Annotated in this window: 45 protein-coding genes and 5 tRNA genes (1 of these 50 only partly in view); 16 read left to right on the forward strand and 34 right to left on the reverse strand. The window is 74.7% G+C overall.

The window, feature by feature from the left end; genetic code table 11:
- The 7 genes from BUE37_RS21990 to BUE37_RS22020 form a co-directional block, all read right to left on the reverse strand.
- Positions 1–385, reverse strand: partial view of a phosphatidylinositol mannoside acyltransferase gene (locus BUE37_RS21990; RefSeq protein WP_083629015.1) — the 5' end (the start) only. Its footprint begins 551 nt before the window's first position; the window shows 385 of its 936 coding nt (coding positions 1–385); its start codon is at positions 383–385; its stop codon lies off the left edge, out of view.
- Entirely contained in the window at positions 382–1,014 is a 633-nt protein-coding gene (pgsA, locus tag BUE37_RS21995; RefSeq protein ID WP_073422586.1) for a phosphatidylinositol phosphate synthase, read from the reverse strand. Before pgsA ends, BUE37_RS21990 begins: the two co-directional genes overlap by 4 nt.
- 2 nt (positions 1,015–1,016) lie before the next feature.
- The gene (locus BUE37_RS22000; RefSeq protein WP_175562961.1) at positions 1,017–1,595 is read right to left on the reverse strand and encodes an HIT family protein; all 579 of its coding nucleotides are present in this window, start codon (positions 1,593–1,595) and stop codon (positions 1,017–1,019) included.
- On the reverse strand, positions 1,592–3,652 hold the full coding sequence (gene thrS, locus BUE37_RS22005; protein WP_073422587.1) for a threonine--tRNA ligase: 2,061 nt from the start codon (positions 3,650–3,652) through the stop codon (positions 1,592–1,594). The genes BUE37_RS22000 and thrS overlap by 4 nt, the downstream gene beginning before the upstream one ends.
- A 141-nt stretch (positions 3,653–3,793) precedes the next feature.
- A complete protein-coding gene (locus BUE37_RS22010) occupies positions 3,794–4,339 on the reverse strand; it encodes an MOSC N-terminal beta barrel domain-containing protein (protein ID WP_083629021.1) in 546 nt (181 codons plus the stop codon).
- Between the two features lie 21 nt (positions 4,340–4,360).
- Entirely contained in the window at positions 4,361–4,741 is a 381-nt protein-coding gene (locus BUE37_RS22015) for an HNH endonuclease (protein ID WP_175562962.1), read from the reverse strand.
- Positions 4,742–4,785: 44 nt separating this feature from the next.
- Positions 4,786–5,214: a hypothetical protein gene (locus BUE37_RS22020; protein WP_073422589.1), complete on the reverse strand. Its 429-nt coding sequence runs from the start codon at positions 5,212–5,214 to the stop codon at positions 4,786–4,788.
- A 113-nt stretch (positions 5,215–5,327) separates the two neighbouring features.
- On the opposite strand from BUE37_RS22020, the gene BUE37_RS22025 reads away from it, so the two are divergent.
- Entirely contained in the window at positions 5,328–5,870 is a 543-nt protein-coding gene (locus BUE37_RS22025) for a dihydrofolate reductase family protein (RefSeq protein ID WP_073422590.1), read from the forward strand.
- A gap of 85 nt (positions 5,871–5,955) precedes the next feature.
- Here the strand turns inward: BUE37_RS22025 and BUE37_RS22030 are convergent, their stop codons facing one another.
- From BUE37_RS22030 to BUE37_RS22050, 5 genes are all read right to left on the reverse strand, one after another.
- Positions 5,956–6,657 (reverse strand): VOC family protein, encoded by a 702-nt coding sequence (locus BUE37_RS22030; RefSeq protein WP_073422591.1) that lies wholly within the window; start codon positions 6,655–6,657, stop codon positions 5,956–5,958.
- A 138-nt stretch (positions 6,658–6,795) separates the two neighbouring features.
- A tRNA-Val gene (locus BUE37_RS22035) sits at positions 6,796–6,867 on the reverse strand.
- Positions 6,868–6,893: 26 nt separating this feature from the next.
- Complete coding sequence (locus tag BUE37_RS22040; protein ID WP_245794872.1) at positions 6,894–7,358, reverse strand: PGPGW domain-containing protein; 465 nt, start codon at positions 7,356–7,358, stop codon at positions 6,894–6,896.
- A gap of 14 nt (positions 7,359–7,372) precedes the next feature.
- Positions 7,373–8,332, reverse strand: coding sequence for an anti-sigma factor domain-containing protein (locus BUE37_RS22045; RefSeq protein ID WP_073422592.1), 960 nt, complete (start codon positions 8,330–8,332; stop codon positions 7,373–7,375).
- Positions 8,329–8,979 (reverse strand): sigma-70 family RNA polymerase sigma factor, encoded by a 651-nt coding sequence (locus tag BUE37_RS22050; protein WP_245794874.1) that lies wholly within the window; start codon positions 8,977–8,979, stop codon positions 8,329–8,331. Before BUE37_RS22050 ends, BUE37_RS22045 begins: the two co-directional genes overlap by 4 nt.
- A gap of 149 nt (positions 8,980–9,128) precedes the next feature.
- Between BUE37_RS22050 and BUE37_RS22055 the strand changes: the two genes are divergently transcribed.
- From BUE37_RS22055 to BUE37_RS22070, 4 genes are all read left to right on the forward strand, one after another.
- Positions 9,129–9,587 (forward strand): SsgA family sporulation/cell division regulator, encoded by a 459-nt coding sequence (locus BUE37_RS22055; RefSeq protein WP_073422594.1) that lies wholly within the window; start codon positions 9,129–9,131, stop codon positions 9,585–9,587.
- Positions 9,588–9,656: 69 nt separating this feature from the next.
- A tRNA-Gly gene (locus tag BUE37_RS22060) sits at positions 9,657–9,729 on the forward strand.
- A 43-nt stretch (positions 9,730–9,772) separates the two neighbouring features.
- Positions 9,773–9,843 (forward strand) — tRNA-Cys (locus BUE37_RS22065).
- Positions 9,844–9,892: 49 nt separating this feature from the next.
- Positions 9,893–9,967: transfer RNA gene (locus tag BUE37_RS22070), tRNA-Val, on the forward strand.
- 69 nt (positions 9,968–10,036) lie between these two features.
- On the opposite strand, the gene coaE is transcribed toward BUE37_RS22070, so the two are convergent.
- Entirely contained in the window at positions 10,037–10,648 is a 612-nt protein-coding gene (gene coaE, locus BUE37_RS22075) for a dephospho-CoA kinase (RefSeq protein WP_073422595.1), read from the reverse strand.
- Positions 10,649–10,806: 158 nt separating this feature from the next.
- On the opposite strand from coaE, the gene BUE37_RS22080 reads away from it, so the two are divergent.
- Positions 10,807–11,082 (forward strand): hypothetical protein, encoded by a 276-nt coding sequence (locus tag BUE37_RS22080; protein ID WP_073422596.1) that lies wholly within the window; start codon positions 10,807–10,809, stop codon positions 11,080–11,082.
- Between the two features lie 154 nt (positions 11,083–11,236).
- Here the strand turns inward: BUE37_RS22080 and rpsA are convergent, their stop codons facing one another.
- On the reverse strand, positions 11,237–12,709 hold the full coding sequence (rpsA, locus tag BUE37_RS22085; protein WP_073422597.1) for a 30S ribosomal protein S1: 1,473 nt from the start codon (positions 12,707–12,709) through the stop codon (positions 11,237–11,239).
- 213 nt (positions 12,710–12,922) lie between these two features.
- On the opposite strand from rpsA, the gene BUE37_RS22090 reads away from it, so the two are divergent.
- The gene (locus tag BUE37_RS22090; protein ID WP_139253098.1) at positions 12,923–13,762 is read left to right on the forward strand and encodes a class I SAM-dependent methyltransferase; all 840 of its coding nucleotides are present in this window, start codon (positions 12,923–12,925) and stop codon (positions 13,760–13,762) included.
- Positions 13,763–13,857: 95 nt separating this feature from the next.
- Positions 13,858–14,109 (forward strand): DUF4242 domain-containing protein, encoded by a 252-nt coding sequence (locus BUE37_RS22095; protein ID WP_073422598.1) that lies wholly within the window; start codon positions 13,858–13,860, stop codon positions 14,107–14,109.
- A 46-nt stretch (positions 14,110–14,155) separates the two neighbouring features.
- Here the strand turns inward: BUE37_RS22095 and polA are convergent, their stop codons facing one another.
- Entirely contained in the window at positions 14,156–16,894 is a 2,739-nt protein-coding gene (gene polA / locus BUE37_RS22100) for a DNA polymerase I (RefSeq protein WP_073422599.1), read from the reverse strand.
- A gap of 81 nt (positions 16,895–16,975) precedes the next feature.
- Between polA and BUE37_RS22105 the strand changes: the two genes are divergently transcribed.
- A complete protein-coding gene (locus tag BUE37_RS22105) occupies positions 16,976–17,380 on the forward strand; it encodes a PaaI family thioesterase (protein ID WP_073422600.1) in 405 nt (134 codons plus the stop codon).
- A gap of 25 nt (positions 17,381–17,405) precedes the next feature.
- Here BUE37_RS22105 and BUE37_RS22110 read toward each other — a convergent pair whose 3' ends face one another.
- The gene (locus BUE37_RS22110) at positions 17,406–18,032 is read right to left on the reverse strand and encodes a GNAT family N-acetyltransferase (protein ID WP_073422601.1); all 627 of its coding nucleotides are present in this window, start codon (positions 18,030–18,032) and stop codon (positions 17,406–17,408) included.
- A gap of 357 nt (positions 18,033–18,389) precedes the next feature.
- Here BUE37_RS22110 and BUE37_RS22115 point away from each other — a divergent pair, with 357 nt between their 5' ends.
- The 5 genes from BUE37_RS22115 to BUE37_RS22135 all read left to right on the forward strand — a co-directional run bounded on the left by BUE37_RS22115 (position 18,390) and on the right by BUE37_RS22135 (position 23,028).
- Positions 18,390–19,640 carry a branched-chain amino acid ABC transporter permease gene (locus tag BUE37_RS22115; RefSeq protein ID WP_245794876.1) on the forward strand — a complete coding sequence of 417 codons (1,251 nt, stop codon included), beginning with the start codon at positions 18,390–18,392 and terminating at the stop codon, positions 19,638–19,640.
- A gap of 3 nt (positions 19,641–19,643) precedes the next feature.
- Positions 19,644–20,642 carry a branched-chain amino acid ABC transporter permease gene (locus tag BUE37_RS22120; protein ID WP_073422602.1) on the forward strand — a complete coding sequence of 333 codons (999 nt, stop codon included), beginning with the start codon at positions 19,644–19,646 and terminating at the stop codon, positions 20,640–20,642.
- Positions 20,632–21,648, forward strand: coding sequence for an ABC transporter ATP-binding protein (locus BUE37_RS22125; RefSeq protein WP_083629018.1), 1,017 nt, complete (start codon positions 20,632–20,634; stop codon positions 21,646–21,648). The genes BUE37_RS22120 and BUE37_RS22125 overlap by 11 nt, the downstream gene beginning before the upstream one ends.
- Entirely contained in the window at positions 21,645–22,502 is an 858-nt protein-coding gene (locus tag BUE37_RS22130) for an ABC transporter ATP-binding protein (RefSeq protein WP_217651352.1), read from the forward strand. The genes BUE37_RS22125 and BUE37_RS22130 overlap by 4 nt, the downstream gene beginning before the upstream one ends.
- A gap of 106 nt (positions 22,503–22,608) precedes the next feature.
- Positions 22,609–23,028 (forward strand): DUF7712 family protein, encoded by a 420-nt coding sequence (locus tag BUE37_RS22135; protein ID WP_073422603.1) that lies wholly within the window; start codon positions 22,609–22,611, stop codon positions 23,026–23,028.
- A 264-nt stretch (positions 23,029–23,292) separates the two neighbouring features.
- On the opposite strand, the gene BUE37_RS22140 is transcribed toward BUE37_RS22135, so the two are convergent.
- A complete protein-coding gene (locus tag BUE37_RS22140; RefSeq protein WP_073422604.1) occupies positions 23,293–24,630 on the reverse strand; it encodes an ABC transporter substrate-binding protein in 1,338 nt (445 codons plus the stop codon).
- 164 nt (positions 24,631–24,794) lie between these two features.
- Positions 24,795–25,397, reverse strand: a complete 603-nt coding sequence (locus tag BUE37_RS22145) for an ANTAR domain-containing response regulator (protein ID WP_073422605.1) — start codon at positions 25,395–25,397, stop codon at positions 24,795–24,797.
- A gap of 80 nt (positions 25,398–25,477) precedes the next feature.
- Here BUE37_RS22145 and BUE37_RS22150 point away from each other — a divergent pair.
- Positions 25,478–25,551, forward strand: a tRNA-Leu gene (locus BUE37_RS22150).
- 53 nt (positions 25,552–25,604) lie between these two features.
- On the forward strand, positions 25,605–27,317 hold the full coding sequence (locus BUE37_RS22155; protein WP_083629019.1) for an aminotransferase class V-fold PLP-dependent enzyme: 1,713 nt from the start codon (positions 25,605–25,607) through the stop codon (positions 27,315–27,317).
- On the opposite strand, the gene BUE37_RS22160 is transcribed toward BUE37_RS22155, so the two are convergent.
- From BUE37_RS22160 to BUE37_RS22240, 16 genes are all read right to left on the reverse strand, one after another.
- Positions 27,295–28,170, reverse strand: a complete 876-nt coding sequence (locus tag BUE37_RS22160) for an acyl-CoA thioesterase (RefSeq protein WP_073422606.1) — start codon at positions 28,168–28,170, stop codon at positions 27,295–27,297. The two genes, BUE37_RS22155 and BUE37_RS22160, sit on opposite strands and share 23 nt — an antisense overlap.
- Positions 28,167–29,582, reverse strand: coding sequence for a pyruvate kinase (gene pyk, locus BUE37_RS22165; protein ID WP_073422607.1), 1,416 nt, complete (start codon positions 29,580–29,582; stop codon positions 28,167–28,169). The genes BUE37_RS22160 and pyk overlap by 4 nt, the downstream gene beginning before the upstream one ends.
- Positions 29,583–29,690: 108 nt before the next feature.
- Positions 29,691–31,178 carry a glutamate synthase subunit beta gene (locus BUE37_RS22170; protein WP_073422608.1) on the reverse strand — a complete coding sequence of 496 codons (1,488 nt, stop codon included), beginning with the start codon at positions 31,176–31,178 and terminating at the stop codon, positions 29,691–29,693.
- Positions 31,171–35,835 carry a glutamate synthase large subunit gene (gltB, locus tag BUE37_RS22175; protein ID WP_245794878.1) on the reverse strand — a complete coding sequence of 1,555 codons (4,665 nt, stop codon included), beginning with the start codon at positions 35,833–35,835 and terminating at the stop codon, positions 31,171–31,173. The genes BUE37_RS22170 and gltB overlap by 8 nt, the downstream gene beginning before the upstream one ends.
- Before the next feature lie 329 nt (positions 35,836–36,164).
- The gene (gene lgt, locus BUE37_RS22185) at positions 36,165–37,166 is read right to left on the reverse strand and encodes a prolipoprotein diacylglyceryl transferase (RefSeq protein ID WP_073422610.1); all 1,002 of its coding nucleotides are present in this window, start codon (positions 37,164–37,166) and stop codon (positions 36,165–36,167) included.
- Entirely contained in the window at positions 37,163–37,960 is a 798-nt protein-coding gene (trpA, locus tag BUE37_RS22190) for a tryptophan synthase subunit alpha (RefSeq protein ID WP_073422611.1), read from the reverse strand. The genes lgt and trpA overlap by 4 nt, the downstream gene beginning before the upstream one ends.
- Positions 37,957–39,309, reverse strand: coding sequence for a tryptophan synthase subunit beta (gene trpB / locus BUE37_RS22195; RefSeq protein WP_073422612.1), 1,353 nt, complete (start codon positions 39,307–39,309; stop codon positions 37,957–37,959). The genes trpA and trpB overlap by 4 nt, the downstream gene beginning before the upstream one ends.
- A gap of 43 nt (positions 39,310–39,352) precedes the next feature.
- Positions 39,353–40,162: an indole-3-glycerol phosphate synthase TrpC gene (gene trpC, locus BUE37_RS22200; protein ID WP_073422613.1), complete on the reverse strand. Its 810-nt coding sequence runs from the start codon at positions 40,160–40,162 to the stop codon at positions 39,353–39,355.
- A 60-nt stretch (positions 40,163–40,222) separates the two neighbouring features.
- Positions 40,223–40,900: a Trp biosynthesis-associated membrane protein gene (locus BUE37_RS22205; protein ID WP_073422614.1), complete on the reverse strand. Its 678-nt coding sequence runs from the start codon at positions 40,898–40,900 to the stop codon at positions 40,223–40,225.
- A complete protein-coding gene (locus BUE37_RS22210; RefSeq protein ID WP_073422615.1) occupies positions 40,897–42,417 on the reverse strand; it encodes an anthranilate synthase component I in 1,521 nt (506 codons plus the stop codon). The genes BUE37_RS22205 and BUE37_RS22210 overlap by 4 nt, the downstream gene beginning before the upstream one ends.
- Positions 42,404–42,775: a phosphoribosyl-AMP cyclohydrolase gene (gene hisI / locus BUE37_RS22215; protein WP_073422616.1), complete on the reverse strand. Its 372-nt coding sequence runs from the start codon at positions 42,773–42,775 to the stop codon at positions 42,404–42,406. The genes BUE37_RS22210 and hisI overlap by 14 nt, the downstream gene beginning before the upstream one ends.
- A gap of 36 nt (positions 42,776–42,811) precedes the next feature.
- Positions 42,812–43,300 carry a hypothetical protein gene (locus BUE37_RS22220; protein ID WP_073422617.1) on the reverse strand — a complete coding sequence of 163 codons (489 nt, stop codon included), beginning with the start codon at positions 43,298–43,300 and terminating at the stop codon, positions 42,812–42,814.
- Positions 43,297–43,953, reverse strand: coding sequence for a hypothetical protein (locus tag BUE37_RS22225; RefSeq protein ID WP_073422618.1), 657 nt, complete (start codon positions 43,951–43,953; stop codon positions 43,297–43,299). Before BUE37_RS22225 ends, BUE37_RS22220 begins: the two co-directional genes overlap by 4 nt.
- On the reverse strand, positions 43,950–45,602 hold the full coding sequence (locus tag BUE37_RS22230; RefSeq protein WP_073422651.1) for an FAD-binding dehydrogenase: 1,653 nt from the start codon (positions 45,600–45,602) through the stop codon (positions 43,950–43,952). Before BUE37_RS22230 ends, BUE37_RS22225 begins: the two co-directional genes overlap by 4 nt.
- Positions 45,603–45,612: 10 nt before the next feature.
- Positions 45,613–46,155, reverse strand: a complete 543-nt coding sequence (locus BUE37_RS22235) for a hypothetical protein (RefSeq protein ID WP_073422619.1) — start codon at positions 46,153–46,155, stop codon at positions 45,613–45,615.
- Between the two features lie 79 nt (positions 46,156–46,234).
- Positions 46,235–46,654: a hypothetical protein gene (locus BUE37_RS22240; RefSeq protein WP_073422620.1), complete on the reverse strand. Its 420-nt coding sequence runs from the start codon at positions 46,652–46,654 to the stop codon at positions 46,235–46,237.
- Positions 46,655–46,854: the final 200 nt, after the last annotated feature.

Raw genomic sequence — 46,854 nt, forward strand, 5'->3', positions numbered from 1 at the left:
TGTGCGGCAGGGCGATGACGACGCCGCGGCCGGCGTCCCGGGCCCGCTGGAGGTGCTCCACGCCGGAGTGCGTGGTGCCGGCCACGATCCGTGCGCCGGGCAGCCGCGGCAGCCGGAACGCCTCCTGCCAGTAGCGCGCGTAGGACCGCAGCGCCCGCCCGGTGAGCGCGTCGAGCTCGGCGTCGTCCAGCTTGCCGCCGGTGGCCACCCGCAGGTTGGCCCGCAGCTGCCGCACGCCCCGGCCGTCGCGCCGGGCGGCCACCCGGCCACCGGCGTCGAAGGCGCCCCGGGCCACCGGCTCGGGCAGCCGCTGCACCGCCGTCCACCCGGCGGCGTAGCCGAGGTCGGCGGCGCGCGAGGCGACCCGGGCGCGCAGGCCGGTCACGGAGCCGGGGCGGTGGGGGTCAGCGCGCGGCCGCGGGCGCCGCGGTGCACGGCCACGACCCGCTGGCCCACGGTCACCACCCCGCCGACGACGAGCAGCCACAGCCCGACGTCGACGGCGTACGGGATGCCCAGCCCGGTGAACCCGGTGCCGGTGAGCACGAGGATCAGCCGCTCGGTGCGCTCGACCAGGCCGACGTCGCACGGGATCCCGACGCCCTCGGCGCGCGCCTTGATGTAGCTGGTGAGCACGCCGAGGGTCAGCCCGACGAGGGCCAGCAGCGCGAGCAGCCGGTCGTCGCCGGCGCCGGTGTACCACCACACCAGCGCCCCGAAGACGGCGGCGTCGACGGCGCGGTCGCAGGTGGAGTCGAGCACCGCGCCGAACGCCGACCCGCCGCCGCGGGCGCGGGCCAGGGCGCCGTCGAGCATGTCGAGCAGCACGAACAGCGTGACGGTGAAAGCGCCCCAGAACAGCACGCCGTGCGCGATCAGCGTCACCGCCGCGGCGATCGCGCCGACCGTGCCGGTGACGGTGACCATGTCCGGGGTCACCCCGGCGCGCGCCAGGCGGACGGCGACCGGCGCCCAGAACCGGCCGACGGCGGCGCGCGCGCCCGAGCCGAGCACCGTCAGCTCCCCGCGACCGGCGCCGCGGCGTCCGGCCAGTGCCGGGCCAGCAGCGTGCGGGTCTCGGCGAGCACCTGCGGCAGCACCCGGGTGAGGCCGATCACCGGCATGAAGTTGGTGTCCCCGCCCCACCGCGGCACCGCGTGCTGGTGCAGGTGGTCGGCGATGCCGGCGCCGGCCACCGAGCCCTGGTTCATCCCGATGTTGAAGCCGTGCGCGCCGGTCACCTGCCGCACCACCCGCATCGCCGTCTGCGTGAACGCGCCCAGCTCGGCGACCTCGGCGTCGGTGAGGTCGGTGTAGTCGGGCACGTGCCGGTACGGGACCACCATGAGGTGTCCGGCGTTGTACGGGTAGAGGTTGAGCACCGCGAAGACGGTCTCCCCGCGCGCCACCACCAGACCCTCCTCGTCCGGCATGGCCGGGATGAGGCAGAACGGGCAGTCGTGCTCACCGGTGGGCTTGCCCGAGCCGCGGATGTAGGCCATCCGGTAGGGCGTCCACAGGTGCTCGAAGACGGTGGCCGGGCCGCCGTCGTCGCTGGAGACCGGGACGGAGAAGCCGTCCGGGCCGACGGTCACGGGGTCCCCTGGGGGACGTCGGCGGTCGGGTCGGCGTTGTGCCGGGCGCGCACCCAGGCGACGACGGCGTCGACGGCCTCGGCGACCGGCACCCCGTTGCGCTGGCTGCCGTCGCGGTAGCGGAAGGAGACGGCGCCCGCCTCGGCGTCGGTGGCGCCGGCGATGAGCACGAAGGGCACCTTCTGCTTGCTGGCGTTGCGGATCTTCTTCTGCATGCGGTCGTCGGAGTCGTCGACCTCGACCCGGATGCCGTGCTCGCGCAGCCGCAGCGCGACGTCGGTCAGGTAGCCGACCTGGTCGTCGGTGACCGGGATGCCGACCACCTGCACCGGCGCCAGCCAGGCCGGGAACGCGCCCGCGTAGTGCTCGGTCAGCACGGCGAAGAAGCGCTCGATCGAGCCGAACAGCGCGCGGTGCAGCATGACCGGCCGCTGGCGGGAGCCGTCGGCGGCGGTGTACTCCAGGCCGAACCGCTCGGGCAGGTTGAAGTCGACCTGGATGGTCGACATCTGCCAGCTGCGGCCGATGGCGTCGCGGGCCTGCACGGAGATCTTCGGGCCGTAGAACGCCGCGCCGCCCGGGTCGGGCACGAGCTCGAGACCGGAGTCCAGCGCCGCCCGGCGCAGCGCCTCGGTGGCCACCTCCCAGCTCTCGTCCGACCCCACGGACTTCTCCGGGTTGCGGGTGGACAGCTCCAGGTAGAAGTCCGACAGGCCGTAGTCGGCGAGCAGGCCGAGCACGAAGTCGAGCAGGCCGCGCAGCTCGCCGCCCATCTGCTCGGGGGTGCAGTAGATGTGCGCGTCGTCCTGGGTGAAGCCGCGGGCGCGGGTGAGCCCGTGGATGACGCCGGACTTCTCGTACCGGTAGACGGTGCCGAACTCGAACAGCCGCAGCGGCAGCTCGCGGTAGGAGCGGCCGCGGGACCCGAACACGAGGTTGTGCATCGGGCAGTTCATCGGCTTGAGGTAGTAGTCCTGCCCCTGCCGGCGCACGGTGCCGTCGGCGTCGCGCTCCTCGTCGAGCTGCATGGGCGGGTACATGCCCTCGGCGTACCAGTCGAGGTGGCCGGAGATCTCGAACAGCCGGCCCTTGGTGATGTGCGGGGTGTTGACGAAGGAGTACCCGCCCTCCTCGTGCCGCTGCCGGCTGTAGGCCTCCAGCTCCCGCCGGACGACGCCGCCCTTCGGGTGGAACACCGCGAGGCCCGAGCCGATCTCGTCGGGGAAGCTGAACAGGTCCAGCTCCGCGCCGAGGCGGCGGTGGTCGCGGCGCTCGGCCTCGGCCACCTGCTCGAGGTACGCCTTGTGCGCGTCGCGGCTCTCCCACGCGGTGCCGTAGACCCGCTGCAGCTGCGGGTTCTTCTCGCTGCCCCGCCAGTAGGCGGCGGCGGAGCGGGTGAGGCTGAAGGCGGGGATGCTGCTGGTGCGCGGCAGGTGCGGGCCGCGGCACAGGTCGGTCCACAGGCGCTCGCCGGTGCGCGGGTCGAGGTTGTCGTACATGGTCAGCTGCGCGCCGCCGACCTCGACGTCCGCGCCCTCGGCCGCGTCCCCGGCGCCGCCCTTGAGCCCGATCAGCTCGAGCTTGTAGGGCTCGTGCGCGAGCTCGGCGCGGGCGTCGTCGTCGCCGATCTCCCGGCGGGAGAAGCGCTGCCCGGCCCTCACGATCTGCTGCATGCGCTTCTCCAGCGCCTGCAGGTCCTCCGGGGTGAAGGGCTTCTCCGGGTCGAAGTCGTAGTAGAAGCCGTTCTCGACCGGCGGGCCGATGCCCAGCCGGGTGCCCGGGAAGAGGTCCTGCACGGCCTGGGCGAGCACGTGCGCGGTGGAGTGCCGGATCACCGCGCGGCCCTCCGGGCTCGCGGCGACGACGGGCTCCACCTCGGCGTCGTCCCCGGGGACCCAGGCGAGGTCGCGCAGGTCGCCGGTGCCGAGGTCCCGGACGACGACGGCGCCGTCGGGGCCCTTGAGCGGCACCCCGGCGTCCTTGAGCGCCTGCTCGGCCGTCGTCCCGGCCGGCACCCGGATCGGGGCGGTGACGGCGGGGGCGGGCGCGGCGGACACGGGGTCTCCTGGGGTTCTCTCGGTTGCTCGGGGCGGCGCCCGTGCGGACGGGCGCGCTCCGGCCAGCGTATCGACCGGCCCCCCGTGTTCCCGAGACCCGACCGCGTGGTGCTGACCTCCTCCCCGCGGGGGCCGCCTCGGCTAGGCGGGGACGACCTCGTCGCCGACCGCGACCGTGCCGGGCTCGGCCACCTCGGCGTAGACGCCCAGGCAGTGCCTCGGCAGGCGGGTGACCTCCAGCACGGCGGTGCCGAGGCGCAGCCGCCGCCCCACCCAGGTGCGCTCGTCGGCGTCGGGGAGGTCGCCGGGCAGGTCGAGCACGAGGTTCGCGCGGGGGTCGTCGGCGCCGCACCCGGCCGGGACGACGCCCGCGGCGGCGCGGTCGAGCGCCTGCCGGGACACCAGGTGCACCGCGGCCGCGCCGTCGGGGCGCTCCGTCAGCGGCTGCAGGTGCACCGGCCGGCCCAGCGCGGCGGTGAGGGCGGCGGCGTCGGCGCCGGCGTCGCCGGTGGGGGCGACGGCGGCCAGCCCGGGCGCGTCCTTCCCGCGCAGCACCCGCCCGCCGGCGTCGACGACGGCGCTCGCGCGGTCCCCGGCCAGCCCGGCGGGACCGACGTCGGCGCGCTCCAGCGGCGTCCCCGCGCAGCCGCGCACCGGGTAGACCGAGATGCCGACGACGGTGCCCACGGCGGCCACGCTAGCCGCGGCTCAGGCGGCGCGGGCGCCCCGCCGGCGCAGCCGCCGCAGCTGGGAGTCGAGGTAGGGCCGGGCCCGGCGCTGCCCGCCGCGCTCGGCGATGGCGGCGGACAGGGCGGCGAGCAGGCGGGCCAGCCGCGCCTCGTCGGCCGGCCAGCCGCGGCGCAGGCACTCCTCGAGCCACTCCACCGGCGCGGTGTGCCCGCGCTCGCCGTTGCACCGCCCGCAGGCGGCGACCTCGTTCTCCAGCCACGACGGGCCGCCCTTGACGCGCGGCACGACGTGCTCGGTGGTCGGCGTGACGTGCCCGGTGAGCGTGCGCCCGCACCAGATGCAGGTGGGGCCGTCGCGTTCCACGGCCGCGTCCAGGCGGGCGGCCCTGTCCAGTGCCATCTCCCCCATGGTGCGCCCGATCGGCGCGGAGGCGGCGGGTGCGGTCAGTCGCGCCGGCGCCGCCCGGCCACCCGGTGCCGGCGGGGCAGCACCGCCGCCGTGAGGGCGTTCTCCCGCCGTCGGCGGACGGCCCGCCGGAACCCCTCCCGGCCGGGACTCGAGCCGGGCGGGTACGCCGACCAGACGAGCTCGCCCTCCCCGGCGTCGTCGCCGGTCCGCTCGTGCAGGCGGCCGAGGACCCGGTCCGCCAGCGCGTCGTCGGCGAGCAGCACCGCCCACTCGTCGGCGGGGCGGCCCTCCTCGGCCAGCGCCTCGCCGATCGCGCCGAAGACGCCCGGCCCGAACGCGGCCAGTGCGAGGTCGCCGACCACGGCGTGCGCGGCGTCGACGGCCACCCCCGCCTCGAGCGCGACCTCCAGCTCGACGACGGCGCGCAGGGTGTACGGGTCGAGGCCAGGCCCGGTCCGCTCCACCGCCGCATCGTGTCAGGACGGCGGGTCACGCACCGATGAGAAACGGGATCGTCCAGTGTCTGACCCGACGAGAACGGCCGACAGGGCCGTCCGGGAGCTGTGAGGAGCACGACATGGGCGTCATCCGGGTGCACGAGTTCACCACCGTCGACGGGGTCGTCGACGCGCCGATGTGGACGATGGACTACGGGTTCCCCGAGGACCTGGCCGCCTCGATCGGCGCGCTCACCGCGCCCGCCGGCGGCATCCTGCTGGGCCGCACGACCTTCGAGATGTTCGCGCCGGCGTGGTCCACCCGCACCGCCGACGACGACCCGGGCGCGCCCTTCTTCAACGACACGACCAAGTACGTCGTGTCCTCGACGCTGACCGACGCCGAGTCGGTGTGGCGGAACTCGACCGCCGTCGGCGGGTACGACGCCGGCCGGATCCGGGAGCTCAAGGCCGACCGCGACCTCTACGTCAGCGGCAGCGCCACCCTGGTGCGCGCCCTGGTCGCCGACGGCCTCGTCGACGAGCTGCACCTCTACGTCTACCCGGTCGCCGTCGGCACGGGCATCCACCTGTTCCCCGAGGGCACCGAGCAGAAGCTGTCCCTGCTGGGCGTCGAGGCGCTGAGCAACGGGGTCGCGCACCTCACCTACGGCCCCGCCTGACCGACCGGTCACCCGGGGGCCGGGCTCCCCGCCGGGAGCCCGGCCCCCGGCACGTCCACGACCGGCACGTCCACGGCGAGCGCGCTCAGAGCAGCCGGAACCCGGTGCCGTCGGGGTCGACGAGCTCGACCGCGCCACCGGCGGTGGTCCCGGCGCGGGCGGCGCCGAGGCCGACCAGGCGGTCCGCCTCGGCCTCCCGGTCGCCGCCGTCCGGCACGAGGTCCAGGTGCAGCCGGCCACGGCCGGTCCCCGGCGCCGGCGGCGACCCGCCCCAGGTGACCTTCGGCCCGCCCCGCGGTGACTGCACCGCCGTCTCCTCGCCCTCGTCCCACACCAGCGGCCACGCGAGCGCGGCGGCCCAGAACAGGCCGACGGCGCGGGTGCCGTCACAGGCCACCGCCCCGACCGGGCCGCAGCCCTCGAGGAAGCGGTTGCCCGCCTCGATGACGCAGAACTCGTTGCCCTCCGGGTCGGCGAGCACCACGTGCTCCTCCTCCGGGAGCTGGCCGACGTCGAGGTGCCGGCCGCCGAGCGCCAGCGCCCGCTCCACCGTCGCCCGCTGGTCGCCGGGCGTCGCGCTGGTCAGGTCCAGGTGCATGCGGTTGCGGCCGGCGCGGGGCCGCGCCGTCGGCAGGAACCGCAGCCGCAGGCCAGGGTCCTCCCCCGGCGGCACGTCGACCCCGCCGGGTCCCTCGACGGTGTCCCGCCCGAGCAGGCCGGCCCAGAAGCGGGCGAGCGCGGCCGGGTCGTGCGCGCCGACGGCCAGTGCGTCCAGGTGGCAGGACATCCCGCTCCTCGGTCCCCGGGGCGGACACCCGCCACGGCCGCGGACGGTAGGCGGTCCGCGGCGCGCGGTCGACGCGGTTTCCGTCCCCGGGAACGGCGAGAGCCCCGGACCTCGTGGTCCGGGGCTCTCGCGCCGGGGTGGGCGATACTGGGTTCGAACCAGTGACCTCTTCGGTGTGAACGAAGCGCTCTACCACTGAGCCAATCGCCCGCTGCGCCGTCCATGATGCCAGACGGTCACCGCCAGAGCGGCACCCACCCCGGCACCCAGTCCGGCACGCCCGTCAGGTGCAGCGTGACGACCAGGACGCCGTAGACGAAGGCCGCCGTCAGCACGCCGATGCCCAGCCGCACCCACACCGGCTGCCGGCCGACCCAGTCGGTCCAGGCACGGACGTGCCGCCGGGTGAACTCCAGCAGCCGCTCGGCCCACATGAACTCGGTGGCGAGCACGAACAGGCCCGCGATGACCGTCAGCCAACCCGGCCCCGGCAGCGGGATGGTGGCCAGCCCGACGGCGACGACCAGCCCGCCCACGATGCCGACGCCCATCCGGTAGGCGTGGTCGATCGACCGGCGGGCGGCGATGCGTCGCCGCCAGCCCGAGTCGGCCACCCGCTCGCGCAGGCTCTCGTGCCCGTCCCGCTCCCGCCGCGTCCCCGCGGTCGGTCCGGCCGGCGCCTCCCGAGGGAGGGGCGGCACGGTCTCCTGTCCGCTCAGCTGCTCACCTGCCCGCTCGCGACCACGTCCGTCGGTTCCGACGGAGCCTGACGGCCGGGCTCGATGCTGACGGCATACGCCTCGTAGTCGTCGAGACCGGTCGAGGCGGAGCCTACGGCCCGGAGGTCGGTCTGTGGGGAGACGACGTCGAAGGTGCCGAGCGGCACCGGGTCGGTCTCGGTCATCCCCCACACGACGTAGGTGGTCGCGTCGCGGTCGTTGAGGCGCAGCCCGTGCGTGACCACCTGCAGCTCGCCGTCGCGGGCGACGACCGTGGCGACGTCGTGGCCGTCGTCGTCGGTGACCGGCGCGATGGTGGCGCGGCCGGGCTGCAGGAGCGACTGCACGACGTCGGCCTGCTCGGCGGCGGCCGCCTGCGCCTCGTCCCGCGCGGAGCTGAGGACGACGTTCCAGGTGCCCAGCGCCAGGATCGCCGCGACCGCGGCGGCGACGAGGGCGTTGGGCAGCACGCGGCGCCACGCGGTCCGCTCCGGGCGCTCCTCCCCCGCCGGCGCGGGCACGTAGCTCGGGAAGCCGGTGGCCCGCGTGGAGCCGCCCCCGCCGGGGACGTCGGTGCGCCGCCGGCCGCCCGGCGGGCCGGGGACCTGTCGCGGACCGGCCGCCGGACCGCTTCCCGGACCGTTCACCGGGCCGGTCGCCGCGCCGGACAGCCCGGCGTCGGGCGCCCCGGCCGCCGACGGCGGGGGCGGCACCTGCTCGGTGCGCTCCACGGCGTCGCGCAGCCGGTCGCGCAGCCCCTCCGACGGCTCGGCCGGCGGCAGGTCGTTCGCCAGCGCGGCCATCACCTCGGAGGTCTCGGCGACGGTGCGCGCGCACCGCGCGCAGCCGGGCAGGTGCGGGGTGAACAGCGCCTCGTCCTCGGGCTCGAGCGCGTGCAGCGCCCACCCGACGGCGAGCTCGTCCCACGCCTCGTGGTCGTCGCGCGGCGCGCTCACCGGGCACCCCCGTCGACCGCCGCGGGACCGCTCAGGGCGCCGCCGGCCGTGGCGCCGCCGACCGCGCCGAGCTCCTCCTTGAGCCGGCGCATCCCGGCGAGCATGCGGGTCTTGACCGTGCCCAGCGGCGCGCGGGTCAGGGCCGCGACCTCCCGCTGCGTGTAGCCGCCGTAGTAGGCCAGGGTCAGCGCCTCCCGCTGGGCGTCGGGCAGCGTGCCCAGCGCCGTCCGCACCCGCTCGGACACGACCCGGCTCCACGCCTCGTCCTCGACGTCGGTGGCGGTGGTCGGGGCGGTGAGCGCCAGGTCGTCCTCGGCGCGCGCCTGGCGGCGCCGGTGGGCCTCCTCGCGGCGGACGGCGTCGACGGCCTTGTGGTGGACCATCGCCATCAGCCAGGAGGAGAAGCTGCCGCGCGCCCGGTCGTAGGCCCACGGGTCGCGCCAGACGCTCAGGAACACGTCCTGGACGACGTCCTCCGCGAGGGTGTCGTCCGCGAGGATCCGCCGGGCCAGCGCGAAGGCCGGGCGGCGGAAGCGGTCGTAGAGGTCGTCGACGGCGCCGCGGTCCCCCGCGCGCACGCGCAGCACGAGGTCGGCATCGCCGGAGTCGCCCTCCGGTCGTCGTGCCGGACGCGTCACGGCTCCCATCGTCACACGCCGCGTTCGCTGCGTGGAGGCCCGGCGGTTCACCGTCGTCCTCCTCCGCGGTCGCCCGCCCCACGGACCTCACCCGTCCGTGCGACACGCCCGGGCGCACCTCGGCGCAACATCCGGCGTCCCCGGTCGTTCTAGGAGTCATGGACCGCGACAGGGCACACCGCTCCTCCCCGGGGTACTCCGTCCCGACGACGCTGCACCTGGTCGGCCCGACGTCGTGGACCGAGGTCCCCGCCGTCCTGTCGTACGCGGTCAGCGACCCCTTCGCCGTGCGGATCGGGTTCGGCGAGCCCGGGGAGCCCGCCGACGACGGCGTCACCTGGCTGCTGGGCCGGGAGCTGCTGGCCGCGGGGCTGGAGCGGCCGGCCGGCGACGGCGACGTGCGGCTGTGGCCGGCGCGCACCAGCGGCGACGTCCTCTACCTGCACCTGCGCGCGCCCTCGGGCGAGGCGTTGTTCGAGCTGTCGCGGGCCACGGTGGCGGCGTTCCTGCAGCAGACCGAGGCCCTGGTGCCTCCCGGCCAGGAGACGGCGGCCCTCGCCGTCGACGAGGAGCTGGCGGCCCTGCTGTCCGGCGGGGCCGATCCGGGGGCCCGCTGACCCCCCGGGGGGACCCCCCGTGAAACCCCCCGCGGACGTCAGGTAGTGTTCTCCCTGCAAGACAGCAACGCGGACGTGGCTCAGTTGGTAGAGCATCACCTTGCCAAGGTGAGGGTCGCGGGTTCGAATCCCGTCGTCCGCTCGGGACCTCGGGCGCTGGTCGCGAGACCGGCGCTCGTGTGTGCGGTGGAGTGGCCGAGAGGCGAGGCAACGGCCTGCAAAGCCGTCTACACGGGTTCAAATCCCGTCTCCACCTCGCCTCCTCGCCGAGCGCGGTGGAGCGGGCCGGTCACCGCACCGGATCCGGGCGATTGGCTCAGTGGTAGAGCGCTACCTTGACACGGTAGAGGTCACTGGTTCGAACCCAGTATCGCCCACCAGCACGAGAGCCCCGGACCACCAGGTCCGGGGCTCTCGTCGTCCCGGCGGGCCCGTCGCCTCCGCCGGCCTCAGGACCCGTCCCGCTCCCCCAGCGCCGGCACGACCCGCTCCGCCCACAGCCGCTCGACCTGCGCGGCCAGCGCGTCGGGCGCGCCGCTGTTGTCCAGGACGACGTCGGCCACGGCGCGGCGCTGTTCGTCGGTGGCCTGGGCGGCGATGCGGGCGCGGGCGTCCTCCTCGGTCAGGCCACGCAGCAGCAGCCGTGCCACGCGCGTCTCGAGGTCGGCCTCGACGACGAGCACCAGGTCGTACTGCCCCGCCTGGCCGGTCTCCACGAGCAGCGGCACGTCCTGGACGACGACGGCGTCCGCCGCGGCGCCCGCCACGACCTCCTGGGCCCGGGCGCGCACCAGCGGGTGCACGATGCCGTCGAGCCGGGCGCGGGCCTCCGGATCGGCGAACACGATCGAGGCGAGCGCGGCGCGGTCGAGCGCGCCGTCGGCGGTCAGGACACCGGGGCCGAAGGAGCCGACGACGGCCGCCAGGCCCGGGGTGCCCGGCTCGACCACCTCCCGGGCGATCCGGTCGGCGTCGACGACCACCGCCCCGCGGGCGGCCAGCAGCGCCGCCACCGTGCTCTTCCCCGACCCGATCCCGCCGGTCAACCCGATCCGCAGCACGCACGGACCGTAACGACCGCGCCGGAGGCGGTCACGGACGGGTAACACCCGTCCCGTGTGCACGGCGCGTCGCACCAGTCACACGCGCCACTCCTCATAACGTCCGCCCCGTCGCTTCCCCATGGAGGGGGACGCAGCCGAGAGAGGCAGGCAGCCCGATGTCGCAGTCCCGCACCGCCGTCGCGACGGTCCCCGCCGGCCCCCGCACCCCGGGCCGCCACCGGGCGGAGCGCGCCGGGGGCATCCGGGTCGCCGACCTGCCGGCCGTCCGCGAGCGCCTCGTCGCGAACACCGCGGCGCACCCGATGCCGGCCCGCCGCACCTTCCTGCGCTGGCTGCTCGACGCCGCCCCGGCCGGCCGGCACACGTGGTCGTCGCTGGCCGCCGCCGGTGGCCGCCCGCGCTCGGCCTTCGCCATCATCCTGAGCCTCTGAGCCCGCGGGTCCCCGGAGCGGGGCCCTGCGACGGACGAGGGTGCCCGCCCGGACGGGGACGGCGGGCGGGCACCCTCCCCGCACACGACAGAGGCCCAGGACCTCGCGGGTCCTGGGCCTCTGTCGTCGATCAGACCGTCAGCCGGTCAGCGGGTCACTCCCCGCCGGCGAGCTTGGCGCGCAGCGCGGCGAGCGCCTCGTCGCTGGCCAGCGTGCCGCCGGTGCTGGCACCGGTGTCACCGGCCGGCGCGTCGCCACCGGAGCTGTAGTTGCCCCCGGCAGCCGCCTCGGCGTCGGCCTCGCGGGCCGCGGCGATCTGCTTGCGGTGCGCCTCGAAGCGGGACTGGGCCTCGGCGTACTGCCGCTCCCAGGTCTCGCGGGCCTCGTCGTAGCCCTCGAGCCACTCGCCGGTCTCCGGGTCGAAGCCCTCGGGGTAGATGTAGTTGCCCTGGTCGTCGTAGGAGGCCGACATGCCGTAGGCGGCGGGGTCGAACTGCTCCTCGTCGCCGATGACGCCCTCGTTGGCCTGCTTGAGCGACAGCGAGATGCGGCGCCGGTCGAGGTCGATGTCGATGACCTTGACGAGGATCTCGTCGCCGACCTGCACGACCTGCTCCGGGATCTCCACGTGGCGCTCGGCCAGCTCGGAGATGTGGACCAGGCCCTCGATGCCCTCGTCGACCCGGACGAACGCACCGAAGGGCACCAGCTTGGTGACCTTGCCCGGCACGACCTGGCCGATCTGGTGGGTGCGGGCGAACTGACGCCACGGGTCCTCCTGCGTCGCCTTCAGCGACAGGGAGACCCGCTCGCGGTCGAGGTCGACGTCGAGGACCTCGACGGTGACCTCCTGGCCCACCTCGACGACCTCGGACGGGTGGTCGATGTGCTTCCAGGACAGCTCGGAGACGTGCACGAGGCCGTCCACGCCGCCCAGGTCGACGAACGCGCCGAAGTTGACGATCGAGGAGACGACGCCGGTGCGCACCTGGCCGCGGGCGAGCTTGTTGAGGAACTCGCTGCGGACCTCGGACTGCGTCTGCTCCAGCCACTGCCGGCGGGACAGGACGACGTTGTTGCGGTTCTTGTCGAGCTCGATGATCTTGGCCTCGAGCTCGCGGCCCACGTAGGGCTGCAGGTCGCGCACGCGGCGCATCTCGACCAGCGAGGCGGGAAGGAACCCGCGCAGGCCGATGTCGAGGATGAGGCCGCCCTTGACGACCTCGATGACGGTGCCGGTGACGACCTCGTCGGCTTCCTTCTTGGCCTCGATCGTGCCCCAGGCGCGCTCGTACTGGGCGCGCTTCTTGGACAGGATCAGGCGGCCTTCCTTGTCCTCCTTCTGGAGGACGAGGGCTTCCACCTCGTCGCCGACCTTGACGACCTCGTTGGGGTCGACGTCGTGCTTGATGGACAGCTCGCGCGAGGGGATGACGCCCTCGGTCTTGTAGCCGATGTCCAGCAGCACCTCGTCCCGGTCGACCTTGACGATGACGCCTTCGACGATGTCGCCGTCGTTGAAGTACTTGATCGTCTGGTCGATCGCGGCGAGGAAGTCCTCGGCGGTGCCGATGTCGTTCACCGCGATCTGGGGGGTGCTGGAAGGACGGACCTGGGTGGAGGTCATGTGGTCGAGTGCTCCGGACGGGGGATGCGTAGGGACGGGGTGTCGCGGCCGGGTGACCGCGGATGCGGGGAGAGCCGGCGCGCGCCGATCCCTTGCGGGTACAGCACTAACAGACCTCAGGCGCATTCCCATGGTACGGACGCGGGCGCGCGCGGGTCCACCTGGGTGGGCGACCTCTGCCGGTCGGCCGCGGCGTGTCACGCTGGGCGTGTCATGATGCCGCCCCCCGCGCTCCCCCTCGGGCCCGACGGCTACCCCGCCGCGGGCGGGGTCGAGCGCCGCCCGGCCGGCGCCGGCGAGTCGTCCCGCGCCAACCGCGGCTGGTGGGACGCCGCGGCGCCCGCCTACCTCGCCGAGCACGGCGCCGACCTCGGCGACGTCGACTTCCTGTGGTGCCCGGAGGGGCTGCGGGAGGCCGACGCGCACCTGCTCGGCGACGTCGCCGGGCGGCGGGTGCTCGAGGTCGGCTGCGGGTCGGCGCCGTGCGCGCGCTGGCTGCGCCGGGCGGGGGCCGACGTCGTCGCGCTGGACCTGTCGGCCGGGATGCTCGCCCGGGCCGCGCAGCTGGGGCGCAGCACCGGCACGCCCGTCCCGCTGCTGCAGGCCGACGCCGGCGCGCTGCCGCTGGCCGCCGCGTCGTTCGACGTCGTCTGCTCGGCGTTCGGCGGGCTGCCGTTCGTGGCCGACGTCGAGGGGGCGCTGACCGAGGTGGCGCGGGTGCTGCGGCCCGGCGGGCGGTTCGCGGCGTCGGTGAACCACCCGTTCCGCTGGCCGCTGCCGGACTCCCCCGACCCGGACGACCTGCGGATCGTGTCGTCCTACTTCGACCGGCGGCCCTACGTGGAGACCGACGGTGCGGGGCGCACCGTCTACGTCGAGCACCACCGCACGGTCGGCGACTGGGTGCGCGCCGTCGTCGGGGCCGGCCTGGTGCTCGACGACCTGGTCGAGCCGGAGTGGACGCCCGGGCGCACGCAGGAGTGGGGCCAGTGGTCGCCGGCCCGCGGCGCGCTGGTGCCCGGGACGATGGTCCTGGTCGCGCACCGGCCCTGAGGTCCCGTGCGGCGACCCGTGGCCCCGCGGAGCGGCCCGGAGCACACTGCGCGCCGTCGTCCGGCACGTCCGGGGCCGGCGGCCGAGGAGGCGACATGCCGCTGTACATGGACGTCCACCACAAGGTCGACGGTCTGACCGCCGACGCGGTCCACGGGGCGCACCAGCGCGACCTCGAGGTCCAGGAGAAGTACGGCGTCCGCTACGAGAGGTACTGGTTCGACGAGGCCTCGGGCAAGGTCTTCTGCCTGGTGCACGCACCCGACGCCGAGTCCGCCGCGGCGGTGCACCGGGAGGCGCACGGCCTGGTCGCCGACGAGATCACCGAGGTCCACGAGGGCTCCTGACGCCGCACCCTGACCCTCCACGTCAGGTGGAGGGTCAGGGTGGTCGTCAGTGGGCGGCGGCGTCCCAGCTGCTGCCGACGCCAACGGAGACCTCCAGCGGCACCGACAGCTCCGCCGCGCCGGCCATCTCCCGGCGGACCAGCGCCTCCAGCGCCTCCCGCTCCCCCGGCGCCACCTCGAGCACGAGTTCGTCGTGCACCTGCAGCAGCATCCGCGACCGCAGGCCCTCGGCCTCGATCCCCCGCTCGACGCCGAGCATCGCCACCTTGATGACGTCGGCCGCCGAGCCCTGGATCGGGGCGTTGAGCGCCATCCGCTCGGCCATCTGCCGGCGCTGGCCGTTGTCGCTGGTCAGGTCCGGCAGGTACCGGCGCCGGCCGAGCGTGGTCTCGGTGTAGCCGCGCAGCCGGGCCTCCTCGACGACGCCGTCGAGGTAGTCGCGGATGCCGCCGAAGCGCTCGAAGTAGGCGTGCATCTGACCGCGCGCCTCCTCCGGGGTGATCCGCAGCTGCTGCGCGAGCCCGTAGGCCGACAGCCCGTAGGCCAGGCCGTAGCTCATCGCCTTGATCCGCCGGCGCATCTCCGGGTCGACCTGGTCGATCGGGATGTCGTAGGCCCGCGACGCGACGAAGGAGTGCAGGTCCTCCCCCGAGGTGAACGCCTCGATCAGCCCGGCGTCCTCCGACAGGTGGGCCATGATCCGCATCTCGATCTGGCTGTAGTCGGCCGTCATCAGCGTCTCGTAGCCGCTGCCGACGACGAACGCCTGCCGGATCCGGCGGCCCTCGGCGGTCCGGATCGGGATGTTCTGCAGGTTCGGGTCGGTCGAGGACAGCCGGCCCGTGGCGGCGATCGTCTGCTGGAACGTGGTGTGGATGCGGCCACCGTCGTCGACCATGGGGATCAGCCCGTCGATGACCGTGCGCAGCCGCGTGACGTCGCGGTGGCGCATCAGGTGCTCGAGGAAGGGGTGCCCGGTCTGCGCCAGCAGCGAGGTGAGCGCCTCGGCGTCGGTGGTGTACCCGGACTTGATCTTCTTGGTCTTCGGCAGGCCCAGCTCGTCGAACAGCACCGCCTGCAGCTGCTTGGGCGAGCCGAGGTTGATCTCCCGGCCGATGACGGCGTAGGCCTCGGCGGCCGCGGCGGCCACGCCCTCGGCGAACTCGCGCTGCAGCTCGGTGAGCAGGTCCATGTCGGCGGCGATGCCGCGCTGCTCCATCCGGGCGAGCACCCGGGTGAGCGGCAGCTCCATCCCCTCGAGGAGGTGGTCGCCGCCCTTCTGGCCGAGCACCTGCTCGAGGGCGTCGGAGAGGTCGTTGACCGCGACGGCCTTGAGGACGTCGGCGTGCGCGGCCTCGGCGGCGATGTCGGCCTCGGTGGGGCCCATCCCGTCGAGCGTCATCTGGCTCTCGGGCTCGGCGGCGTCCTTGAGCTCCCGCTTGAGGTAGCGCACCGAGAGGTCGGCGAGGTCGAACGAGCGCTGCCCCGGCGTGGCCAGGTAGGCGGCGAGCGCGGTGTCGCTGACCAGGCCCCGCAGGTCCCACCCGCGCGCCCACACGGCGAGCAGCGGGCCCTTGACGTCGTGGGCGACCTTCTCGACGGCGGGGTCGGACAGCCACTCGGCCAGCGCCTGCTCGTCGGCGGCGTCCAGGCCCGGCCCGAGGTCGACGAAGACGGCGTGGTCGTCGCCGGCGGCCAGCGCGATCCCGGTCAGCTCCCCGGTGCCGCGGCCCCAGGTGCCGCGCAGGACCACCCCGGTGCGGCCGGTGCGGGCGTGCGCGTCGAGCCAGGCGCCGAGCTCCCCGGGGGCCACCTCGTCGGCGGTCACGTCGAAGCCGCCCTCGACCTCCGGCTCCGCGCTGCTGAGCGTGGCGAACAGCCGGTCGCGGAGCACCCGGAACTGCAGGTTGTCGAAGAGGGTGTGCACCTCGTTGCGGTCCCAGGCGCGGACGGCGAGGTCCTGCGGGCCGAGCTCGAGGGACACCTGCCGGTCGAGCTCGGTGAGCCGCCGGTTCTGCAGGACCGACGACAGGTGCTCGCGCAGCTTCTCCCCGACCTTGCCCTTCACCGTGTTGACCCGATCGACGAGCTCGTCGAGGGAGCCGTACTCGCGGATCCACTTGGCCGCGGTCTTCTCCCCCACGCTCGGGATGCTGGGGAGGTTGTCGCTCGGGTCGCCCCGCAGCGCCGCGAAGTCGGGGTACTGGACCGGGGTCAGCCCGTACTTGGTCTCGACCTCCTCCGGGGTGAACCGGGTGAGGTCGGAGACGCCCTTGCGCGGGTACAGCACGGTCACGTGCTCGTTGACCAGCTGCAGCGCGTCGCGGTCGCCGGTGCAGATGAGCACGTCCATGCCCTGCTCGACGGCCTGCACGGTGAGCGTGGCGATGACGTCGTCGGCCTCGTAGCCCGGCGCGGTGATCACCGGGACGCGCAGGGCGCCGAGCACCTCCTGGATGAGGCTCACCTGTCCGCGGAAGTCGGTGGGGCTCTCGCTGCGGTTGGCCTTGTACTCCGCGTAGATCTCGCTGCGGAAGGTCTGCCGGCCGACGTCGAAGGCGACGGCGAGGTGCGTCGGCTGCTCGTCGCGCAGCACGTTGATCAGCATCGACGTGAAGCCGTAGACGGCGTTGGTGGGCTGGCCCGTCGTCGTGGAGAAGTTCTCCACCGGCAGCGCGAAGAACGCGCGGTAGGCCAGCGAGTGCCCGTCGAGGAGCAGCAGGCGCGGCCGCGTCCCCGGACTCGAGGGGGCGGTGGGCGCGGAGGTGGTCACCGGAGCGGACATCGACGACGATCCTAGGTCCGCACGACGACGTTCCCGGCCCCTGCCGGGCCGTCCCCGCGGCCGCTGGCTAGCGTGCCGGGGGTGACGACGCCTCCCCCGGAGTGGCTGCCGCCGAGCGCGGCCAGCCCGCTCGACGACAAGCTCGGCATCGAGATCGTCGACTTCCGGCCCGACCGGCTCGTGGCCACCATGCCGGTCGAGGGCAACCAGCAGCCCTTCGGCCTGCTGCACGGCGGCGCCACCTGCTCGCTGGTGGAGACCGTCGGCTCGTGGGCGGCGATGATCAACGCCGGCCCCGGGAAGAAGGCCGTCGGCGTCGAGCTCAACGCCAGCTACCTCCGCGCGGCCACGTCGGGCACGGTCACCGCCGTCTGCACGCCCGCGCGGATCGGCCGCACGCTGTCGACGTTCATGGTCGAGGTCACCGACGACCGCGGCCGCCGGACGGCGACCGCCCGGCTGACCTGCGCGATCCTGCCCGCCTGACCGGCCCAGCGGACCGGCCCGGCTCTCAGCGCGCCCGGGCCGGCGCCTCGGGACGCACGTCGGTCGGGACCACCACGGGCAGCACGCGCGGCAGCGGCGGGCGGCGGCGCGGCACCGGCCGCCGCGGCAGGCTCAGCCCGCCGCGCAGCCGGCCGGCCAGCACCCGCGCGAGCGTCTCCCGCGGCACGATCCGGCGGGTGGTGAGCGGGGCGAAGCCCATCCGGGCGAAGAACCGCTGCCGCTCGGCCTCGTGCCCGCCGACGGCGGCGACGACGTGGAGGGCGCCCAGTTCCTCGGCGTAGGCGGCCGCGGCGGCGAGCAGCGCGGTGCCCGCGCCGTGCCGGCGGTGGTCGCGGTGCACGACGAGGTTGTCGACGGTCACCTGGGGGACGCCGAGCACCGTCGACAGCGGGTCCAGCCCGAGCACCGCGAGGCCGACGGCGACCTCGCCGGCCGAGTCCGGACCCGGCGCGGCGTCGCCCGGCAGCACGGCGAGCACGACCCGGTGACCGGGGTCGGCGAGCAGCCGGCGGAACCCGACCGCCGCGGCGGCGCCCGGCGTCTGGCCGGTGAGCACCCCCTCGGCGTGGGCCTCGGCGCGGTGCTGCCGTACGAGCGACAGCACCGCGGGCAGGTCCTCGGGACGCGCCACGCGCGTCGTGACGCCAGACCGCTGACCGGTTCCTGACACGGGAGTCCTCCCCTGGACGGTGGCGAGATCGTCCACCCGGTCCCGCGGCTCGCCCGCGGCGACGCGCCGGGGTGGGACAGGAGTGATCACCGCGGCCCGCCGGAGATCTCGCTCGGGTCACAGGTGGGACTCGAGGGAACGGCGACGCAACAGGCCTGGGTTACCGTCACGCCTCCTGCCCGCGCAGTGTCCTTCGACACTGCGCCTGAGCACTGCCACGACCAGGGAGGTTGTGTGAGGCACCCGTCAGCCACCTCGGGGCGACCCGGGCCGCACCGGAGCGCGATCCGCCCGGGCCCCGGCGCCGTCGCCCGAGGCGTGCTGCTGCGGCTCCTGCTCGTCCTCGTCGCCGCCACCGGGATGGCCTTCCTGGCCCCCGGGATCGCGAGCGCCGAGGGTGAGCAGGTGCTGGGCACGTTGCAGACCAGCCGGTCCGGCCCCATCGAGGGCGTCGAGGTCACCGTCACCCAAGCCGGCGGCCAGGAGATCGACAGCGTCGAGACCGACGAGGAGGGCCGCTGGTCGGTCGACCTCCCCGGCCCCGGTGACTACACCGTCACCATCGACGCCGACGACCTGCCCGAGGGCGTGGAGCTGGCCGGAGCGGACAACCGCACCGTCACCGTCGACGAGGGTCGCCGCCAGGCGGTCATCATCGGGCTCGAGGACGGCAGCCGCGGCGGCGGGGGCGGCACGGTCCGCGCCGTCCAGCTGCTCGTCGACGGCATCCGGTTCGGCCTGCTGATCGCCATGGCCGCCGTCGGCCTGTCGCTGATCTTCGGCACCACCGGCCTGACCAACTTCGCGCACGGCGAGCTGGTCACGATCGGCGCCGTCGTCGCCTGGTACGTCAACGTCTCCGGCGGCGTCCCGCTCATCGCCGCGACGCTGATCGCGATGGTCGCCGGCGCAGCCGTCGGCGCCCTCAACGAGCTCGCGCTGTGGCGCCCGCTGCGCCGCCGCGGCACCGGCCTGATCGCCGCGCTCGTGGTCTCGATCGGCCTGTCGCTGCTGCTGCGCTACCTGATCCAGATCGTCTACGGCGGGCGGTCGAGCCCGTACCAGGTCGCCACCGGGCGGGCCGTCGACTACGGCCTGTTCACGCTGACCAACCGCGCGCTCGTGTCGATCGTCGTGTCGCTCGTCGTCCTGGTGCTGGTGGCCGTGATGCTGCAGCGCACCAAGATCGGCAAGGCCATGCGCGCGGTCGCCGACAACCGCGACCTCGCCGCGTCCTCGGGCATCGACGTCAACCGCGTCATCCTCGTCGTCTGGATGATGGGTGGCGCGCTGGCCGCGCTCGGCGGCGTGCTGCTGGGCCTGTCCGACCAGGTGCAGTGGGACATGGGCTTCCGCCTGCTGCTGCTGATGTTCGCCGGCGTCACCCTCGGTGGCCTCGGCACCGCCTACGGCGCCCTCGTGGGCAGCCTCATCGTGGGCGTGTTCGTGCAGATGTCGACCCTCGTCATCCCGAATGACGTGAAGTACGTCGGAGGGCTGCTGCTCTTGATCGTCATCCTCGTCATCCGGCCCCAGGGCATCCTGGGCAGCCGGGTCCGGATCGGCTGAGCCATGGGTGACCTCATCGACGCCCTGGCCGTCGCCCTCAAGGCCGGCCTCGGCTTCCAGGCGATCTTCTTCGCCCTGCTGGCCATCGGCATCAACGTGCAGTTCGGCTACGCCGGCCTGCTGAACTTCGGTCAGATCGCGTTCGCCCTGCTGGGCGGCTTCGGCATCGCGATCTCGGTCAGCCAGTGGGGCCTGCCCTTCTGGGTGGGCGTCGTCGTGGGCCTCGCGGCCGCGGTCGTCCTCGCCCTCCTGCTCGGCCTGCCGACCCTGCGGCTGCGCGCGGACTACCTGGCCATCGCGACCATCGCGACGGCGGAGGGCCTGCGGCTGCTGTTCCGGTCGGTGTCGGCCACGCCGGTCACCAACGGCACCCGGGGCCTGTCGTCGTTCAACGGCGACTTCATCTCCCTCGCCCCGTGGGCGACCAACGAGCGCTACCGCATCCTCGGCACCAGCTGGTCCGGCGGCGAGCTCTGGGTCGCCGTCGTCGGCTGGGTGCTGGTCATCCTGGCCTGCCTGCTCGTCTGGGCGCTCATGCGCAGCCCCTGGGGCCGCGTGCTCAAGTCGATCCGCGAGGACGAGGACGCCGTCCGCGCCCTGGGCAAGAACGTCTACGTCTACAAGATGCAGGCGCTGGTCCTCGGCGGCATCCTCGGCGCGCTCGGTGGGATGGTGTACGCCGTGGGCACCGGATCGGCCGTCCCCGACCAGTACCAGAACGCCAACACGTTCCTCGCCTACGCCGCCCTGATCCTCGGTGGCGCCGCGCGCGTGCTGGGTCCGGTGGTCGGGTCGATCATCCTGCTGTTCATCCTGCAGTTCGCCGACACCGGTCTGCGGCTGCTCATCGACAACGGCATCATCCCCGAGGGCCTGCTGTCCTCCACCGACGTCGCGCAGATCCGCTTCGTGCTCGTGGGTGTCGGGTTGATGCTGCTGCTGGTCTTCCGCCCGCAGGGCATCTTCGGAGACCGACGAGAGGTGATGCTCGATGCCCGCTGAGAACACCCCGGCCGGCGCCCACGCGGCGTCGCTGGACAAGGGCGGCGTCCACCGCGCGGCGCCGCAGCGACTGGCCCAGGCCGCGCTGCGCGACGTCCCGTGGGAGGTCGGCGTCGCCAAGCCGGACCCGGCGATCGTCGTCGACGGCGTCACCCGCACCTTCGGCGGCCTCACCGCGGTCGCCGTCGACCACCTCGAGGTGCAGCGCGGCGGGATCACCGGCCTGATCGGGCCGAACGGCGCCGGCAAGACGACGCTGTTCAACCTGCTGACCGGCTTCGACCAGCCCAACACCGGCACCTGGAGCTTCGACGGGCGCCCGCTGGGCAAGCTGGCGCCGCACCAGGTCGCCCGGCTCGGCGTCGTCCGCACCTTCCAGCTCACCAAGGCGCTGTCCCGGCTCACCGTGCTGCAGAACATGCTGCTCGGCGCCCAGGGCCAGCGCGGCGAGAGCTTCCTGCGCGCCCTGGTGCCCGGGACCTGGAAGGGCCAGGAGAAGGCGAACACCGACAAGGCGATGGACCTGCTGCGGCGGTTCAAGCTCGACGCCAAGAAGGACGAGTTCGCCGGCACCCTCTCCGGCGGTCAGCGCAAGCTGCTCGAGATGGCGCGGGCGCTCATGAGCGACCCGAAGGTCGTCATGCTCGACGAGCCGATGGCCGGGGTGAACCCCGCCCTGACCCAGAGCCTGCTCGGCCACGTCAAGGACCTCCGCGAGGAGGGCATGACGGTCATCTTCGTCGAGCACGACATGGACGTCGTCCGCGACATCAGCGACTGGGTGGTCGTCATGGCCGCCGGCCGCGTGATCGCCGAGGGCCCGCCCGAGTCCATCAGCCAGAACCAGGCCGTGGTCGACGCCTACCTCGGCGCCCACCACGACGCCCCGCTGACCGTCGAGGAGGAGGACCAGGTCCTCGCCGAGGCCGAGGCGCAGATCGCCGCCGAGGAGCACGGCGGCGGCGAGGTCCTGGGGTCCGACGTGCACAAGGAGACCGGTCGATGAGCGACCCGCTGTTCCAGGTCGACGAGTCCGGCGAGGACGTCACCCGCGCCGACGAGGCCGCGGCCGGCACCACCGAGCTCTCCCCCGCGGAGAAGGCCGCCACCCGCGAGGAGCACCTGCGCCTCGCCGAGGGCGCCCTGGTGCGCGCCGACGACCTCGTCGCCGGCTACGTCCCGGGCGTCAACATCCTGCGGGGCGCCGACTTCTACCTGCAGGACGGCGAGCTCGTCGGGATCATCGGCCCCAACGGCGCCGGCAAGTCGACGCTGCTCAAGACGCTGTTCGGGCTCATCCCCGTGCGCTCGGGGTCGGTGACGCTGCGCGGCGAGGAGATCACCTCGGCGCCCGCGCACCGGCTGGTCTCGATGGGCGTGGGCTACGTGCCGCAGAACAACAACGTGTTCCCCTCGCTCACCATCGAGGAGAACATGCAGATGGGCGTCTACCTGCGGCCGAAGACGTTCAAGGAGCGCTTCGACTACGTCATCGACCTCTTCCCGCTGCTCGGCGAGCGGCGCAAGGGCAAGGCGGGCGCCCTGTCCGGCGGTGAGCGGCAGATGGTCGCCATGGGCCGGGCGCTGATGATGGACCCGTCGGTGCTGCTGCTCGACGAGCCGTCGGCCGGCCTGTCGCCGGCCTACCAGGACGAGGTGTTCATCCGCTGCCGGCGGATCAACGCCACCGGGGTCTCGATCATCATGGTCGAGCAGAACGCCCGGCGCTGCCTGCAGATCTGCGACCGCGGCTACGTGCTCGACCAGGGCCGCAACGCCTACACCGACACGGGCAAGTCGCTGATGACCGACCCGAAGGTCATCGAGCTCTACCTGGGGACGCTCGCCAAGGCGCAGTGACCTCCTGAGCACCGGCAGAGGCCGGCGTCCCCTCCGGGGGCGCCGGCCTCTGTGCGTCCGTGGGCGTCCGTGGGCGTCCGGGGAGCCCGCGGGGTAGGCACGGGCCGTGAACTGGACCTGGGACCTGCGCAGCCGCGACGGCGGCATGAACGGCCTCGACTTCTGCCGCGCGCTGACCGCCGGTGGCTTCTCCCGCGTGCTGGTGCACGCCGCGCCCGCGCGGCTGGGCGTCCGCGTGACCGCGGACGACGACACCGTCGTCGTCCGGGGCGACGCCGACCGGGAGGGCGACTACTCCCCCGTGACGCTGCTCGAGCTCGCCGACGGCGGCGTGCGGCGCAGCGAGGTCTGGCCCGACGAGAGCCACCTGGGCCTGCCGGTGCTGCTCCCCGGCGGCGAGGTCGGGGTGCTGCTGCGCTGGGAGCACGCGCCCGATCGCAGCTGGTGGCGCTGGGCGGTCGAGTTCTCCAACCACCGCGGCCGCCCGTCCGACTGGGCGCCCGAGGGGCAACACCTGCAGCGCTGACGACGGCCCGCGGGGCGCTCGACGCAGCTCAGGGCGCCGGAGGGCCGCCGTCCTCGCGCCGTGGTGCCCGGCCTCGCGCTGCGGGGCGAGGCCGGGCACCGCAGCGCGAGGTCGGGCGGGGTCGGGCGCGTGCGGGAGCCGGCCGAGCGGCCCCCCGGCGGGCCCACCACGGGCCCGGACACGACAGCGGCCCGGCACCCCGCGAGGGGTACCGGGCCGCTGCCTGGTGTTCAGGTCACCGCTGCGGGTTGCCCCGCGGCAGGATCAACGCTGCGGGCCGATGCCCTGGTCGTTGAGGCCCTGCAGGATCCGCGAGGACTCCTCGAACCCGATGACGACGATCGCGTCGGGGTTGAAGTCGACCATCTGCTGGACCTCGGCGTCGAAGTTCGCCGCCTGCGGGTCGTAGGTGACGCTGACGATGTCGTCCTCGGAGAGACCGGCGCTGACCAGGTTGTTCAGCGTGTTCTCGGCGAGGCCGGTGCCGTAGGGGTCGTTGAGCGCGAGGATCCCCACGGTGTTGTTGCCGTCGGCGATGATCAGGTCGGCGAGGGCGCGGGCCTGCAGCGTGTCCGGCGGGGCGGTGCGGAAGTACAGCCCGTTGTCGTTGTACGTCGTGAACTGGTCCGACGTGTTGGCCGGCGAGAACTGCAGGACACCGGCGCCGGTGATGGCGTCGATGACCGTGAGGCTCACGCCCGAGGACGCCGCACCGATGATCGCGTTGACGCCGGACTGCAGCAGCCGGTCGACGGTCTGGGTGGCGGTGTCGGTCGAGGCGTCACCGGAGTCACCCTCGACGAGCTGCACCGGCGCGCCCAGGGCGCCGCCCGCGGCGTTGATGTCGTTGACCGCCAGCTTGGCGCCGGCGACCTCCGGCGGGCCGAGGAAGGCCAGGTTGCCGGTCAGCGGCAGCAGGGTGCCGATCACCAGCGGGCCGCCCGTGGCGCCGGCCGGCGCGTAGGCCGGGCCCTCGTCGCTGGTGGCGTTGGCCTCGTCACCGGCGATGACGAACTCGGTGGCGTCGTTGTCCAGCGCGTTGTCGTCGCCGAACTGCAGCAGGCCGAAGCTCGCCGCGGCCGGCTCACCGGCGTCGGTGAAGGCCAGCGGGCCGGAGATGCCGTCGTAGTCGACGTTCCCGCCGGCGTTGATGATGTCGAGGCAGGCCTGGAAGCTGTCGCACTTCTCGCCACCGGCGGTGATGCCGTTGACGTAGGCCTTGAAGACGTTGGCGTCGTTGGTGCCCGCGGCCTGGGCGGCCAGGGCGGTGACGATCACCGCGTCGTAGGTCTCGCCCGCGTAGTTGTAGTCCTGCAGGGCGGGGTCGACCTCGAGGAGCCGGTCGGTGAAGTCGGAACCGAGCTCGGTGAGGGGCGTCGTGCCCTTCATGCCGGCCAGGGAACCCTGCTCGGTGAAGTCCTCACCGAGCGCGTTGCCCATGTTGCCGTCGGTCCCGTAGATGTTGACCTGCTTCTCGGCGTCACCCGAGGCGTCTCCGCCCGAGCCGCCACCGCTGTCGTCGCTCCCGCCGCCACAGGCGGTGAGGGCGACGAGAGCGGCAGACGTGACGGCGATGCTGCGGGCGTAGGTACGCGTGCGCATCCAGCAACTCCCAGTTGTCGTACGTCGGTCCGGCGGGCCGGGCGCGAGCGCCCAGGCCCCGTCAGTCCGGAGAACGTAACCGCTGCCATAGGGAGCGGAAGGGGAGGCCAGTGGACCGTGATTAGGTCGTGACCTCCCCTGTTCCGGGCGGGTTACGGCGTCCCTCAGGAGGGTGCACCCTCCGCAGCCGCCGCGTCGGTGGCGAGGACGCGCTCGGCCAGTGCCTTCATCGAGGTGCGCTCGTTCATGGCGGTGCGCTGGATCCACCGGAAGGCCTCGGCCTCGGTCATCCCCTGCTCGGCCATGAGCCGGCCCTTGGCCTTCTCCACGACCTTGCGGGCCTCCAGGCGCTCCTCGAGCGTGCGGACCTCGTCGTCGAGGGCGGAGATCTCGGTGAACCGGGCGCGGGCGACCTCGATGGCCGGCACCAGGTCGTTCTTGGAGAACGGCTTGACCAGGTAGGCCATCGCGCCGGCGTCGCGGGCCCGCTCGACCAACTCCCGCTGGCTGAAGGCGGTGAGCACGATGACGGGGGCGATGCGGTCGGAGGCGATCTGCTCGGCGGCGGCCAGGCCGTCGAGGACCGGCATCTGGATGTCGAGGATGACGAGGTCCGGCGTCAGTTCGCGGGCGCGGTCGACGGCCGTCTGGCCGTCCCCCGCCTCGCCGACGACGACGTACCCCTCCTCCTCCAGCATCTCCTTGAGGTCGAGGCGGATGAGTGCCTCGTCCTCGGCGATGAGGACCCGGGTCGGCTCGCTGCTCACGGGCGGAGAGCCTAGTCACGACGGCCGGGAGAGGCCCGCCGGTTAGGCTGGCCGCGCCGTGACCTCGGTCGCGGCGGGCGGCCCCCGTACCCCAATCGGCAGAGGGAGCGGATTCAAAACCCGCGCAGTGTGCGTTCGAGTCGCACCGGGGGCACCGTGCCAGGGCGGCTGCGCCGCCGCGTCCGGACCACCCAATACGGTGACGGAGTGAGCGAGCCCGTCCCCCACATGACCCCCGAGCAGTTCCGGCAGCACGGTCACGAGGTGGTCGACTGGATCGCCGACTACTGGTCCCGGCTGGAGTCCTTCCCCGTCCGCTCGCGGGTGGCCCCCGGCGACGTGCGCGCCGCGCTCCCGCCGTCGGCCCCCGAGCAGGGCGAGCCGTTCTCCGCCGTCCTCGCCGACCTCGACCGCGTGCTCCTGCCCGGCGTCACGCACTGGCAGCACCCCGGCTTCCTCGCCTACTTCCCGGCCAACACCTCCGGGCCCTCCGTCCTCGGCGACCTGCTGTCGGCGGGCCTCGGCGTGCAGGGGATGTCGTGGGTGACCAGCCCCGCGGCCACCGAGCTCGAGCAGCACGTCCTGGACTGGTTCGCCGAGCTCCTCGCGCTGCCCGAGTCCTTCCGCAGCACCGGCACCGGCGGCGGCGTCGTCCAGGACTCCAGCTCCGGGGCGAACCTCGTGGCGCTGCTCGCCGCGCTGCACCGGGCCAGCGGCGGCGCCACCGTCCGGCACGGCGTGCTGCCCGAGGAGTACACGGTCTACGTCTCCTCCGAGACGCACTCGTCGATGGAGAAGGCCGTCCGGATCGCCGGCCTCGGCACCGACGCCATCCGGATCGTCGAGGTCGACGGCGACCTCGCGATGCGCCCGGCGGCCCTGGCGGCGCGGCTGGAGCGCGACACCGCCCGCGGGTACCGGCCGGTGCTGGTGTGCGCGACGGTGGGCACGACGTCGACCACCGCCGTCGACCCGCTCGCCGCCATCGGGGAGGTCTGCCGGCGGTACGGCGCGTGGCTGCACGTCGACGCCGCCTACGGGGGCGTGAGCGCCGTCGCGCCGGAGCTGCGGCACCTGCAGGCCGGCGTCGAGGAGGCCGACAGCTACACCACCGACGCGCACAAGTGGCTGCTCACCGGCTTCGACGCCACCCTCTTCTGGGTCGCCGACCGGGCCGCCCTCACCGGCGCGCTGGCGATCCTCCCCGAGTACCTGCGCAACGCGGCCACCGAGGCCGGCGCCGTCGTCGACTACCGCGACTGGCAGATCGAGCTCGGGCGGCGGTTCCGGGCGCTGAAGCTGTGGTCGGTGGTGCGCTGGTACGGCGCCGAGGGGCTGCGGGCGCACGTGCGGTCCGGCGTCGCGCTGGCGCAGGAGCTGGCTGGGTGGGCCCGCGACGACGACCGCTTCGACGTCGCCACCCCGCACCCGCTGTCGCTGGTGTGCCTGAAGCCGCGCTGGCCGGCCGACGTCGACGCCGACGTGGCCACCATGACGCTGCTCGAGCGGCTCAACGACGGCGGCGAGGTGTTCCTGACCCACACCACCGTCCGCGGGCAGGTGGTGCTGCGGGTGGCGATCGGTGCCCCGACGACGACGCGGGCGCACGTCGAGCGGGCGTGGGCACTGCTGTGCGAGGGCCACGACTGGCTGGCCGCCGACTTCGCCGAGCAGGCCGCCGAGCGCGCCCGGGCCGAGGCCGAGCGCAAGGAGGCCGAGCGCCGGGCCGCCGAGGAGGAGGCGGCCCGCCGGCACGCCGCCGAGCAGGAGGCCGTCGAGCGCGAGGCCGCCGAGCGCGAGGCCGCGCAGCAGCAGCCGGGCCGGGAGGAGCCGGCCGCGGAGCCCGAGAACCAGGAGCCCGCGGACCGGGAGCCCCGGGAGGACGCCGAGCCGGCGGCTACTCCCCCAGTGACCGGATGAGCCCCTCCTGGGCCACGGTGGCCACGTGCGTGCCGTCGGCGGCCCAGATGCTGCCGAAGCACAGCGCGCGGCCGGCCGAGGCCGCGGGGCTGTCGGTCTCGTAGAGGAACCACTCGTCGGCCTGCACCGGCGCGTGGAACCAGACGGCGTGGTCGAGGCTCGCCCCGACGTAGCGGCCGCCCCAGCCGCCACCCTCGCGCGCCAGGCCCGCCGACAGCAACGTCAGGTCGCTGACGAAGGTCAGCGCGGCCGCGTGCACCCCGGGGTCCTCCGGCAGCCGCCCGGCCACCCGGAACCAGGCGTGCGACCGGGTGTCCGGCGGTGACTTTGGCTCCGGCGCGAACGGGTCGGCCAGCGGCCGCTGCTCGACCGCCCGGCTGATCTCCAGCGCCGGGGCGGCCACCGCGCCGTGCCCGGCGGCGTGCTCGGCGAGCGAGGCCAGGCCGTCGGGACGGGGCACGCCGGGCATGGGCCTGGCGTGGGCGACGACGGCGGTCTCCCCGGCGTGGAAGTCGGCAGTCAGCGCGAAGACGGCGACCTCCTCGCCGCGGCGGCGCTGGTGGGCGATCACCCGCCGCGTGGAGAAGGAGCGGCCGTCGCGGATCCGCTCGACGGTGTAGCGCAGCTCCTCGTGCGGGTCACCGGGCCGCAGGAAGTAGGAGTGCAGCGAGTGCACGCCCCTCCCCGCCGGCACGGTGCGGACGGCGGCCATCAGCGCCTGACCGGCGACCTGCCCGCCGAAGATGCGCTGCAGCGTCGTCGTCGGCGTCTGCCCGACGAAGACGCCGGGCTCCCGCTCCTCGAGGTCGAGGACGGTCATGAGGGCGGCGGCCTGGGTCCCGCCGCCGGTCACGAGTCCGTGCCGACTTCGTGCACCCGGATGAGGTTGGTCGAGCCGACGGTGTTCGGCGGGCTGCCGGCCACGACGACGACGCGGTCGCCGACCCGCAGCCGCCCGATCGACAGCAGCGAGAAGTCCACCTGCTCGACCATGTCGTCGGTGTGCTCGACGGCGGGCACGAGGAAGGTCTCCACGCCCCAGGACAGCGCCAGCTGGCTGCGCACCCGGGCGTCGACGGTGAAGGCCAGCAGCGGCTGGCGGGGGTGCAGGGCGGCCAGGCGGCGGGCGGTCTCGCCGGTCTGGGTGAAGGTGGCCAGCGCCTTGACGTCGAGGGACTCGCCGATGTCGCGGGCCGCGCGCACGATGGCGCCCGACCGTGACCGGGAGCGGCGCACCAGCTCGGGCACCCAGCGGTCGTCGCTCTCGACGGCGCTGATGATGCGGTCCATCGTGCGGACCGCCCCGACCGGGTAGCGGCCGACCGAGGTCTCGCCCGACAGCATCACGGCGTCGGCGCCGTCGAGGACGGCGTTGGCGACGTCGGAGGCCTCGGCGCGGGTGGGCCGCGAGTTGACGATCATCGACTCGAGCATCTGGGTGGCCACGATGACCGGCTTGTTGCGCTCACGGGCGGCCTGTACGGCGCGCTTCTGCACCAGCGGCACCTGCTCGAGCGCGAGCTCCACGCCCAGGTCGCCGCGGGCCACCATGATCCCGTCGAACGCCTCGACGATGGCCTCCAGGTTGGCCACCGCCTCCGGCTTCTCCAGCTTGGCGATGACGGGGACGTTGACGTCCTCCTGGCGCATGATGTCGCGCACCAGCTCGACGTCGGCCGGCGAGCGGACGAACGACAGCGCGATGAAGTCGACCGACAGGTGCAGGGCGAAGCGGAGGTCCTCCTCGTCCTTCTCCGACAGCGCGGGCACGCTGACGGCGACGCCGGGCAGCGACAGGCCCTTGTTGTTGGAGACCTCGCCGCCCTCGACGACCAGGCACCAGACGTCGGGGCCGTCGATGCCGACGACGGAGAGGGCGAGCTTGCCGTCGTCGACGAGCAGGCGGTCGCCCACGCGGGCGTCGTTGGCCAGGCCCTTGTAGGTGGTGGAGACGCGCTCGGCGGTGCCCTCGACGTCCTCGACGGTGATGCAGACCCGGCTGCCGGTGACCCAGGTGACCGGGCCGTTCGCGAACGTGCCGAGGCGGATCTTGGGGCCCTGGAGGTCGGCGAGGACGGCGACGGCGTGGCCCGTGGCGTCGGAGGCCTGCCGCACGCGGCGGTAGGCGGCCTCGTGGTCGGCGTGCGACCCGTGGCTGAAGTTGAGCCGGGCGACGTCCATCCCCGACTCGACGAGGGCGGTGATCTGCTCCAGGGAGCTCGTGGCCGGACCCAGGGTGCAGACGATCTTCGCGCGGCGGCTCATGGGGGGAACGCTAGTCGGCGGAGATTTCCGGAAGTGGAACGGGCAGGGCCGGGCCCCGCGGTGTCGCGGGACCCGGCCCTGGCCGGTGTCGTCCTGGTGAACGGCGGACTACCTCAGCGCGACCGCCGTCGGGGTGACCGGCCGGGGCAGCATGGAGCTGCCGGTCAGCCAGGAGTCGACGGCGCCGGCGGCGGCGCGGCCCTCGGCGATCGCCCACACGATGAGCGACTGGCCGCGGCCCGCGTCCCCGGCGACGAAGACACCCGGCACGGTGGTCATGAACTCGCCGTCGCGGGCGACGTTGCCGCGCCCGTCGACCTCGAGCCCGAGCGCCTCGACCAGGCCCTCGCGCTGCACGCCGGTGAAGCCCATGGCCAGCAGGACGAGCTGCGCGGGGAGCTCGCGCTCGGTGCCCTCGACCTTCTGGAACCGGCCGTCGACCCGCTCGACCTCGTGGATGACCAGCGCGCGCACGCGGCCCTGCTCGTCGCCGAGGAACCGCTCGGTGTTGACCGAGTACAGCCGCTCGCCGCCCTCCTCGTGCGCGGAGGAGATGCGCATGATCATCGGGTAGGTCGGCCAGGGGTTGCCCTCGGCGCGCTGGTCCGGCGGCGCCGGCATGATCTCCAGCTGGGTGACCGAGCGGGCGCCCTGCCGGTGCGAGGTGCCCAGGCAGTCCGCGCCGGTGTCGCCGCCACCGATGATGACGACGTCGAGGCCCTTGGCCGAGATCGGCGGGTCGTCGAGCTCGCCGAGCGCCTGGCGGTTGCCGAAGGGCAGGAACTCCATGGCCAGGTGGATGCCGTCGAGCTCCCGGCCCGGCGCGGGCAGGTCGCGGCCGATGGTCGAGCCCGCGGCCACGACGACGGCGTCGTACTCGCCGCGCAGCTGCTCGGCCGACAGGTCCCGCTCCCCCGACCCGCCGACCTCGACGCCGGTGACGAAGCGGGTGCCCTCGGCGCGCATCTGGTCCAGGCGCCGGTCCAGGACGGCCTTCTCCATCTTGAACTCGGGGATGCCGTAGCGGAGCAGGCCGCCCACCTTGTCGGCCCGCTCGTACACGGTGACGTCGTGCCCGGCGCGGGTGAGCTGCTGGGCGGCGGCGAGGCCCGCCGGCCCGGAACCGACGACGGCGACCTTCTTGCCGGTGCGCTCGGCCGGGGCCTGCGGTTCGACGTGGCCGCGCTCGAAGGCCTGGTCGATGATCTCCCACTCGATCTGCTTGATCGTGACCGGTGAGTCCTGCAGGTTCAGCACGCAGGAGCCCTCGCAGGGCGCGGGACACAGCTTCCCGGTGAACTCCGGGAAGTTGTTCGTCGCGTGCAGCCGCTCGATGGCGTCGCGCCAGTCGTCGCGGCGGGCGAGGTCGTTCCACTCCGGGATCAGGTTGCCCAGCGGGCAGCCGTGGTGGCAGAACGGGATGCCGCAGTCCATGCACCGCGCGGCCTGCTGGCGCAGCGCCGCGACCGGGTAGACGCCGTCCTCACCGTTCTGGCGGGAGAGGTAGACGTCCTTCCAGTCCAGGATGCGGACGTCGACCGGCCGCCGGGGCGGCAGCGCCCGCTCGTACTTCAGGAACCCCGTGGAGTCAGCCACGTGCGGCCTCCATCACTGCTCGATCGACGTCGGTACCGGCGGCCTCGGCGGCGCGCCGGGCCTCGAGGGCGCGACGGTAGTCGCGCGGCATGATCACGCTGAACTGCTCGGACCAGCGGCCCCAGTCGGCCAGCAGGGCGCCGGCCACCGGCGACTCGGTCTCGGCCTGGTAGCGCACCAGGACCTCGCGCAGCCACTGCGACGACTCCCCGTCCAGCGGCTCGACGTCGACCATCTCGGTGTTCACCCGGTGCCGGGCGAGGTCGAGGACGTAGCCGACGCCGCCGGACATGCCGGCCGCCACGTTGCGCCCGGTGGGCCCGAGGATCACCGCGCGGCCGCCGGTCATGTACTCCAGCGCGTGGTCGCCGACGCCCTCGACGACGGCCAGCGCGCCGGAGTTGCGCACGCAGAACCGCTCACCGACCCGCCCGCGCAGGAAGATCTCCCCGCTGGTGGCGCCGTAGCCGATCACGTTGCCGGCGATGACGTTGTCCTCGGCGGCGAAGGTGGCCTCCGGCGCCGGGCGGACGACGATCCGCCCGCCGGACAGGCCCTTGCCGACGTAGTCGTTGCCGTCACCGAGCAGCCGCATGGTGATGCCGCGCGGGACGAAGGCGCCGAAGGACTGGCCGGCCGACCCGGTGAAGGTCAGGTCGATGGTGCCGTCGGGCAGGCCCTCGCCGCCGAAGCGGCGGGTGACCATCGAGCCGAGCATCGTGCCGACGGTGCGGTTGACGTTGCGCACCGGCAGCTCCAGGCGCACCGGCCGCGCGTCGAGCAGGGCGCCCTCGCACAGCTGGATCAGTGTCTGGTCCAGGGCGACGTCGAGGCCGTGGTCCTGGGTGCGGACCGCCCGCAGGGCAGCGCCCTCGGGCAGCGCCGGCCGGGCGAGCATCGGCGAGAGGTCCAGGCCGCTGGCCTTCCAGTGGTCGACCGCGCGCCGGGTGTCGAGCAGCTCGCTGTGGCCGACCGCCTCGTCGACCGAGCGGAAGCCCAGCTCGGCGAGGTGCTGCCGGACCTGCTCGGCGAGGAACTCGAAGAAGGTCACGACGAACTCCGGCCGCCCGGTGAACCGCTTGCGCAGCTCCGGGTTCTGCGTGGCCACGCCGACCGGGCAGGTGTCGAGGTGGCAGACCCGCATCATCACGCAGCCGGAGACGACCAGCGGGGCGGTGGCGAAGCCGTACTCCTCGGCGCCGAGCAGCATCGCGATGACGACGTCGCGGCCGGTCTTCATCTGCCCGTCGGCCTGCACCACGATCCGGTCGCGCAGCCCGTTGGCCAGCAGCGTCTGCTGCGTCTCGGCGAGACCGAGCTCCCACGGCGAGCCCGCGTGCTTCAGCGAGGTCAGCGGGGCGGCGCCGGTGCCGCCGTCGTGCCCGGAGATGAGCACGACGTCGGCGTGCGCCTTGCTGACGCCCGCCGCGACCGTCCCGACGCCGACCTCGGCGACGAGCTTGACGTTGATCCGCGCCCCGTCGTTCGCGTTCTTGAGGTCGTGGATGAGCTGCTTGAGGTCCTCGATCGAGTAGATGTCGTGGTGCGGCGGCGGGCTGATCAGGCCGACGCCCGGCGTCGAGTGCCGGGTGCGGGCCACCCACGGGTAGACCTTGCCGCCGGGCAGCTGGCCGCCCTCGCCGGGCTTGGCGCCCTGCGCCATCTTGATCTGGATGTCGTCGGCGTTGACCAGGTACTCGCTGGTGACGCCGAAGCGGCCGCTGGCCACCTGCTTGATCGCCGAGCGGCGCAGGTCGCCGTTCGGGTCGGGCACGAAGCGGTCGGGGTCCTCGCCGCCCTCACCGGTGTTGGACTTGCCGCCCAGCCGGTTCATGGCGATCGCGAGGGTCTCGTGCGCCTCCTGCGAGATGGAGCCGTAGCTCATCGCGCCGGTCTGGAAGCGCTTGACGATCTCGCTGACCGGCTCGACCTCCTCGATCGGCACCGGCGGGCGCTCGCCCGTCCTGATCGAGAACAGGCCGCGCAGCGTGCCGGCCTCCTCCGACAGCTGGTCGACGGTCTCCGTGTAGCGCTGGAACACCTCGAACTGCCGCGAGCGGGTGGCGTGCTGGAGCAGGAACACCGTCTCGGGGTTGAACAGGTGCACCTCGCCCTCGCGGCGCCACTGGTACTCGCCGCCGGTCTCCAGCCGGCGGTGCGCCCGCTCGGTCGGGTTCTCCGGGTAGGCGCGGCGGTGCCGCATGGCGACCTCCTCGGCGAGGACGTCGACACCGACGCCGCCGAGGGGGCACGAGGTGCCGGTGAAGTACTCGTCGACGACGTCCTGCGACAGGCCGACGGCCTCGAAGATCTGCGCCATCGTGTACGAGCCGACGGTGCTGATGCCCATCTTGCTCATGACCTTGAGGACGCCCTTGCCCAGCGCCTTGACCACGTTGCGCACGGCCTGCGCCGGCTGCACGCCGGTGAGGACGCCGTCGCGGATGAGGTCCTCGATGGACTCGAACGCGAGGTAGGGGTTGACCGCGGCCGCGCCGTAGCCGAGCAGCAGCGCGACGTGGTGCACCTCGCGGCAGTCGCCGGACTCGACGACCAGGCCGACCTCCATGCGGGTCCGCTCGCGCACCAGGTGGTGGTGGACGGCGGCCGTCATGAGCAGCGACGGGATGGGGGCGCGCTTCTCGTCGCAGTCGCGGTCGGACAGCACGATCACCCGGGCGCCGGCCGAGATGGCCTTGCTGACCTTGGTGCGCAGGTCCTCGATCGCCTGCACCAGCGCGGGGCCGCCGCCGGTGACGTCGAAGTGGCCGGTGATCCGGACGGCGGCGAAGCCGGGCAGGTCGCCGTCGTCGTCGATGTGCAGGATCTTGGCCAGCTCGTCGTTGTCGATGACCGGGTAGGGCAGGTACACCTGCCGGCACGACGCCGGGGTGGCGGTGAGCAGGTTCTGCTCCGGGCCGAAGGTGCGGCCCAGGCTGGTCACCAGCTCCTCGCGGATGGCGTCCAGCGGCGGGTTGGTCACCTGGGCGAACAGCTGCCCGAAGTAGTCGTAGAGCTGCCGGGAGCGGTCCGACAGCGCCGCGATCGGGGTGTCGGTGCCCATGGAGCCGATCGGCTCGGCGCCCGAGGACGCCATCGGGGTGAGCAGGACGCGGAGGTCCTCCTCGGTGTAACCGAAGAGCAGCTGCCGGCGGACGACGGACTCGTGGCTGGGCCGCGCGCGCCGCCGCTCGGGCAGCGAGGGCAGGTGCACGAGGCCGGCGTGCAGCCAGTCCTCGTAGGGGTGCTCGGCGGCCAGGGCGCCCTTGACGTCCTCGTCGGAGACGATGCGCCCGGAGGCGGTGTCGACGAGGAACATCCGGCCCGGCTGCAGCCGGCCCTTGGCGACGACGTCGCTCGCCGGGATGTCGAGCACGCCGGCCTCGCTGGCCAGGACGACGAGGTCGTCACGGGTGCGCCACCAGCGGCCCGGGCGCAGGCCGTTGCGGTCGAGGACGGCGCCGATGAGCGTGCCGTCGGTGAACGCGACGCAGGCCGGCCCGTCCCAGGGCTCCATGATCGAGGAGTGGAACCGGTAGAAGGCCCGGCGGGCCGGGTCCATCTCGTCGTGGTTCTCCCACGCCTCCGGGATCATCATCAGCACCGCGTGCGGCAGGGAGCGGCCCGACAGGTGCAGGAGCTCGAGCACCTCGTCGAAGGTCGCCGAGTCGCTGAAGTCGCTGGCGGTGACCGGGAAGATCCGCTCCAGGCCGAGCTCGGTGGCGGGGCCGGCGGGGCCGTCGAACAGCTCGGTCTCGAGCTTGGCCTCGCGGGCGCGCATCCGGTTGCGGTTGCCCTTGATCGTGTTGATCTCGCCGTTGTGGGCGATGAACCGGAACGGGTGGGCCAGCGGCCAGCTCGGGAAGGTGTTGGTGGAGAACCGGCTGTGCACCAGCGCGATCGCCGACTCGTAGCGCTCGTCGCGCAGGTCGGGGAAGAACGCGGGCAGCTGGTCGGTGGTCAGCATGCCCTTGTAGGTGATGGTGCGGCTGGACAGCGAGACGACGTAGAGCGAGCTGCCGGCCTCGCGGGCCTCCCGCTCGGCGCGCTTGCGCAGCACGAACGAGCGCCGCTCGAGCCGGGTGACGCCGTTGACCGCGCGCGGGCCGCCGAAGGCCGCGGCGTCGGCGCGGGCGCCCATCGTCTCGGCGACGAACAGCTGGCCGAAGTGCGGCATGACGGCGCGGGCGGTCGGGCCGAGGTCGGCGCCGTCGGGGTCGACCGGCACGTCGCGCCAGCCGAGGACGGTCAGGCCCTCCTCGGCGGCGATCCGCTCGACGTCGGCGTAGCGGGCGGCCCGCTCGGCCTCGTCGGTGGGGAGGAAGGCGATGCCCACGGAGTACTCGCCCAGCGGCGGCAGGTCGAAGTCGACGCTGCCGCGCAGCAGGGCGTCGGGCACCTGGGTGAGGATGCCGGCGCCGTCGCCGGAGTTGGGCTCGGAGCCGGCGGCACCCCGGTGGTCGAGGTTGTGCAGCGCGGTGAGGCCCGCGGCCACGATCTCGCGCGAGCGGCGGCCCCGGGCGTCGGCCACGAAGGCGACGCCGCAGGCGTCCGAGTCGTTCGCCGGGTCGTAGAGGCCGGCGGCCGGCGGGGTGGCCGAGAACGGCACGGCGGTACCGGTGGTGGTGCGGGGCGCGGGGGTGGTGGACCCGGACATGATCACTCCCGTCGTCGGCGCGGACGCCGTCCAGGGGACGGCGTGGGGCTCTCGGCCCGGCCGGTGGTCAGAGGGTGCGGTGCGTCAGATGCGGTGCACAGGAGCAGGCGAGGACAGCGAGGAGCCGACCGCCGGCCGGGACACGGTGGCCCGGGCCGGTCGGGGACCGGCGGCCCCACGGGTGGTGCCGCGGGGTCGTCGTCCCGCGGGGCAGCGCTGGCCCGGTTCCGACGCGGTGACCACCCAGGATCACTGGGGGATCTGAACGGAAGGGTACACAGCCGTAACACCCCGCTCACCGGCGTAAACCGGTTCGTCGGCGCGTCCCGTCAGGGCGTCCCTGGCGTGTCGTGAGACCGGTCACTCCCCCGCGACCGGCGGCCGGCATCGGTGCTGGTGGAGGCCTCGTCGGCGTCCTCCCGGACCACGGCTGCGGTGTCGTCCGCATCACGGTCCGAGGTGCCGCCGGCGGCGAGGCCGGCCGTGCGACCCGCGTCGTCGCCGATCCCGTCGCCGTCCCGGTCGAGCACCTCGCGGGGGCGGCCCCGCTGCCAGACCAGATAGGCCACGGCGAGCAGTCCGACCACGACGCAGGTGACCACGTTGAGCCGGACGCCGAGCAGCCGGTTGGCGTCGTCGATGCGCAGCGCCTCGATCCACACCCGGCCGGCGCAGTACAGGGCGACGTAGAGCGCGAAGGCGCGGCCGTGGGAGAGCCGGAAGCGGCGGTCGGCCCACACGACGACGGCGGCCGCAGCGAGGTTCCACAGCAGCTCGTAGAGGAACGTCGGGTGGAAGGTGGCGAACTGCTCATAGCCCCGCTGGCGGTGCTCGGGGTCGATCTCCAGCGCCCAGGGCAGCGTGGTGGGCCGGCCGAAGAGCTCCTGGTTGAACCAGTTGCCGAGCCGGCCGATGGCCTGGGCCACGAGCAGGCCGGGGGCGATCGCGTCGCCGAAGGCCGGCAGCGGGATGCCGCGGCGGCGGCAGGCGATCCAGGCGCCGACGCCGCCGAGGGCGATGGCGCCCCAGATGCCCAGGCCGCCCTCCCAGATGTAGAGCGCCCGCACCGGGTCGCCGCCCTCGCCGAAGTAGGGCTGCGGGGTGGTGATGACGTGGTAGAGCCGGCCGCCGAGGATGCCGAAGGGCACCGCCCAGATGGCGATGTCGAGCACCTCGCCGGGCCGCCCGCCGCGGGCGACCCAGCGCTTCTCGGCGATCCAGCAGGCGGCGACGATGCCGGCGATGATGCAGAACGCGTAGGCGCGCAGTGGGAACGGCCCGAGGTGCCAGACACCCTGCGACGGGCTCGGGATCGCGGCGAGGACGGTCACGGGCGCACCGCCTGGCGGCGCACGCCCTCGGCGAGCTCCTGCGACAGCCGCCGGACACCGTCGGGGCCGCGGCCCTCGAGCATCTCGCGCACGTAGGCCGACCCGACGATGACGCCGTCGGCGAAGCCGGCCACCTCGGCGGCCTGGTCGCCGTTGGAGACGCCGAGGCCGACGCAGACCGGCACGTCGGTGACCGCGCGGGTGCGCGTCACCAGCGTCTCGGCCGCGTCGCCGACCGTGGCGCGGGTGCCGGTGACGCCCATGGTGGAGGCGGCGTAGACGAAGCCGCGGCAGGCCGCGGTGGTGGAGCGCAGCCGGGCGTCGGTGGACGACGGCGCGACGAGGAACACCCGGTCCAGGCCGCGCTCCTCCGACGCCGCGAGCCAGGCGCCCGCCTCGTCGGGGATGAGGTCGGGGGTGATGGCGCCCGCTCCGCCGGCGGCGGCGAGGTCGGCGGCGAACCGCTCGACGCCGTAGCGCTCGATGGGGTTCCAGTAGCTCATGACCACCGGCACCGCGCCGGCGGCGTCCACGGCCTCGACGGCGCGCAGCACGTCGCGGATGCCGACGCCGGCGCGTACCGCGGGCTCCACGGCCTGCTGGATGACCGGGCCGTCCATTCCGGGGTCGGAGTAGGGGACGCCGATCTCGACGACGTCGGCCCCGCCCTCCACGGCCGCGACCATCCCGGCGATCGACGCCTCGACGTCGGGGTAGCCCACCGGCAGGTAGGCCACCAGCGCGGCCCGGCCCTCGGCGCGCGCGGCGCGGATGCGCTCCTCGAGACGGCTCACGCCACGCCTCCCGCGTCCTGGCCGGGCACCGCGTCGCCGGAGGCGACGGCGCCCTCGGTCGCGTGCTGGTCGGTGTCCATCCCGGGGCCCGGGTCGACCTCGCTGCGGTCGCCGAGACCGAACCAGCGCGACGCGGTCTCGACGTCCTTGTCCCCGCGGCCGGACAGGTTGACCAGCAGCAGGGCCTCCGGACCGAGCTCGCGCCCCAGCCGCATCGTGCCGGCCAGCGCGTGCGCCGACTCGATCGCCGGGATGATCCCCTCGGTCCGGCACAGCAGCGCGAACGCCTCCATGGCCTCGGCGTCGGTGACCGGGCGGTACTCGGCGCGGCCGATGTCGTGCAGGTGGCTGTGCTCGGGGCCGACGCCCGGGTAGTCCAGGCCCGCGCTGATCGAGTGCGACTCGACGGTCTGGCCGTTGTCGTCCTGCAGCAGGTACGAGCGGGCGCCGTGCAGCACGCCCGGGGCGCCGCCGGTGATGGTGGCGGCGTGCCGGCCGGTGTCGACGCCGTCCCCGCCGGCCTCCAGGCCGATCAGCCGCACGCCGTCGTCGGGCACGAAGGCGGTGAAGATGCCGATCGCGTTGGAGCCGCCGCCGACGCAGGCGAGGACGGCGTCGGGCAGCCGGCCCTCGCGCTCGAGCACCTGGGCGCGCGCCTCGTCGCCGATGACCCGCTGGAAGTCGCGGACCATCGCCGGGAACGGGTGGGGCCCGGCGACGGTGCCGAAGACGTAGTTCGTCGTCTCGACGTTGGTCACCCAGTCGCGGAACGCCTCGTTGATGGCGTCCTTGAGGGTGCGCGAGCCGGTGGTCACCGGCACGACCTCGGCGCCGAGCAGCCGCATGCGGGCGACGTTGAGCGCCTGCCGGCGGGTGTCCTCCTCGCCCATGTAGACGGTGCAGGACAGCCCCATGAGGGCCGCGGCGGTGGCGGTGGCGACGCCGTGCTGGCCGGCGCCGGTCTCGGCGATGACGCGCTGCTTGCCGATCCGCTTGGTGAGCAGCGCCTGGCCCAGCACGTTGTTGATCTTGTGCGAGCCGGTGTGGTTGAGGTCCTCGCGCTTGAGCAGCACCCGCGCGCCGCCGCAGTGCTCGGCGAAGCGGGGCACCTCGGTGACCGGGCTGGGGCGGCCGGTGTAGTCGCGCTGGAGGGCGGCGAACTCGGCGAGGAACGCCGGGTCGACGCGCATGGCCTCGTAGGCCTCGGTGAGCTCGTCGAGCGCGGCGATCAGGGCCTCGGGCACGAAGCGGCCGCCGAAGACGCCGAAGTGGCCCGTGGCATCCGGCCAGGACGGCCGCGCCGGCGGGGCGGGTCGTTCCTGGGTCGGGTGCACGGCGCTGCTGGTCATGCGCCCAGTGTCCCGCGCCCGGCGGCGCTGGTGGTAAAGGGGGTCAGCGGGTCGTGCGCGGCACGGCGGGGTGCGACCCGGCGGTGACCAGGTCGGCCACGGCCTGGCGGGCGTCGCCGGCGGTGACCAGGCCCTCGCCGACCAGCACCGCGTCGGCGCCGGCGGCGGCGTAGGCGATGAGCTCGCGCGGGCCGCGGACGCCGGACTCGGCGACCTTGACGATCCCCGACGGCAGGCCGGGGGCGATCCGCTCGAAGGTGCCGAGGTCGACGGCGAGGGTGGTGAGGTCGCGGGCGTTGACGCCGATCACCGAGGCGCCGGCGTCCAGCGCCCGGTCGGCCTCGGCCTCGGTGTGCACCTCGACCAGCGCGGTCATGCCGAGGGACTCGACCCGCTCGAGCAGGCCCAGCAGGGCGTTCTGCTCGAGCGCGGCGACGATGAGCAGGACGACGTCGGCGCCGTGGGCCCGCGCCTCGTGCACCTGGTAGCTGCTGACGACGAAGTCCTTGCACAGCACCGGCACGTCGACCGCGGCGCGGACGGCCGCGAGGTCGGCGTGCGAGCCGCCGAACCGGCGCCGCTCGGTGAGCACGCTGATGACCCGGGCGCCGCCGTCGGCGTACTGGCGGGCGAGCACCGCCGGGTCGGGGATGTCGGCGAGCGCGCCCTTGCTGGGGCTGCGGCGCTTGACCTCGGCGATGACGCCGACGCCGGGGGCGCGCAGGGCGGCGAGCGCGTCGCGGGCGGGGCGGGCGTCACGGGCGGCGGCCCGCACCTCGGCCAGCGGGGTGGCCGCCTCGCGCGCCGCGACGTCCTCGCGGACGCCGGCGACGATGTCGTCGAGGACGGTCACACCGCCTCCTCGCTGCTGGGGGTCGGCCGGTCCCGGTGCCGGTCGGACGGTGGACCCAGCCTAGCGACGGCGGCCCGTGGCCCCGGCCGCCGGGTCACCGGCGGTCCCCCCGGCGCCGTCCCCCGGCCGGTCCCCGTCGGTCCTGTCGTCGGTCGGGTCGCCCGTCGGGTCGTCGGTCGGGTCGTCGCCGCGGTCGAGGGCGCGCCAGGCGTCGAGCGCCCGGTCCTCGTCGGTGCGCGGACGGGCGGGCGCCGGCGCGCCCGCGCGCTCGTAGCGGCGGCCCATGCCGGGCCAGCGCCGCCCGCGCAGCACGACCAGCACCCCGGCCGCGACCGCGACGGCGGCGGCCACCAGGACCAGCACCGGCCAGGCCGCGGCCACCTCGGCGGACCGCTCCTCCCCCGCTCCGGCGGTGCCCGGGTCGGCGCCGCCGGTGAGCACGCGCAGCCCCGACCAGGCCAGCGCCCCGCCGGCCAGCACCACGAGCACGCCGACGGCGACCCGCCCGGCGCCGCGCACGGCGAGCACCGCGACGGCGGCGGCGAGCAGCAGCAGGCCGGCGGCCGGGACGAGCGGCGCGAGCGAGGACCCGGTGAGCGTCTCGGTGACCGGGGGCAGCGGCGGGCGCCGGGTGACGGTCACCGTCGACCAGGACTGCCCGCCGGCCGACAGCGCCAGCGCGCCGGCCAGCGCGCAGCCGGCGAGCGCCGTCCCCGTCTCCCGCCGGGCGGTGCTCATCGGACCTCCCGCATGCCCTCCGCCGTCGCGATCGCCGAGAGCACCGCGCGCGCCTTGTGCCGGGTCTCGGCCTCCTCGGTGGCGGGGTCGCTGTCGGCCACGACGCCGGCGCCGGCCTGCACGTAGGCGCGGCCCTGGTGCAGCACGGCGGTGCGGATGGCGATGGCCATGTCCATGTCGCCACTGGCGTCGACGTAGCCGACGGTGCCGGCGTACAGCGCCCGCCGGGTGGGCTCCAGCGACTCGATGATCTCCATGGCGCGCGGCTTGGGGGCGCCGGAGACGGTGCCCGCCGGGAACGTGGCGTCGAAGACGTCGAGGGCGTCGCGGCCGGCCTCGACCTCGCCGGAGACGGTCGAGACCAGGTGCATGACGTGGCTGTAGTACTCGACCCGCATGAAGTCGGGCACCTCGACCGTGCCCGGCACGCACACCCGGCCGAGGTCGTTGCGGGCCAGGTCGACGAGCATGACGTGCTCGGCCCGCTCCTTGGGGTCGGCCAGCAGCCCCTCGGCGAGGCGGATGTCCTCCTCCTCGGTGGCCCCGCGCGGGCGGGTGCCGGCCGGCGGGTGGACGACGGCGGAGCTGCCGGTCACGGTCACCAGCGCCTCCGGGGAGGACCCGACGACGTCGAACGGCGACTCCCGCCCCGCGAAGCGCAGCAGGTACATGTACGGCGAGGGGTTGGTGGCGCGCAGCACCCGGTACAGGTCGAGCGCGTCGACGCCGGTGTCGGTCTCGAACCGCTGCGCGAGCACGACCTGGAAGGCGTCGCCGGCGCGGATGTGCTCGCGCACGGTCTCGACGCCAGCCTCGAACTCCCCCGGCGCCATGGTGCTGCGCACCGGCGGCGGGTCGGCCGGGGTGAAGGTGGCGACGCCCGGCGGGACGGCCTTGGTGAGGTCGGCGGCCATCGCGTCGAGGCGGGCGACGGCGTCATCCCAGGCGGCCTCCCGGGCGGCGTCCCCGGCGGCGGCGCCGGGCAGCGCGTTGGCGATGAGCAGCACCGTGCCGTCGGTGTGGTCGAGGACGGCGAGGTCGGTGACCAGGCTGAGCGCGAGCTCGGGCATGCCCAGGTCGTCGGTGGCCGTGGCGGGCAGCCGCTCCAGCCGCCGGACGACGTCGTAGCCCAGGTAGCCGACCAGTCCGCCGGTGAGCCGCGGCAGGCCCGGGGTGCGCGGCGAGCGCAGCCGGCGGGCGAGCGTGCGGACGGCGGCCAGCGGGTCGTCGGGCAGGTCGTCGGTGAGGCCGGGCAGCGGGTCGCCGAGCCACAGGGTGCGGCCGTCGCGCTCGGTCAGCACGCCGGCGCTGCGCACGCCGACGAAGCTGTAGCGCGACCACCGCTTGCCCTGCTCGGCGGACTCCAGCAGCACGGTGCCCGGGCGGTTGCCGGCGAGCTTGCGGTACACGCCGACGGCGGTCTCGCCGTCGGCCAGCAGCCGCCGGGTGACCGGCACGACCGCCTGCTGCGCGGCGGCGAACTCCTCCCGCGTGGGCGTGGTCTCACCGAGCCGCACGGCCGGCCCCCAGGTCGCGGTGGAAGCAGCTGCGCTCGCCGGTGTGGCAGGCCGGGCCCTCCTGGTCGACGAGCACCAGCAGCGCGTCGCCGTCGCAGTCCAGGCGCACGTCGCGCACCCACTGGCGGTGCCCGGAGGTCTCGCCCTTGACCCAGTACTCCTGCCGGCTGCGCGACCAGTAGGTGGCCCGGCCGGTGGTCAGCGTGCGGTGCAGGGCCTCGTCGTCCATCCAGGCGACCATGAGGACCTCACCGGTGTCGTGCTGCTGGACGACGGCGGCGACGAGCCCGGCGGGGTCGCGGGTCAGGAGCGCGGCCACCTCCGGGTCCAGCCCGGAGGCGGTGGGGACGGCGGACATGCGCCCGATCGTCCCACCGGGCGGGGGCGGCGCCGCTCAGCGGGCCTGCGGGACTCCCTCGGCGGAGGCGCGGGCGGCCAGCCACGCGGTCGTGGACGCCGCCCGGGCGCGGGAGGCAACCCACAGCGCGACCGGTCCGGGCAGGGCGGCCAGGAGCCCGGCGAGGACGAGCCCGTCGCCGTCCTCGCCGGCCAGCATCCCGGCGGCCAGCGCCAGCAGCCAGTACAGCGTCACCGCGACCTGCACCGCGACGGCGACGTACAGCAGGCCCCGCCCGGCGCCGGTGAGCAGCAGCAGCGCCCCGCCCAGGAACAGCAGCCCGGCGACCAGGGTGACGCCGAGGACCGGCACGAGGACGTCGAAGAGGACGGCGGCGAGCCCGTCGAGCTCCCGCCACGGCACCGACAGCCCGACCAGGAGGGCGAGGAACCCGCCCGGCAGCGCGGCCAGCGCCAGCACGACCGCCGTCCAGCCGGCCTGGTGGACCGACCCGGGCCGCGGCGGCAGCGGGATCCTGCCGGTCATCGCCGGACGGCCTCGTCGGTGCCGGCGGCCCACCGCCGGACCGGGCCGACGAGCAGCAGGCCGAGGGCGACGGCGGGCGCGGCGGTGAAGAACAGCACCCCGACGACGAGCACCGCGGCCGGGCCGACGACGTCGTCCGAGAAGCCGTCGAGGGTGCTGAGCCGGACCACCCAGTACAGGGACAGCGCGAGCTGGACGCCGAGCGCGGCGACCAGCGTCGCCCAGGTCCCCCGGCCGCGGCGGTTGAGCACGAGGACGCCGCCGACGACCAGCGCGACGGCCGACAGCAGCTGCACGACGGTCACGACGGTCGCCTCGGTGACGAGCGCGTCGGCCTGCGCGTCGCCGCCGAACTCGGTGGCGAGGAACCCGAACGTGCTGGCCAGCAGGAGCAGGTAGGCCGAGGAGAGGGCCACCGCGGCCGCCTGCACGAACGACAGCACGGCGGCCGCCACGACCTGCCCGGGCCGGCGCGGGCGGGCCGGTGCGGGGGGCCCGTAGGCCGGCCACTGCTGTGGGGGCCAGCCGTACCCGGGCGGGGCCCAGCCGCCCGGGTACGGCTGCGGCGGCGGGGCGGAGACCGGCGGCCCGGCGTAGGCGACCGGCTCGGTCTCCGTGGCCGGGTCCGACCAGGGGCTGGCCGGGTGCGTCACAGGGCGGCCGCCAGCGCGCGGCCGGCCACCCGCCCGGAGAAGAGGCAGCCGCCGAGGAAGGTGCCCTCGAGCGAGCGGTAGCCGTGCACGCCGCCGCCCCCGAACCCGGCGACCTCGCCCGCCGCGTACAGGCCGGGGAACACCTCGCCACCGGGCCGCAGCACACGGCCGGACAGGTCGGTCTCCAGCCCGCCGAGGGACTTGCGGGTGAGCAGGTTGAGCCGGACGGCGATGAGCGGGCCGGCCTCGGGGTCGAGCAGCCGGTGCGGCGGGGCGACGCGGATGAGCTTGTCGCCGAGGTAGTTGCGCGCGCCGCGGACGGCGGTCAGCTGCAGGTCCTTGGTGAAGGCGTGGTCCACCGCGCGGTCGCGGGCGAGCACCTCGCGCTCGACGGTCGCGAGCTCGATGACCGGGCTGCCGCCGGTGACCCGGTTCATCCCGGCGACGAGCTCGGGCAGCGAGGTGGCGGTGACGAAGTCCTCGCCGCGGTCGAGGAACGCCTGCACCGGCGCCGACACGCCCGCCTTGACCCGGTTGAGCAGGAGGCGGACGTCCTTGCCGGTCAGGTCGGGGTTCTGCTCGGAGCCCGACAGCGCGAACTCCTTCTCGACGATCTTCTTCGTCGCGACGAACCACGTGTGCTCGTGGCCGGTCTGCCCGATGTGGGCGAGCGTGCCGAGGGTGTCGAAGCCGGGGAACAGCGGCACCGGCAGGCGGTTGCCGGTCGCGTCGAGCCACAGCGACGAGGGCCCGGGCAGGATCCGGATGCCGTGGCGCGCCCACACCGGCGAGTGGTTGGCGATGCCCTCGGTGTAGTGCCACATGCGGTCGGCGTTGACGACGTTGGCGCCCGCGGCCTGGGTGGCCTCGAGCATCAGCCCGTCGACGTGCGCGGGCACGCCCGACAGCAGCCGCTGCGGCGCCGGCCCGAGGCGGGCCGGCCAGTTGCGGCGCACCAGGTCGTGGTTGCCGCCGATGCCGCCGGAGGTGACGACGACGGCCTGCGCGCCGATCTCGAACTCGCCCGCCGCGGTGCGCGAGCTGGCCTCCCCGCGGGCGGCGTCGCTGGGCTCGAGCACCTCGCCGCGCACGCCGGTGACCGCGCCGTCGGTGACGACCAGGCCGGTGACCCGGTGGCGGAAGCGCAGCTCCACCAGGCCGCGGTCGACGGCGGCGCGCACCCGCCGGGCGAAGGGCTCGACGATTCCGGGGCCGGTGCCCCACACGATGTGGAAGCGCGGGACCGAGTTGCCGTGGCCGGTGGCGGTGTAGCCGCCGCGCTCGGCCCAGCCGACGATCGGGAAGAACCCGATGCCCTGCTCGCGCAGCCAGGCGCGCTTCTCACCGGCCGCGAACTGCAGGTAGGCCTCGGCCCACTGCCGCGGCCAGTGGTCCTCGGCGCGGTCGAAGCCGGCGGTGCCGAACCAGTCCTGGCGGGCGAGCTCCAGGGAGTCGCGCACCCGCAGCCGGCGCTGCTCGGGCGAGTCGACCAGGAACAGCCCGCCGAAGGACCACCAGGCCTGGCCGCCGAAGGAGGCCTCCGGCTCCTGCTCGACGAGCACCACCCGCTTGCCGGCGTCGGCCAGCTCGGCGGTCGCCACCAGCCCGGCCAGCCCGGACCCCACCACGACGACGTCTGTGTCAGCCACGGGCGGCACGCTAGCGGCCGCGGCTCCCGGTGCGGCCGGGACGAGCCGGGGCGGGGGCCGGGTTCCCCCGGCCGGGCCGCGTCCACTCCCGGATCGGGCGGCGCACGGCGAGCACCAGGCAGCCGAGCGGGCCGGCGAGCAGGAGCAGCGACCACCCCACCCCGCTGCCGTCGCCGATGGCGCCGAACAGCAGCGCGGAGGCGAGCAGCAGGAGCATCGGCAGCACGGCGGCCAGCGCCAGCACCAGCCAGCCGCGGCCCCGGCCGCGCAGCACGAGGGCGGCCCCGGCGAGGGCCAGCAGCGCCAGCGCGGCAGAGACGACGACGTACCAGTGCAGGCCCGGGTCGGGCTCCCACAGCAGCCAGCCGAGGTAGAGGTCCTCGGCGGCGACGAGCAGGCCGAAGACGGCGGCGAACGGCGCGGTGAGCGGGCGGCCCGGCGGGAGCGGCGGCGGACCGGTCCGCCGGACCGCCGACGACGGCGCGGCCGCCGCACGGGGCGAGCGGCGGGTCGTCGTCCGGGTCGCCGCCCGGCGGGAGGAGGACGACGGCATGCCGCGCAGCGTAGGAGCGCCGCCTGGACGGTCCCTGTCAGGACCGTGTCGTCAGGCCCGTGTCGTCAGGACCGTGTCGTCAGGCCCGGCGGCCGCGGCGCGCCGCCCGGGCCTCGGCCGACCAGCGGCCCACCGCCGGCGTCATCGCCAGCGCCGCGGCGACGACCGGGCACAGGGCCAGCACGAACGGCCCGGCACCCACCGACTGCCCGACCGACGCGGAGATCACGGCGATCAGCACGGCCCCGGCGACGGTGGCGAGCGCGGCGACCACCAGCGGGACGCGACCGCGCCGCAGGAGGAACCAGCCCAGGGCGAACAGCTGCAGCAGCGGCAGGAGCAGCAGCAGGCCGGTCTCGAGCCAGTCGCGCCCCGCGTCGGCCTCGAGGCCGCCGAGCGCGATGACCAGGAACGCCACCACGACGAGCGGCAGCACGCCGAGCGCGGCGACGATGGCCGCGGCCAGGGCCGGTCCGGGGATCCGCGAGGGCGCGCTCATGCGGCGCAGCCTAGGAGACCGGTGATCACGCCGGTCGCCTCGTGGACGGCTGCCCGTCCGCCGGGCATGCCGGCGGGCCGCCGTCCGGGGTGGGCGGCGGCGCGGCGGGTCGTGGGGTCAGGTGCGGAGCCGGGTGGTGGTGATGAGGATCTCGGTGCCGTCGGGTCGCCAGGTGCGCCACCGGTCGTGGACGCGTTGCA

Origin of the sequence: Geodermatophilus nigrescens (genome assembly GCF_900129495.1) — a bacterium.
Taxonomy (GTDB): domain Bacteria; phylum Actinomycetota; class Actinomycetes; order Mycobacteriales; family Geodermatophilaceae; genus Geodermatophilus; species Geodermatophilus nigrescens.

What these genes read in the sequence shown, in the direction of transcription:
- BUE37_RS22015 (WP_175562962.1), bottom strand. Translation starts at nt 4,741, where the DNA reads ATGGCACTGGACAGGGCCGCCCGCCTGGACGCGGCCGTGGAACGCGAC.
- BUE37_RS22025 (WP_073422590.1), top strand. Translation starts at nt 5,328, where the DNA reads ATGGGCGTCATCCGGGTGCACGAGTTCACCACCGTCGACGGGGTCGTC.
- BUE37_RS22030 (WP_073422591.1), bottom strand. Translation starts at nt 6,657, where the DNA reads ATGTCCTGCCACCTGGACGCACTGGCCGTCGGCGCGCACGACCCGGCC.
- BUE37_RS22050 (WP_245794874.1), bottom strand. Translation starts at nt 8,979, where the DNA reads ATGGGAGCCGTGACGCGTCCGGCACGACGACCGGAGGGCGACTCCGGC.
- BUE37_RS22055 (WP_073422594.1), top strand. Translation starts at nt 9,129, where the DNA reads ATGGACCGCGACAGGGCACACCGCTCCTCCCCGGGGTACTCCGTCCCG.
- BUE37_RS22080 (WP_073422596.1), top strand. Translation starts at nt 10,807, where the DNA reads ATGTCGCAGTCCCGCACCGCCGTCGCGACGGTCCCCGCCGGCCCCCGC.
- rpsA (WP_073422597.1), bottom strand. Translation starts at nt 12,709, where the DNA reads ATGACCTCCACCCAGGTCCGTCCTTCCAGCACCCCCCAGATCGCGGTG.
- BUE37_RS22090 (WP_139253098.1), top strand. Translation starts at nt 12,923, where the DNA reads ATGATGCCGCCCCCCGCGCTCCCCCTCGGGCCCGACGGCTACCCCGCC.
- BUE37_RS22095 (WP_073422598.1), top strand. Translation starts at nt 13,858, where the DNA reads ATGCCGCTGTACATGGACGTCCACCACAAGGTCGACGGTCTGACCGCC.
- polA (WP_073422599.1), bottom strand. Translation starts at nt 16,894, where the DNA reads ATGTCCGCTCCGGTGACCACCTCCGCGCCCACCGCCCCCTCGAGTCCG.
- BUE37_RS22120 (WP_073422602.1), top strand. Translation starts at nt 19,644, where the DNA reads ATGGGTGACCTCATCGACGCCCTGGCCGTCGCCCTCAAGGCCGGCCTC.
- BUE37_RS22125 (WP_083629018.1), top strand. Translation starts at nt 20,632, where the DNA reads ATGCCCGCTGAGAACACCCCGGCCGGCGCCCACGCGGCGTCGCTGGAC.
- BUE37_RS22130 (WP_217651352.1), top strand. Translation starts at nt 21,645, where the DNA reads ATGAGCGACCCGCTGTTCCAGGTCGACGAGTCCGGCGAGGACGTCACC.
- BUE37_RS22140 (WP_073422604.1), bottom strand. Translation starts at nt 24,630, where the DNA reads ATGCGCACGCGTACCTACGCCCGCAGCATCGCCGTCACGTCTGCCGCT.
- pyk (WP_073422607.1), bottom strand. Translation starts at nt 29,582, where the DNA reads ATGAGCCGCCGCGCGAAGATCGTCTGCACCCTGGGTCCGGCCACGAGC.
- gltB (WP_245794878.1), bottom strand. Translation starts at nt 35,835, where the DNA reads ATGTCCGGGTCCACCACCCCCGCGCCCCGCACCACCACCGGTACCGCC.
- trpB (WP_073422612.1), bottom strand. Translation starts at nt 39,309, where the DNA reads ATGACCAGCAGCGCCGTGCACCCGACCCAGGAACGACCCGCCCCGCCG.
- BUE37_RS22205 (WP_073422614.1), bottom strand. Translation starts at nt 40,900, where the DNA reads ATGAGCACCGCCCGGCGGGAGACGGGGACGGCGCTCGCCGGCTGCGCG.
- hisI (WP_073422616.1), bottom strand. Translation starts at nt 42,775, where the DNA reads ATGTCCGCCGTCCCCACCGCCTCCGGGCTGGACCCGGAGGTGGCCGCG.
- BUE37_RS22220 (WP_073422617.1), bottom strand. Translation starts at nt 43,300, where the DNA reads ATGACCGGCAGGATCCCGCTGCCGCCGCGGCCCGGGTCGGTCCACCAG.
- BUE37_RS22235 (WP_073422619.1), bottom strand. Translation starts at nt 46,155, where the DNA reads ATGCCGTCGTCCTCCTCCCGCCGGGCGGCGACCCGGACGACGACCCGC.
- BUE37_RS22240 (WP_073422620.1), bottom strand. Translation starts at nt 46,654, where the DNA reads ATGAGCGCGCCCTCGCGGATCCCCGGACCGGCCCTGGCCGCGGCCATC.